The 57,671-nt window shown below is 55.2% G+C and carries 51 protein-coding genes and 5 tRNA genes (1 of these 56 running past the window's edge); 27 read left to right on the forward strand and 29 right to left on the reverse strand.

All coding sequences use genetic code 11. From position 1 onward, the window contains the following. From AC2FAK_RS18630 to AC2FAK_RS18650, 5 genes are all read right to left on the reverse strand, one after another. Positions 1–727, reverse strand: a 727-nt coding sequence (locus tag AC2FAK_RS18630) for an elongation factor Tu (protein WP_485453323.1), incomplete at its 3' end; no start/stop codon positions are given. Between the two features lie 118 nt (positions 728–845). Beyond that, a tRNA-Thr gene (locus AC2FAK_RS18635) sits at positions 846–921 on the reverse strand. Between the two features lie 6 nt (positions 922–927). Beyond that, positions 928–1,002, reverse strand: a tRNA-Gly gene (locus tag AC2FAK_RS18640). A gap of 117 nt (positions 1,003–1,119) precedes the next feature. After that, positions 1,120–1,204, reverse strand: a tRNA-Tyr gene (locus AC2FAK_RS18645). An 8-nt stretch (positions 1,205–1,212) separates the two neighbouring features. Beyond that, positions 1,213–1,288, reverse strand: a tRNA-Thr gene (locus AC2FAK_RS18650). 317 nt (positions 1,289–1,605) lie between these two features. Here AC2FAK_RS18650 and coaA point away from each other — a divergent pair. Continuing rightward, complete coding sequence (gene coaA / locus AC2FAK_RS18655) at positions 1,606–2,556, forward strand: type I pantothenate kinase (protein ID WP_013094996.1); 951 nt, start codon at positions 1,606–1,608, stop codon at positions 2,554–2,556. Between the two features lie 43 nt (positions 2,557–2,599). On the opposite strand, the gene dppF is transcribed toward coaA, so the two are convergent. The 9 genes from dppF to AC2FAK_RS18700 form a co-directional block, all read right to left on the reverse strand. Then, complete coding sequence (dppF, locus tag AC2FAK_RS18660; protein WP_014830234.1) at positions 2,600–3,613, reverse strand: dipeptide ABC transporter ATP-binding subunit DppF; 1,014 nt, start codon at positions 3,611–3,613, stop codon at positions 2,600–2,602. Further along, positions 3,610–4,593 (reverse strand): dipeptide ABC transporter ATP-binding protein, encoded by a 984-nt coding sequence (dppD, locus tag AC2FAK_RS18665; RefSeq protein WP_013094994.1) that lies wholly within the window; start codon positions 4,591–4,593, stop codon positions 3,610–3,612. Before dppD ends, dppF begins: the two co-directional genes overlap by 4 nt. A 10-nt stretch (positions 4,594–4,603) precedes the next feature. Then, positions 4,604–5,506: a dipeptide ABC transporter permease DppC gene (dppC, locus tag AC2FAK_RS18670; RefSeq protein ID WP_020684504.1), complete on the reverse strand. Its 903-nt coding sequence runs from the start codon at positions 5,504–5,506 to the stop codon at positions 4,604–4,606. Between the two features lie 9 nt (positions 5,507–5,515). Then, positions 5,516–6,535 (reverse strand): dipeptide ABC transporter permease DppB, encoded by a 1,020-nt coding sequence (gene dppB / locus AC2FAK_RS18675; RefSeq protein WP_014830232.1) that lies wholly within the window; start codon positions 6,533–6,535, stop codon positions 5,516–5,518. Between the two features lie 160 nt (positions 6,536–6,695). Next, a complete protein-coding gene (gene dppA / locus AC2FAK_RS18680; protein ID WP_023620080.1) occupies positions 6,696–8,303 on the reverse strand; it encodes a dipeptide ABC transporter periplasmic-binding protein DppA in 1,608 nt (535 codons plus the stop codon). A 620-nt stretch (positions 8,304–8,923) separates the two neighbouring features. Continuing rightward, positions 8,924–9,000 (reverse strand) — tRNA-Pro (locus AC2FAK_RS18685). A 91-nt stretch (positions 9,001–9,091) separates the two neighbouring features. Next, positions 9,092–10,786 (reverse strand): kdo(2)-lipid A phosphoethanolamine 7''-transferase, encoded by a 1,695-nt coding sequence (gene eptB, locus AC2FAK_RS18690; protein ID WP_058661794.1) that lies wholly within the window; start codon positions 10,784–10,786, stop codon positions 9,092–9,094. 239 nt (positions 10,787–11,025) lie between these two features. Beyond that, positions 11,026–12,228, reverse strand: coding sequence for an L-lactate MFS transporter (locus AC2FAK_RS18695; RefSeq protein ID WP_057072700.1), 1,203 nt, complete (start codon positions 12,226–12,228; stop codon positions 11,026–11,028). Positions 12,229–12,466: 238 nt separating this feature from the next. Next, positions 12,467–13,165 carry an autotransporter domain-containing protein gene (locus AC2FAK_RS18700; protein WP_095455554.1) on the reverse strand — a complete coding sequence of 233 codons (699 nt, stop codon included), beginning with the start codon at positions 13,163–13,165 and terminating at the stop codon, positions 12,467–12,469. A 159-nt stretch (positions 13,166–13,324) separates the two neighbouring features. Here AC2FAK_RS18700 and tag point away from each other — a divergent pair, with 159 nt between their 5' ends. Then, a complete protein-coding gene (gene tag, locus AC2FAK_RS18705; RefSeq protein ID WP_020686549.1) occupies positions 13,325–13,906 on the forward strand; it encodes a DNA-3-methyladenine glycosylase I in 582 nt (193 codons plus the stop codon). Further along, entirely contained in the window at positions 13,884–14,330 is a 447-nt protein-coding gene (locus AC2FAK_RS18710) for an N-acetyltransferase (protein ID WP_013094983.1), read from the forward strand. The genes tag and AC2FAK_RS18710 overlap by 23 nt, the downstream gene beginning before the upstream one ends. Here AC2FAK_RS18710 and AC2FAK_RS18715 read toward each other — a convergent pair. Then, positions 14,293–16,614 (reverse strand): molybdopterin guanine dinucleotide-containing S/N-oxide reductase, encoded by a 2,322-nt coding sequence (locus tag AC2FAK_RS18715; protein WP_073971508.1) that lies wholly within the window; start codon positions 16,612–16,614, stop codon positions 14,293–14,295. The two genes, AC2FAK_RS18710 and AC2FAK_RS18715, sit on opposite strands and share 38 nt — an antisense overlap. Before the next feature lie 164 nt (positions 16,615–16,778). Between AC2FAK_RS18715 and AC2FAK_RS18720 the strand changes: the two genes are divergently transcribed. From AC2FAK_RS18720 to ghrB, 6 genes are all read left to right on the forward strand, one after another. Beyond that, a complete protein-coding gene (locus tag AC2FAK_RS18720; protein WP_013094980.1) occupies positions 16,779–17,441 on the forward strand; it encodes an OmpA family lipoprotein in 663 nt (220 codons plus the stop codon). Positions 17,442–17,783: 342 nt separating this feature from the next. Further along, a complete protein-coding gene (locus tag AC2FAK_RS18725) occupies positions 17,784–18,800 on the forward strand; it encodes a LacI family DNA-binding transcriptional regulator (protein WP_013094979.1) in 1,017 nt (338 codons plus the stop codon). A gap of 104 nt (positions 18,801–18,904) precedes the next feature. Beyond that, entirely contained in the window at positions 18,905–19,654 is a 750-nt protein-coding gene (locus AC2FAK_RS18730) for a sugar phosphate isomerase/epimerase family protein (protein ID WP_058681641.1), read from the forward strand. Between the two features lie 3 nt (positions 19,655–19,657). Continuing rightward, complete coding sequence (locus tag AC2FAK_RS18735; RefSeq protein ID WP_095453449.1) at positions 19,658–20,596, forward strand: sugar kinase; 939 nt, start codon at positions 19,658–19,660, stop codon at positions 20,594–20,596. Positions 20,597–20,710: 114 nt separating this feature from the next. Further along, the gene (locus AC2FAK_RS18740; protein WP_095453448.1) at positions 20,711–21,991 is read left to right on the forward strand and encodes an MFS transporter; all 1,281 of its coding nucleotides are present in this window, start codon (positions 20,711–20,713) and stop codon (positions 21,989–21,991) included. Positions 21,992–22,017: 26 nt separating this feature from the next. Continuing rightward, positions 22,018–22,992: a glyoxylate/hydroxypyruvate reductase GhrB gene (gene ghrB, locus AC2FAK_RS18745; protein WP_095453447.1), complete on the forward strand. Its 975-nt coding sequence runs from the start codon at positions 22,018–22,020 to the stop codon at positions 22,990–22,992. Positions 22,993–23,050: 58 nt separating this feature from the next. Here ghrB and cspE read toward each other — a convergent pair whose 3' ends face one another. Both cspE and AC2FAK_RS18755 read right to left on the reverse strand, forming a co-directional pair. Continuing rightward, positions 23,051–23,263 carry a transcription antiterminator/RNA stability regulator CspE gene (gene cspE, locus AC2FAK_RS18750; protein WP_003860775.1) on the reverse strand — a complete coding sequence of 71 codons (213 nt, stop codon included), beginning with the start codon at positions 23,261–23,263 and terminating at the stop codon, positions 23,051–23,053. Between the two features lie 246 nt (positions 23,264–23,509). After that, positions 23,510–24,220 carry a DUF3053 domain-containing protein gene (locus AC2FAK_RS18755; RefSeq protein ID WP_013094974.1) on the reverse strand — a complete coding sequence of 237 codons (711 nt, stop codon included), beginning with the start codon at positions 24,218–24,220 and terminating at the stop codon, positions 23,510–23,512. Positions 24,221–24,551: 331 nt separating this feature from the next. Here AC2FAK_RS18755 and AC2FAK_RS18760 point away from each other — a divergent pair, with 331 nt between their 5' ends. After that, positions 24,552–24,839 (forward strand): HTH-type transcriptional regulator, encoded by a 288-nt coding sequence (locus AC2FAK_RS18760; protein WP_013094972.1) that lies wholly within the window; start codon positions 24,552–24,554, stop codon positions 24,837–24,839. Positions 24,840–24,885: 46 nt separating this feature from the next. On the opposite strand, the gene AC2FAK_RS18765 is transcribed toward AC2FAK_RS18760, so the two are convergent. The 4 genes from AC2FAK_RS18765 to AC2FAK_RS18780 all read right to left on the reverse strand — a co-directional run bounded on the left by AC2FAK_RS18765 (position 24,886) and on the right by AC2FAK_RS18780 (position 30,194). Beyond that, positions 24,886–26,505, reverse strand: a complete 1,620-nt coding sequence (locus AC2FAK_RS18765) for an ABC-F family ATP-binding cassette domain-containing protein (RefSeq protein ID WP_058683599.1) — start codon at positions 26,503–26,505, stop codon at positions 24,886–24,888. A gap of 232 nt (positions 26,506–26,737) precedes the next feature. Further along, positions 26,738–28,807: a glycine--tRNA ligase subunit beta gene (gene glyS, locus AC2FAK_RS18770; RefSeq protein ID WP_013094970.1), complete on the reverse strand. Its 2,070-nt coding sequence runs from the start codon at positions 28,805–28,807 to the stop codon at positions 26,738–26,740. A 9-nt stretch (positions 28,808–28,816) separates the two neighbouring features. Next, entirely contained in the window at positions 28,817–29,728 is a 912-nt protein-coding gene (gene glyQ / locus AC2FAK_RS18775; protein ID WP_003860141.1) for a glycine--tRNA ligase subunit alpha, read from the reverse strand. 160 nt (positions 29,729–29,888) lie between these two features. Next, positions 29,889–30,194, reverse strand: coding sequence for a YsaB family lipoprotein (locus tag AC2FAK_RS18780; RefSeq protein WP_023620070.1), 306 nt, complete (start codon positions 30,192–30,194; stop codon positions 29,889–29,891). 183 nt (positions 30,195–30,377) lie between these two features. On the opposite strand from AC2FAK_RS18780, the gene AC2FAK_RS18785 reads away from it, so the two are divergent. Next, positions 30,378–31,373 carry an acyltransferase gene (locus AC2FAK_RS18785; RefSeq protein ID WP_013094968.1) on the forward strand — a complete coding sequence of 332 codons (996 nt, stop codon included), beginning with the start codon at positions 30,378–30,380 and terminating at the stop codon, positions 31,371–31,373. Here AC2FAK_RS18785 and AC2FAK_RS18790 read toward each other — a convergent pair. The 4 genes from AC2FAK_RS18790 to xylA form a co-directional block, all read right to left on the reverse strand. Then, a complete protein-coding gene (locus tag AC2FAK_RS18790) occupies positions 31,366–32,286 on the reverse strand; it encodes a GlxA family transcriptional regulator (protein ID WP_014830213.1) in 921 nt (306 codons plus the stop codon). The two genes, AC2FAK_RS18785 and AC2FAK_RS18790, sit on opposite strands and share 8 nt — an antisense overlap. Then, the gene (locus tag AC2FAK_RS18795; RefSeq protein WP_095455553.1) at positions 32,286–32,825 is read right to left on the reverse strand and encodes an isochorismatase family protein; all 540 of its coding nucleotides are present in this window, start codon (positions 32,823–32,825) and stop codon (positions 32,286–32,288) included. The genes AC2FAK_RS18790 and AC2FAK_RS18795 overlap by 1 nt, the downstream gene beginning before the upstream one ends. A 103-nt stretch (positions 32,826–32,928) precedes the next feature. Continuing rightward, positions 32,929–34,383, reverse strand: coding sequence for a xylulokinase (gene xylB / locus AC2FAK_RS18800; protein WP_095455552.1), 1,455 nt, complete (start codon positions 34,381–34,383; stop codon positions 32,929–32,931). A gap of 59 nt (positions 34,384–34,442) precedes the next feature. Beyond that, positions 34,443–35,765: a xylose isomerase gene (gene xylA, locus AC2FAK_RS18805; protein ID WP_014830210.1), complete on the reverse strand. Its 1,323-nt coding sequence runs from the start codon at positions 35,763–35,765 to the stop codon at positions 34,443–34,445. Between the two features lie 370 nt (positions 35,766–36,135). On the opposite strand from xylA, the gene xylF reads away from it, so the two are divergent. The 4 genes from xylF (at position 36,136) to xylR (ending at position 41,113) form a co-directional block, all read left to right on the forward strand. Further along, entirely contained in the window at positions 36,136–37,128 is a 993-nt protein-coding gene (gene xylF / locus AC2FAK_RS18810) for a D-xylose ABC transporter substrate-binding protein (protein ID WP_013094963.1), read from the forward strand. A gap of 72 nt (positions 37,129–37,200) precedes the next feature. Beyond that, the gene (locus AC2FAK_RS18815; RefSeq protein ID WP_013094962.1) at positions 37,201–38,742 is read left to right on the forward strand and encodes a xylose ABC transporter ATP-binding protein; all 1,542 of its coding nucleotides are present in this window, start codon (positions 37,201–37,203) and stop codon (positions 38,740–38,742) included. Continuing rightward, complete coding sequence (xylH, locus tag AC2FAK_RS18820; RefSeq protein WP_023622083.1) at positions 38,720–39,901, forward strand: xylose ABC transporter permease XylH; 1,182 nt, start codon at positions 38,720–38,722, stop codon at positions 39,899–39,901. Before AC2FAK_RS18815 ends, xylH begins: the two co-directional genes overlap by 23 nt. A gap of 33 nt (positions 39,902–39,934) precedes the next feature. Next, positions 39,935–41,113 (forward strand): D-xylose utilization transcriptional activator XylR, encoded by a 1,179-nt coding sequence (gene xylR / locus AC2FAK_RS18825; RefSeq protein WP_014830205.1) that lies wholly within the window; start codon positions 39,935–39,937, stop codon positions 41,111–41,113. Between the two features lie 37 nt (positions 41,114–41,150). On the opposite strand, the gene AC2FAK_RS18830 is transcribed toward xylR, so the two are convergent. Beyond that, positions 41,151–41,975 carry a protein bax gene (locus AC2FAK_RS18830; RefSeq protein WP_014830204.1) on the reverse strand — a complete coding sequence of 275 codons (825 nt, stop codon included), beginning with the start codon at positions 41,973–41,975 and terminating at the stop codon, positions 41,151–41,153. A 314-nt stretch (positions 41,976–42,289) separates the two neighbouring features. Here AC2FAK_RS18830 and AC2FAK_RS18835 point away from each other — a divergent pair, with 314 nt between their 5' ends. Both AC2FAK_RS18835 and avtA read left to right on the forward strand, forming a co-directional pair. Further along, complete coding sequence (locus AC2FAK_RS18835) at positions 42,290–44,320, forward strand: alpha-amylase (protein ID WP_095455551.1); 2,031 nt, start codon at positions 42,290–42,292, stop codon at positions 44,318–44,320. A gap of 194 nt (positions 44,321–44,514) precedes the next feature. Beyond that, positions 44,515–45,771, forward strand: coding sequence for a valine--pyruvate transaminase (gene avtA, locus AC2FAK_RS18840; RefSeq protein ID WP_095455550.1), 1,257 nt, complete (start codon positions 44,515–44,517; stop codon positions 45,769–45,771). Between the two features lie 4 nt (positions 45,772–45,775). On the opposite strand, the gene AC2FAK_RS18845 is transcribed toward avtA, so the two are convergent. Then, positions 45,776–46,231, reverse strand: a complete 456-nt coding sequence (locus tag AC2FAK_RS18845; RefSeq protein WP_013094956.1) for a 4Fe-4S dicluster domain-containing protein — start codon at positions 46,229–46,231, stop codon at positions 45,776–45,778. 3 nt (positions 46,232–46,234) lie between these two features. Further along, positions 46,235–47,053, reverse strand: a complete 819-nt coding sequence (yiaJ, locus tag AC2FAK_RS18850; RefSeq protein WP_095455549.1) for an IclR family transcriptional regulator YiaJ — start codon at positions 47,051–47,053, stop codon at positions 46,235–46,237. A gap of 225 nt (positions 47,054–47,278) precedes the next feature. Between yiaJ and yiaK the strand changes: the two genes are divergently transcribed. From yiaK to araD, 8 genes are all read left to right on the forward strand, one after another. After that, entirely contained in the window at positions 47,279–48,277 is a 999-nt protein-coding gene (gene yiaK, locus AC2FAK_RS18855) for a 3-dehydro-L-gulonate 2-dehydrogenase (RefSeq protein WP_095455548.1), read from the forward strand. Positions 48,278–48,287: 10 nt separating this feature from the next. Then, positions 48,288–48,755 (forward strand): YhcH/YjgK/YiaL family protein, encoded by a 468-nt coding sequence (locus AC2FAK_RS18860; protein WP_040020975.1) that lies wholly within the window; start codon positions 48,288–48,290, stop codon positions 48,753–48,755. Positions 48,756–48,906: 151 nt separating this feature from the next. Then, complete coding sequence (locus tag AC2FAK_RS18865; RefSeq protein ID WP_095455547.1) at positions 48,907–49,833, forward strand: DUF4862 family protein; 927 nt, start codon at positions 48,907–48,909, stop codon at positions 49,831–49,833. 44 nt (positions 49,834–49,877) lie between these two features. Next, entirely contained in the window at positions 49,878–51,197 is a 1,320-nt protein-coding gene (locus AC2FAK_RS18870) for an MFS transporter (RefSeq protein ID WP_029881926.1), read from the forward strand. A gap of 94 nt (positions 51,198–51,291) precedes the next feature. Next, positions 51,292–52,797, forward strand: a complete 1,506-nt coding sequence (locus AC2FAK_RS18875; RefSeq protein ID WP_095455556.1) for an FGGY-family carbohydrate kinase — start codon at positions 51,292–51,294, stop codon at positions 52,795–52,797. Next, complete coding sequence (gene ulaD / locus AC2FAK_RS18880; protein WP_095455546.1) at positions 52,794–53,447, forward strand: 3-keto-L-gulonate-6-phosphate decarboxylase UlaD; 654 nt, start codon at positions 52,794–52,796, stop codon at positions 53,445–53,447. The genes AC2FAK_RS18875 and ulaD overlap by 4 nt, the downstream gene beginning before the upstream one ends. Positions 53,448–53,449: 2 nt before the next feature. After that, complete coding sequence (locus tag AC2FAK_RS18885; protein ID WP_046888974.1) at positions 53,450–54,310, forward strand: L-ribulose-5-phosphate 3-epimerase; 861 nt, start codon at positions 53,450–53,452, stop codon at positions 54,308–54,310. Further along, positions 54,304–54,999 (forward strand): L-ribulose-5-phosphate 4-epimerase, encoded by a 696-nt coding sequence (araD, locus tag AC2FAK_RS18890; RefSeq protein ID WP_095455545.1) that lies wholly within the window; start codon positions 54,304–54,306, stop codon positions 54,997–54,999. Before AC2FAK_RS18885 ends, araD begins: the two co-directional genes overlap by 7 nt. Here the strand turns inward: araD and AC2FAK_RS18895 are convergent, their stop codons facing one another. Further along, entirely contained in the window at positions 55,000–55,818 is an 819-nt protein-coding gene (locus AC2FAK_RS18895) for a helix-turn-helix domain-containing protein (protein ID WP_062935104.1), read from the reverse strand. A gap of 224 nt (positions 55,819–56,042) precedes the next feature. Between AC2FAK_RS18895 and AC2FAK_RS18900 the strand changes: the two genes are divergently transcribed. Beyond that, on the forward strand, positions 56,043–57,443 hold the full coding sequence (locus AC2FAK_RS18900; protein ID WP_038982539.1) for an MFS transporter: 1,401 nt from the start codon (positions 56,043–56,045) through the stop codon (positions 57,441–57,443). A gap of 10 nt (positions 57,444–57,453) precedes the next feature. Next, positions 57,454–57,671: the 5' end (the start) of a glycoside hydrolase family 127 protein gene (locus AC2FAK_RS18905; RefSeq protein ID WP_058681628.1), read on the forward strand. The gene runs 1,738 nt beyond the window's last position; 218 of the gene's 1,956 nt are visible here — the first part of the coding sequence; its start codon is at positions 57,454–57,456; the stop codon falls past the right edge of the window.

Below are 57,671 nucleotides of genomic sequence, written 5' to 3' on the forward strand. Positions count from 1 at the left end.
CTTCTTCACCCACTTTGATGATACCGCGCTCTACACGACCGGTAACAACGGTACCACGACCGGAGATGGAGAATACGTCTTCGATTGGCAGCAGGAATGGCTTGTCAATCGCACGCTCTGGTTCTGGGATGTAAGAATCCAGGTAGCCAGCCAGTTCGATGATTTTTGCTTCCCACTCTGCGTCGCCTTCCAGCGCTTTCAGAGCAGAACCACGAACGATTGGGGTATCGTCGCCTGGGAAATCGTACTGAGACAGCAGTTCACGAACTTCCATCTCTACCAGTTCCAGCAGCTCTTCGTCATCAACCATGTCGCATTTGTTCAGGAACACGATGATGTAAGGAACGCCTACCTGACGACCCAGCAGGATGTGCTCACGAGTCTGAGGCATTGGGCCGTCAGTCGCAGCTACTACCAGGATCGCGCCGTCCATCTGCGCAGCACCGGTGATCATGTTTTTAACATAGTCGGCGTGGCCTGGGCAGTCTACGTGTGCGTAGTGGCGAGTCGGGGTGTCATACTCAACGTGAGAGGTGTTGATGGTGATACCACGAGCTTTTTCTTCTGGTGCGTTATCGATCTGGTCGAATGCACGAGCAGAACCACCGTAGGTTTTAGCCAGAACGGTAGTGATTGCAGCGGTCAGCGTTGTTTTACCATGGTCAACGTGGCCGATAGTACCGACGTTAACGTGCGGTTTTGTACGTTCAAACTTTTCTTTAGACATCGATTGTCCCTCTAAGACACGGATAAATCGGTGATATCACCACATCAACCAGGCGAAATGCCTGAACTGTTGAATCAAGTAAAATTGAAACAGAGAGAAACGGGAAGGAGAAGTGAAGTGGTGCTGATACCCAGAGTCGAACTGGGGACCTCACCCTTACCAAGGGTGCGCTCTACCAACTGAGCCATATCAGCACGTATTGGAGCGGGCAGCGGGAATCGAACCCGCATCATCAGCTTGGAAGGCTGAGGTAATAGCCATTATACGATGCCCGCATCCTGAAACTCGGCTACCCAGTTCTTTCTGTAACAAAAAAAGAGATTTCTCTCTTTTTAAGTTCGAGCTGATTCAGCTTTTAAACCAGCTCCGGCGGCATTTACGCTGCCAGAAAGTGGTGGTGGGGGAAGGATTCGAACCTTCGAAGTCTGTGACGGCAGATTTACAGTCTGCTCCCTTTGGCCGCTCGGGAACCCCACCGGACTTGATGGTGCCGACTACCGGAATCGAACTGGTGACCTACTGATTACAAGTCAGTTGCTCTACCTACTGAGCTAAGTCGGCATCAAGTAGCGCGCATTCTATGGATACCTGCGCGGTCATGCAACTAAAAATTTGCATAAAACGTTCTTTCGCTCACATTTTATGCTAACCACGCCTCAAGCGCTGTAAAAGTAGTCATTCACGGTCAAATATTCAACATATATGAGCGAATTGCATCGCATACACCGTAGCGTGACGGCTTCCGCGTAACGCAGCGCTTTCCATCTTTTTTCTTATTATTCCTGTCATCTGGTGTTAACCTCCTGCCCATTGTCCAAAATTAACTGTGTGATGAGCCATGATCCGGCAGTGTGATGCTGGCTCACTGAAGCATGCTTATGAGCAAAAAAGAGCAAACGTTAATGACGCCTTATCTTCACTTTAACCGCAGCCAGTGGGCTGCCCTGCGTGATTCCGTCCCTATGACGCTGACGGAAGGTGAAATCGCACGGTTAAAAGGGATAAACGAAGATCTGTCCCTGGAAGAGGTGGCAGAAATTTATCTCCCCCTCTCACGCTTGCTTAACTTCTATATCAGTTCCAACCTGCGCCGTCAGGCGGTGCTGGAGCAGTTCCTTGGAACCAATGGTCAGCGCATTCCTTATATCATCAGTATTGCTGGTAGCGTGGCGGTAGGTAAAAGCACCACCGCGCGTGTCTTGCAGGCTCTCCTGAGCCGCTGGCCAGAACACCGCAGCGTGGAGCTGATCACCACCGACGGCTTTCTGCACCCCAATGAGGTGTTAAAAGAACGTGGGCTGATGAAGAAGAAGGGCTTCCCGCTCTCTTATGACATGCACCGTCTGGTGAAATTTGTCTCTGACCTGAAATCCGGCGTACCTAACGTCACGGCGCCGGTCTATTCGCACCTGATCTACGATCGCATTCCGGGCGGAGACAAAACGGTGGTGCAGCCAGACATTCTGATTCTGGAAGGGTTAAATGTGCTGCAAAGTGGGATGGATTATCCTCACGATCCGCATCACGTGTTTGTCTCTGACTTCGTCGATTTCTCTATTTATGTCGATGCACCGGAAGATTTGCTGCAAAGCTGGTATATCAACCGCTTCCTGAAGTTCCGCGAAGGCGCATTCACTGACCCGGACTCCTATTTCCATCACTACGCCCAGCTTTCTGAAGAAGAGGCGGTGAAGGTGGCGACAGGTCTGTGGAACGAGATCAACTACGTAAACCTGAAAGAGAACATTCTCCCTACCCGCGAGCGGGCGAGCCTGATCCTCACCAAGAGCGAGAAGCACGCTGTCGACCAGATTCGTTTGCGGAAATAGGTTAGCAGACATAAAAAAACCGGCTCAACGCCGGTTTTTTTGTTTACGCCTGCGGCTTTTCGCCGTTTTCATCCTGATCGACCGCAAAGCAGGCCACCAACTGACCGCGATAATCTTTCAGCTGCGGCTGTAGCTGGGTGCAAGGGCCAAAGCGGCGACTGCAACGGGCGTTGAACGCACATCCCGGAGGTGGATTCAGCGGACTTGGCAGTTCACCGGTCAGCTTAATACGCTCGCGACGATCGTCCGGGTTCAGGCGCGGTGTCGCAGAGAGCAGCGCCTGGGTGTACGGGTGGCGAGGGTTATTAAAGATCTGATCTTTCGTCCCCTTCTCCACGCAGCGCCCCAGATACATCACCATCACTTCATCAGCGATATGCTCTACCACCGACAGGTCGTGGGAGATAAATACGTAAGACAGCCCCAGCTCCTGCTGCAGATCCATCATCAGATTCAGCACCTGTGCGCGCACGGAAACGTCGAGCGCTGAGACCGGTTCATCGGCAATCACGACATCCGGATCGAGCATCAGGCCACGGGCGATGGCGATACGCTGGCGCTGGCCGCCAGAGAACATATGCGGGTAGCGATCGTAATGCTCGGTTTTCAGGCCGACTTTCGCCATCATCGCCAGCGCTTTTTCACGACGCTGCTCTTTGCTGAGATTACTGTTAATCAGCAGCGGCTCTTCCAGAATCTGCCCCACTTTCTTGCGCGGGTTCAATGAACCGTACGGGTTCTGGAACACAATCTGGATTTTCTGGCGACGCAGCTTCTGCGCCTGCGGATCGTGCTTGAGCAGATCCTGCCCCTGATAATAGAGCTCGCCGCCGGTAGGCGTTTCTATCATCGTCAGCAGACGGCCTAAGGTTGATTTGCCGCAGCCCGACTCCCCGACCACCGCCAGCGTTTTACCGCGTTCGAGGGTAAAGGAGACGCCGTCCAGTGCTTTCACCAGGCGCTCAGGGGCAAAAATCCCCTTTTTCACCGGGTAGTGTTTTTTCAGGTCGATAGCCTGCAACAGTGGTTGTTGCGTGGTGGCCTGTTGCGTACTCATAGTGTTGGCCTCCCGGCATCATCGAGTGGGTAGTGGCATTTCGACTGACGACCGTCAGCCAGCTGGTTCAGCTCAGGCTCTTCTGCACGGCATTTATCCGTCGCATACGGGCAACGCGGATTCAGCAGGCAGCCCTGCGGACGGTCATATTTACCCGGTACCACACCCGGCAGCGACGCCAGACGCGCTTTATCCTGGGCAAACTCCGGCAGCGCACGTAAAAGCGCCTGGGTATACGGATGACGCGGTGCGCGGAAGATATCGTGCGAACTTCCGGTCTCCACCACCTGTCCTGCATACATCACGATGATTTTGTGTGCAGCTTCAGCCACCAGCGCCAGGTCGTGCGTAATCAGCACCAGCGCCATGTTCTCTTTCTGCTGCAGTTCCAGCAGCAGCTCGATGATTTGCGCCTGGATGGTCACGTCCAGCGCTGTGGTCGGCTCATCGGCAATCAGCAGTTTTGGCCGACAGGCAATTGCCATCGCGATCATCACACGCTGACTCATCCCGCCAGAAAGCTGATGCGGGTAGACATCAAGGCGCGATGCCGGGTCAGGGATCCCCACCTGGTTCAGCAGGTCGATCGCCCGCTGACGACGGGTTTTCTTGTTACCGCCCTGATGGACCTTGATCGCCTCCATAATCTGGAAGCCCACGGTGTAGCAGGGGTTCAGGCTGGTCATCGGGTCCTGGAAGATCATCGCCACTTCCGCGCCCACCAGCTGGCGGCGCTGTTTCTCGGAAATGCGCTTCAGATCCTGACCATTGAACTGCAGGTTTTCCGCCATCACGCGGCCCGGATAATCGATCAGCCCCATAATCGCCAGTGAGCTTACGGACTTACCGGAACCGGATTCCCCAACAATGCCAACCACTTCGCCCTGATTTACGCTGTAGCTGATGCGGTCCACGGCGCGAAACGGGGTGCCTTCATCGCCGAAGTGCACCGATAATTTATCTACATTTAATAACGCCATCTCGTGCCTCTTACTGCTTCAGTTTGGGATCAAGTGCATCGCGCAGACCATCACCCATCAGGTTAAATGCCAGCACCGTCAGCAGAATTGCCAGACCCGGGAAGGTGACAACCCACCAGGCGCTTTGTGCGAACTGCAACACGTCGGAGAGCATCGTGCCCCACTCCGGTGTTGGCGGCTGCGCACCCATGCCCAGGAAGCCAAGAGCGGCCATATCAAGAATGGCGTTAGAGAAGCCGAGCGACGCCTGAACAATCAGCGGCGCAAGGCAGTTCGGGAAGATATTGACGAACATCTGGCGCATCGCACCGGCACCGGCCACGCGGGACGCGGTGACGTAGTCGCGGTTCACTTCCACCAGCACTGCCGCACGGGTTAAACGCACGTAGTGAGGGAGTGCCACGAAGGTCAGCGCAAGCGCGGCGTTACCGATCGACGGGCCAAATATCGCCACCAGCACCAGGGCCAGCAGCAGGCTTGGCAGCGCTAGCATGATGTCGACGATACGCATGATGATGTTATCAACAATACCGCCAAAATAACCCGCAACCAGGCCGAGGATGATCCCCATGATCAGGGACAGCACCACCACCAGGCAGCCCACCAGCAGCGACAGACGCGCGCCGTACATCAGACGCGACAACACGTCGCGCCCCACATCATCGGTACCCAGCAGGTGAGCCAGGCTCCCGCCATCCTGCCATGCAGGGGGGGCCAGCAGCGCGTCACGGAACTGATCGGCCGGGTTATACGGTGCAAGCACGTTTGCAAACACGGCAATCAGGATCATGACAGAGACATAGACCAGCCCCACTACCGCGCCTTTATTACGCTTGAAGTAGTGCCAGAATTCCTGCAGCGGCGTCATTGGAACCGGTGCAGCAACCACTTTATTTTCAGAAACGTGTGACATGATGGCCCCTTACTTCTTATGACGAATACGCGGGTTCACCACGCCGTACAGCAAATCGACCAGCAGGTTGACGAGAATAATCATCGTCGCGACCAGCAATACACCGCCCTGCACGACCGGATAGTCACGGCGTTGCAGCGCGTCAATCAGCCAGCGGCCAAGGCCCGGCCAGGAGAAGATGGTTTCGGTCAGGATCGCCCCTGCCAGCAGCGTACCCACCTGCAGACCGATAACGGTCACCACCGGCAGCATGGCGTTACGCAGAGCATGAACGATGATGACTCGCATACGCGTCAGGCCCTTGGCACGCGCGGTACGAATATAATCCTCGCCCAGCACTTCCAGCATTGACGAACGGGTCATACGCACGATTACCGCCAGAGGGATCGTGCCGAGCACCATCGCCGGCAGGATCATATGCGCGACCGCATCAATAAAGTTGCCCTCTTCGCCCCAGATCGCCGTATCAATCAGCATAAAGCCGGTCAACGGGTTGGAATCATCGAGGAAGACCATATCGCTGACGCGTCCGGAGACCGGCGTCAGGTTAAGCTGCACCGAGACCAGCATAATCAGCATCATGCCCCACCAGAAGATCGGCATGGAGTAGCCGGTCAGCGCTAGGCCCACGGCGGTATGGTCAAAAATAGAGCCACGTTTAACGGCAGCCAGCACCCCGACAGGGATACCCACCGCAGTGGCAAAAATCATGGCGCAGATGCCAAGCTCCAGTGTCGCTTTAAAACGCGGCACGAACTCGTCCCACACCGGAAGACGGCTTTTCAGTGAAATCCCTAAGTCACCGTGCATAACGCCCCAGATATAGTGGAGGTACTGCTGCCACATCGGCTTATCGAGGCCGAGTTCAGCCAGCAGCTGCGCATGACGTTCAGGGGAAATACCACGCTCGCCCGCCATAATCATTACCGGGTCGCCGGGGATCATATGGACAAAGGCAAAAGTGAGAAGGGTGATACCGATAAACGTGGGGATGACAAGTCCCAGACGTCGGAGGATGAACTGCAACATAACCCGGATTCTCTCTGAAGACGCACGACCAGTGGCGTGGCGTCTGTATTGCTCACAAATGTAAATTCCCTCTCCCGCAGGAGAGGGTTAGGGTGAGGACTAGCATGCAAGCCCCTCACCCCTGCCCTCTCCCACAGGGAGAGGGAGAACACCCTACTGATTATTCAACAGATACGTTTTCGAAGTGGTGTTTGCCCAGCGGATCAACCACGTAGCCTTTCACTTCTTTGCGCACTGGCTCGTACACGGTGGAGTGAGCAACAATCAGAGCCGGAGCCTGATCGTGCATAACAACCTGTGCCTGCTTGTAGAGTTCAATACGTTTGTTGTGATCGTCGGTGGCACGCGCCGGCTGGATCAGGTCTTCAAACGGCTTGTAACACCAGCGAGAGTAGTTAGAGCCGTCTTTTGCCGCCGCACAGCTGAAGAGGGTGGCGAAGAAGTTGTCCGGATCCCCGTTGTCACCGGTCCAGCCCATCATCACTGCCTGATGCTCACCCGCTTTGGCGCGCTTCAGATACTCGCCCCACTCGTAGGTAACAATCTTGGCCTGAACGCCGATTTTCGCCCAGTCAGCCTGAACCATTTCAGCCATACGGCGTGCGTTCGGGTTGTACGGACGCTGTACCGGCATCGCCCACAGTTCAACGGTAAAGCCTTTATCCTGCCCTGCTTCCTTCAGCAGCGCTTTCGCTTTCTCTGGGTCGTAGGTGTAGTCTTTAACGTCATCGTTATAGCCCCACATGGTTGGCGGGATCAGGTTTTTAGCCGCAACGCCAGCGCCCTGGTAAACGGCCTTGATGATCGCTTCTTTGTTCACCGCATAGGTCAGCGCCTGACGCACTTTCACGTCATCAAACGGTTTCTTCTCGGTGTTGAAGGAGAGATAGCCCACGTTCAGGCCAGCCTGCTCCATCAGGTTGATATTCTTGTCCTGCTTCATGCGGGCGATATCAGCCGGGTTCGGGTATGGCATAACCTGGCATTCGTTTTTCTGCAGTTTTGCGTAACGCACAGACGCGTCAGGCGTGATGGAGAAGACCAGACGATCGATCTGTGGTTTGGTACCCCAGTAGCCTGGGAACGCTTTGTACAGAATACGGGAGTCTTTCTGGTACTGCAGCAGCTGGAACGGACCGGTACCGATTGGGTTCAGGTCCACTTTTTCCGGCGTGCCGGCTTTCAGCATGTTGTCCGCGTACTCTTTAGAGAGGATAGAGGCGAAGTCCATGGCCAGGTCAGCCAGGAATGGCGCTTCCGGGCGAGTCAGCACGAACTGAACGGTTTTATCGTCCACTTTTTTCACTTCAGCGATCAGGTCTGGCAGACCCATCCCTTCGAAGTACTCATAGCTGCCGCCGGACACTTTGTGGTACGGGTTCTGAGCGTTTTTCTGACGATCGAAGGAGAACACAACGTCATCGGCGTTGAAGTCGCGCGTTGGTTTGAATTCTTTGCTGTCCTGCCACTTCACGCCCTGGCGCAGGTGGAAGGTATAGGTTTTACCGTCTTCGCTGACGTCCCACTTCTCCGCCAGGCCAGGAATCACTTCCGTGGTGCCGGTTTTGAATTCAACCAGACGGTTATAGATCGGCACAGAGCTTGCGTCGTAAGTCGTACCAGAGGTAAAGAGCTGTGGGTTAAAGCCTTCCGGCGAGCCTTCAGAACAGTAAACCAGGGTTTTTGCCTGTACGCTTGCTGCCACGGTCATAGCCACCAGGCTCAGACCAAGCTTCAGCATCCCTGACTTCTTCAAGGAAATACTCATTATTCTGCTCCAATGTGATGTTTTGCTTTGTTGTGTTACGCCGCCTGACCTTTATTTATTTTTTACCCGGTCCGGTCGGTGATGCCCGAAGGCGTTAAAGGGATGGAGAATCCTTTCAGAAGAGCGTTGGAGTTGCAGCGCAGATCGTCCCTGAAATGCCCCTCGTGCCCTACAATCTGTCAACAGAATGTGAAAACGTCAATACAGGTGACGGGGATTTACGCTGAGTGTGAGAAACCGCAAACAAAGATTAAAAAAACTATGTACGCCAGTTTTCAGCAGGGAAATTTATGCTACTCGTCATGTTGCAGCACAAATATCTTCATATTTCGCAACAATCAGTGATTAACTTTTATTCAGAATGGGTAAATTTTCTTGCAGAACGGTGATTATCTGAGCACTAAATACCGCGAACGTTAAAACGCACAGCGAAAAATGCTGAGGTTATCCATAAGCAACGCGAAAAAAGATCAATCTATATATAAAAAAATACAATGGATTATGTCACAAAATCACGAACAGGCAGGAAGAAGCAGGACTAAGAGGTGTTTTGGCTAATCTGGACGAATAAAGCGTTAATGCAAAAAGGGCTAACCTTGCGGTTAGCCCTTTTTTGAATGTGGTCGGCGAGAGAGGATTCGAACCTCCGACCCACTGGTCCCAAACCAGTTGCGCTACCAAGCTGCGCTACTCGCCGAATGCGGAGCGCATCTTACTGCTGAGGTGCGCCCCCGTCAATCCCTTAATTTAAAAAAGCCATCCAACTGGCGATAAACTCGCCAGGCAAGCTACTGCGCGGCTTTCTGGCTGCTTTCAGGCAGTTTGCACCAGTTGTTATTTTCGTTAATCCCCCCGTCCGGAGAGGTATAACCCAGGCACCCCATGATGGTGTCGTACAACTCAACGTGACGGCGCGGTACCTTAATTTCTGCCTGCTGTTTCAAATGAGCAAACATTTTGGCTTTGTCAGGGTTCTCCAGGTACTTATCTGACATCCACATAATCATCGGTACACGGAATTGCTCCGGCGGCGCCAGCTTACGCGGCGTACCGTGCAAATGTTCCTTTTCGTTAATGGATTCACCGTGGTCTGCCGCATAGATGACAATCGCTTTCTTATCACGCAACTCATCAATCACACGGCTCAGGAACGTATCCACATACAGAACAGTATTATCGAAAGCATTTACCAACTCTTCCTTGCTACAGCTCGCATTAATGCTGACACACTCCGGTTGCCACTTCGCGAAATCTCGCGTGTAACGCTGGTAATAGCTGTAATGTGATCCTTTAGTATGCAGAATGATGAGATGTTTTCCCTTTGGATGATTTTTTAGAGACTGTGACATTTCCTGGAGCAGCAACATATCATCGACACTCTTTCCACGGTTACGTGGCTCGGCGCCAATCTGCTCGCGATACGCGATGTTATCCGCCAACGTGTTGGTATAAAACCACATCTCGCTTTGCATGGCGAACAGATCGGAGCTAAAGCCAAGCTGCTTCAGCACAGCAAACACGTTTTGCTCTTTGAGGGTACGCTGAGGGTTATCGCTCGCACCGCCTTCACGCACAAACATACAGCGCAAGGACAGCTTCGTAGCGGTATCACAGGAGTAGCCGCGGTAAGCCACCAGATTCTTTTCCTGCGCCAGTTTTGGGGTGGTATCGCGGTCATAACCGAGAATGCCCATATGATCCCAGCGCGTCGTTTCGCCGATAACAAAAACCACGTAAGTATCATCCAGCCCATCAGCAGGAGCCTGGTAAGTGAATTTTTTGGCCGGGTTAACCAGCGATTTCACATCACTGGATTCGTCCGCCTGCGCCCAGGCATAAAGACCTAACGCCGACAGCCAGTTGGACGGCAGATAAGAGTTGGCGACTACGCCGCCGTAGCTTGGCATATCCACGCCCGTCACTTTTTCGACTTTTCTTTGCTGTTTTTCCATCAGGCGGATAGGCGCCCATACCAGCAAACCGGCCAGCAGGACCACGGCGACAGTGCGGATCCGCTGTCCACGAGTGCGCAACTGGCGTAACAACGTATAGCGGCAGGTATTACTCCAGATAAAGAAGAGTGGGAGCAGACAGGTTAAAATTGTCCAGACGATAAAGCCTTTACCCACAACCTCTTTCGAGAGGTCAATGTCAGTGGTCATTACCGACGCAACGATACCGTAGCCAATGACTACGTTCATAAAGGTCATGTAATAGCTGGCGGCGGCGGAAATTATCACCACCAGCGAGGCCAGAATTTGCCACGTGCGACGGCCGAAGAGAGATAACAGGCGTAACAAGAAAAATGTCGCGAGGACGGAGCCGAACACTTCAATAGCGGCAAAAATTCCATTTCTTACGGTGAGGTCTTCGAAATAACCTTCCACTCGTCTGAACAGCACCGCGCCATTCAGAAATAATCCGATATAGACAGCCAGCATCAGACACAATCTTTGCTGGGTAATAGACCTAATGTATTTCATGCAAACAACCCTGGGGGAAGGGGTATAAAGACCCGCCGAATCTCAGTGAGAAAGCGGACAGAGTAAGTAAATGCGTAAGAAAGCGTTATCAGAAACGTCTACAAGCGCCGTAAGTAGACCACAGCGGGAGAGAAAAGTGGCAGCGGAGAATGTGATCGGTGCAAATTTTTACAAAATAACAAGTCTGGAAGCATATCAAATAAAGGTTAAAGAGGCCGTTAAGGCCTCTTTAATTTAAGTTAAGCATGTGCTTCATTAAACACTTCGCGCTGCGGCTGCCGAATCGTCGTCGACAGGGCCAGTGAAATAATCAACAGGGCGAATATTACGCAGAAGGTGACATAGAATCCGCCGAACAGCGAGGCAATTAACGAGCCGCAAATGCTGCCGATGCCAAAGCCTAAGTAAATCACGCCATAATTTTTCGCCAGGTTGTTCAGACCAAAGAACTCGCTCACCAGTGACGGGAACACCGTGATGGTGCCGCCGAAGTTAAAGGCCACGCAGGCAATCGCAGCAAAGAAAGTCGCTTCATTCAGGGGCGCAAACAGCAGAGCCGCCATACCCACCAGTGAAACCACCTGTCCAAGGGTAATCACGCGGATACGGGCAATCTTGTCGGACAGGATACCCAGCACCAGACGACCAGACAGGTTAGCGATAGAGATCACGGTCACCGCGTTTGCCGCCGTCATGGCATCCAGTTTAACCATGCCCTGCGCGATATCTTTCGCCACACCAATCACATACAGGCCACTCATGCAGGCCGTCAGGAACATCACCGCCAGCATCCAGTACTGGGGTTTACGCATGGATTGAGCCAGGGTGAAGTCATTCTCCACCACGCCGTTAACGGTTTTCACTTCCTGTTGCGGTGCGTCTTTCATCAGCGTCGCGCCAAACAGGATCATCACCAGAACGATAACCCCCCAAATCATGAAGGTTTTTTCGAGGCCAACCGACGCCAGCAGATGAGAGTCGATAAATTTAAATCCGAGGCTGCCCAGGCCATAAGAACCGATGGCAAACGCGGAGATTAACCCTTTACGCTCCGGGAACCATTTGACGCAGTTTGACAGGGTCAGCAGATAACCGGCACCGTCCGCCAGACCAACCAGTACCCCGGCGCTCAGCCAGAGCATCATCAGGTTGTTTGAATACGCCGTCAGGAAAAAGCCCAATCCCAGCAGGATCCCCGAGGCCATCGTGACGCGTTTCACGCCGAACCGCTCCTGCAATTTGCCCGCAACCGAAGAGGACAGCGCCAGCCCAAGGCTTAGCAAACCGAAAGAGAACGCCACCTGACTGATCGGCGCGCCGAGCTTGTCGGAAAGGGCACTGTTAAACAGGCTCCAGGTATAGACCGAGCCCAACGCAAACTGGGTGACGATGGTGCCAAAGAGCGTCAGCCAGCGTGTACGATTGTAGGAAGATGTATTCATGGCAGTTGTCCTGCAAGAGAAAGTAAGGGAATTTGCTGAGGACAACGATAAACAAAACCCTGATCCAGCTGGGGGAAAACGGCATGAGATGCAGGAGAAACGGAATGAAATGCCTGGAATCGGGAATGAACGACCTTGCCGAGGAATGAAGCGACAGAATGTTAGTGCCCGCTATCGCTACAACCCCCACGGTTATTGTATTCAAGATGTTAACGTGACGTTTAAAATAGTAACAACGTTAGAAATTTGCACTTACGCCCAGCGTGTACAAAAACTGCTCTCCCGTCGTGCTGTCCTCCCCCTGCGCTAAGGAAGCATACGCCGCCATGTGCGAGGTGAAAGGAATATCGGTGCCTACGGTGACATCCATCCAGTTGCCATTTTGAGCCGGGGCAGGCGTTTGCGGCATCCCGAACTGGGATTTCCACTGATTTTCACCATACTGCTGGTTATAGCTAATCTGCGCCCAGGGACGAAGTTCGCCATATTGCGTATCCACGCGCCAGCCTAGCGTACTCACGCTGGCATGCCACAGGGAATCGGTCAGCGCCTGGGTTGTCACGCTATCACCAAACTCATTAATCATCATGGGCGTGGTGCCGTCATAACGCCATGCCACCACCGGGCCGGTCGTGACATGGCCCGCCAGCGGAAAATTCCAGCCGACGCTCATCGCCCCCGCGGAGGACGAGCCAGAGGGCAGATTCAGAGCCAGCCCCGGCGCATTTTGCGAAGACTGGATGCGCTCCGCCAGGATATCGTCATAACGCGGTTGGTGATCCGCATCCCATGTATAGCGTTCCGCCGTATTACTTTGCGGGTCTGAAACGATATATTCCTGTTGCCAGGCAAATGCTGAGTGACCAGAAAGCAGACAGGCTGAAATCCCCACCAGGCCAGAAACAGCATGGCGACCACTGAATTTTTTTATCATCAAAGCGACTCCAGAGAGAGCCGAATTCGGCGATTTTTATCATTGTTCAGGAAGAGGTTTTTAGGGCTTATGGCCCTGTATTAACTATTGTCTTTACAGGTCACACGTCAAGCCTGACGGAATGAAATTTTTGCGATAACCGTGTCATAAGGGAGATAACCGATGCAACGTTGCGGTTGGGTAAGCCAGGATCAGCTCTATATCGACTATCACGATCGGGAATGGGGCGTGCCGGAAACGGACGGCAAAAAACTTTTCGAGATGATCTGCCTGGAGGGTCAGCAGGCGGGTTTGTCATGGATTACGGTATTGAAGAAACGCGAAAACTACCGCAATGCCTTTCATCAGTTCGATCCCGTCCGGGTCGCCGCGATGACCGACGACGACGTGGAGCGACTGGTGCAGGATGCAGGCATCATCCGCCATCGCGGTAAGATCCAGGCCATTATCGGTAACGCACGCGCTTACCTGGCAATGGAACAAAACGGTGAATCGTTCTCAGAGTTTGTCTGGACGTTTGTGAATAACGATCCGCAAATCACGCAGGCCGCCACGCTCGCGGAAATTCCCGCCTCGACTCCGGCCTCGGACGCACTCTCGAAAGCGCTGAAAAAACGCGGCTTTAAGTTTGTCGGCTCCACCATCTGCTACGCCTTTATGCAGGCCTGTGGCCTGGTCAATGACCATGTTACCGGCTGCTTCTGTCATCCGGGAGGCCATCATGATCCGCAAATGGCAAAGTGAGAATACCGCGTCGCTTTTGAGCCTATGGCTTGAAAGTACCACGGAAGCGCATCCGTTTATTGAGGCGAGCTACTGGAAAGAGAACGAAGCCATGGTGCGGGACGTTTATCTGCCGTCGGCCGAAACCTGGGTCTGGGAACAGGATGGCGAACCTTACGGGTTTATCAGCGTGATGCAGTCTCAGTTTGTCGGCGCACTATTTGTCGCACCGGCGTACATCGGCAAAGGCATCGGACGCGCGCTGCTGAACCACGTTCAACAGCGCTTCCCGCATTTAAGCCTGGAGGTGTATCAAAAAAATGTCCGGGCGGTGAATTTCTACCATGCTCAGGGCTTTCGTATCGAAGACAGCGCCTGGCAGGATGACACCCAACACCCGACGTGGATCATGAGCTGGCAGGCGGATCAAACGCCGTCAGAGTAAGCTCGGGGCCCAGATATTTCTCAACCCATGCCAGCGCCGTATTGCCTGCGCAGCCATTCCCCAGCTTCGAGCTGGGGAGATCTTTGGTCAGTACGTTAACGGCACCGTTTTTACAAATACCGCTCTCGTCCAGGTCCGGCCACGCGCCCTGGTGGATGCAGATCACGCCAGGTTTGATTCCGTCGCTCACCACCGCTCCGGCCAACACCTGCCCACGATGGTTCCAGACGCGCACCAGATCGCCATCCGCAATCCCGCGCGCTTTGGCATCTTCAGCATGAAGCGTGATCGGCTCCCGCCCGGCGACCGCATACTGCTCGCGCAGCGACGAATAGTTAAGCTGGCTGTGCAGGCGATGCGCGGGGTGCGCGGATAACACCTGGAGCTGCTCAGGCTGGGCATTGCCGTGCCACTCATCCGGTTCAAGCCATGTGGGATGCGCAGGACAATCCGCGTACCCAAAGCGGGCAATGCGCTCACTGTAAATCACAATCTTTCCGCTCTCAGTTTTCAGCGGATGGTTCTCCGGGTCGCGACGGAAATCGGCGAAACGGACAAACTGCGCGTTCTGCTCGCTCTCCGGCATTTCGAAAATCGCGTTCGCTTCCCAGAATTCCGCAAACGGCGGCAGCGTCACCCCCTGGGCCGCACCGCGCTGAGCGGCAATCTGATAGAACGTTTCCAGCCACTCAAGATCGGTTTTCCCTTCGGTGAAACGCTCACGACCGCCCGCTTCCCACCGTTCGCTCAGTTCCGCAAATACGTCAAAATCATCACGCGCTTCATCCCGCGGTGCGACCACACGCTTCATCGGCACCATATGCTGATTGCTGTAGTCACCGGTCATGGTGAGATCGTTACGCTCGTACGAGGTCGTGGCCGGCAGCACGATATCGGCATGTTTGGCGGAGGCGGTCCAGAAGCATTCCGAAATCACCACCAGCTCTGGCTTCTGCCAGGCGCGGATCAAACGATTGGTATCCTGATGGTGCGTGAAATTCGCCCCACCCGCCCACCAGACAAACTTAATATCCGGGAAATGGCGGTCCAGACCGTTATGCTGATAAAATCCGCCCGGGTTTTCCAGGGCTTCAACAATACGCGCCACCGGAATTTTATCCACGGCATCAACGCCGCCCTTCACCGATCCCTGCATGGAGGCCAGCACGGCGGCTTTACGGGTGGGGTTGCCGCCATTGGCGAAGTGATAAGAGAGCCCAAACCCGCCGCCCGGCGTACCAATTTGCCCGAGCATCGCGGCAAGCGTCACCAGCATCCAGTGTTTTTGCTCGCCAAACTGCTGGCGCTGCATGCCCCAACCGGACATCAACATCGTGGTGTTTTCATGGAACAACGCGGCCAGTTCACGGAGCTTGTCAGCCGGAATGCCACAAATATCGGCTGCCCACGCTGCCGTTTTGGCAACACCATCCGTTTTACCCGTCAGATAATCGGCGAATTTGTCGAAGCCCGATGTGCAACGCGCGAGGAAGTCGGCGTCGTGCCAGCCCTTCTCTACCAGCGTGTGGGCGATACCCAGCATCATCGCCACGTCAGTCCCCATATGCGGGGCGAGCCATTCGGCACTGTCACCAAAGAAATCCAGGGTTTCAGAGCGCATGGGGTCAATACAGATGATGCGCTTACCGCTCTTGCGCAGCGCATCAAAATAGCCAATACCCTGCTCGTCGGAAGCATTCCAGGCAATTTTTAGCGTGTTGAGAGGGTTGGCACTCCACAGCACCACCACCTCGGTATGCTCCAGTACCAGCGGCCAGCTGGTCTGCTGCTGATAAACCTCATTACCGCCGACGACGTACGGCATGATCGCCTGCGCCGCGCCGGTGGAGTAATCCCCCAGATGGCCCGTGTAGCCGCCGGCCAGGCTCATGTAGCGCTGCAGCAATGTCGATGCTTTATGCAGTACGCCGTTAGAACGCCAGCCGTAAGAGCCGGCAAAAATGGATGCAGGCCCATAGCTGTCGCGGATGCGCTTGTGCTGGGCGTGGATCAGCGCCAGCGCGTCATCCCAGCTCACACGCACAAACTCATCCTGACCACGAATGCCCTGCGGCTTGTCCGGCGAAGCCAGAAATCCTTTACGCACCATCGGCCAGCGCACACGGGTTTTGCTGTGCACCTGATCGCGAACGACGGTCTGTAAAGAGTTAGGGTGTTGTGTTGGCAATGCCCCACGGGAAGACAGGACATTTTCGCCGTCGGTTTCGACCAGCATCGGCCCCCAGTGGGCGGCGGTCAGAATGGTTTTTGTTGAGGTGCTCAAAGCGTGCGCTCCTGGTTGCGTGCAGGTTTACGGTCTTGTTATTGAGGCCGTTTATGGTTTGTCACAAATTTCAGAGTTATCCCCGGAATTTTCTCCGTATCCGGACGTCATAATCAACTGCCACGTCCGTCGTGGCAAAGAATAAAAAGGATTAAGGAAAGAAGATGAAAAAACGCGTACTCGTTATTGCCGCTCTGGTGAGCGGTGCACTGGCGGTTTCTGGCTGCACAACAAACCCATACACCGGTGAACGCGAAGCGGGTAAATCCGGCATCGGCGCGGGTATCGGTTCACTGGTCGGGGCGGGTGTAGGTGCGCTCTCCTCCTCCAAAAAAGACCGCGGTAAAGGCGCGCTGATTGGCGCAGCGGCAGGCGCAGCACTCGGCGGCGGCGTGGGTTATTACATGGATGTGCAGGAAGCGAAGCTGCGCGACAAAATGAAAGGCACAGGCGTGAGCGTCACGCGCAGCGGTGACAACATCATCCTGAATATGCCTAACAACGTGACCTTCGACAGCAGCAGCGCAACGCTGAAACCTGCCGGTGCGAATACCCTGACCGGCGTGGCGATGGTGCTAAAAGAGTACAACAAGACCGCCGTAAATGTGATTGGCTACACCGACAGCACCGGCAGCCAGGAGCTGAACATGCGTCTGTCTCAGCAGCGTGCGGATTCCGTGGCCAGCTCGCTGATCACCCAGGGCGTTGAAGCGAACCGTATCCGCACCAGCGGTATGGGCCCGGCAAACCCTATCGCCAGCAACAGCACGGCGGAAGGCAAAGCGCAGAACCGTCGCGTTGAAATTACGTTAAGTCCAATTCAGTAATCGCATTTCCCCCTCTCCCCGTGGGCTGAGGAATCCCCAGAAAATTAGATATGGATAAATGGTTGTTTATTGTTCAAAAATGGAGCTAAAAACAACCGATAACTCGACAGAAGATGCACATTTATGAGCGTTTTCTGTCTGTCTACGAGCTGAGTGAATCTAACTGCTCGCAAAATATTCATTCTAATCCTCTGAAACCACTAATAAAAAATTAGTGGGGATTCCTCAGCCCCGTGGGAGAGGGTCGGGGTGAGGGCATCAGACCGCACACCCCGACATGAACCACTTGCCAACGTTGATTTTCCCGCTAAGGTATTCTCACTAAAGTCAGGGAATTCAGTGATGAGCAAACCAACGCGGGCCACCATCAGCGACGTGGCGAAAGCCGCCAGAACCGGTAAAACCAGTATTTCACGCTATCTCAACGGCGAGAAACACCTGCTTTCCGATGCGCTGCTGGCACGTATTGAACAGGCCATTGCCGATCTCGACTACCGCCCCAGCATCATGGCGCGCGGACTTAAACGTGGCCGTACCCGCCTTATCGGGCTTATCATCGCCGATATTACCAACCCCTACTCGGTAAACGTGCTGAGCGGTATCGAAGCCGCCTGTCGCGAGAAAGGTTTTACCCCGCTGGTCTGTAATACCAACAACGAGGTGGACCAGGAGCTGCATTATCTCGATCTGCTGCGCAGCTACCAGGTGGAAGGTATCGTGGTCAATGCCGTAGGTATGCGTGAGGAAGGGTTAAACCGGCTGCAACAGTCTTCCCTGCCGATGGTGCTCATCGATCGTAAAATCCCGGAGTTCGCCTGCGACGTCGTCGGGCTGGATAATACCCAGGCGGCCACGACTGCAACCGAGCATCTGATCGAACAGGGCTTCGAAGCAATTCTGTTCCTGAGCGAGCCGCTGGGCATGGTGAATACCCGTCGCGAGCGCCTGAATGCATTTCGTGCCACCCTGGAGCGTTATCCCGGAGTGATCGCCGAAAACGCCGAAACTCCGCTTCATGAAGCCGACCAGCTCGACAATACCCTGCGTCAGTTCCACACGCGCCATCGCGGGATGCGCAAAGCTGTGATTTCGGCCAATGGGGCGCTGACGCTTCAGGTCGCCCGCTCGCTCAAACGCATTGGCCTGCACTGGGGCAGCGATATCGGCCTGCTGGGCTTCGATGAACTGGAGTGGGCAGAACTGGCCGGGGTAGGCATCACCACGCTCAAACAGCCGACCTGGCAAATCGGCTATGCCGCTGTTGAACAAGTGGTTCGTCGCATTGAAGGGATCAGCGATGCCGTACGCGAGCAGGTCTTTTCTGGCGAGCTGATTGTCCGCGGCTCCACCGCCCGTTAATTTCCCCTTGTGATGACGATCATAAATTCAACATCCTGAACTTTTCTTTGGAACCGGTTCCATCTAGCGTAATAGTATCGATGTACGTTTGATGGAGTTCCTGAATGGGCAGAAAAATAATGGTGGTCACCGCCGCGTATGGTGCGGATCAGGTGCGACAGGCTGGCGGCCAACGGGCGATGCTGCCCGTGATTGCCGGTGCGGGTGCCGATGGCGTAGAGATCCGCCGGGAGCTGTTCAACAGCCAAGAGCTACAGGCGCTGCCTGCGCTGGGTGAATCCATTGAGCTGCTGGGCCTGCTGGCGTGTTATTCCGCCCCCGCCCCCCTGTTTATGCCCGACGGTACCCTCAACCCCGACCTTCCCCGCTACCTTTCCGAAGCCAGCACGCTCAACGCGCTGTGGCTGAAGGTATCCCTGGGACATTTCAGCGGCACCCGGCCGCTTACCGCCCTGCGCACTTTGCTCAATGAGAGCGGCATGGCACTGGTGGTGGAAAACGACCAGACCGACTGCGGCCAGCTTGCGCCGATGCAGCGCTTCCAGGCCGCCTGCCGGGAAATGGCGCTCCCCGTCACGCTGACCTTCGACATGGGTAACTGGCTGTGGGTCGGCGACTCGCCGGAAGAAGCGGCAACCCGTCTGGCTCCGGCGGTCAGCTATATCCACGTGAAAGCCGCTGTACCGCATAAAGCGCAGTTCCGCGCCGTCGCGCCGGATCGCGCCGATGCGCGCTGGCTGGCCCTGCTCAGTCAGTTGCCTGCCGATGCCCCACGCGGGATCGAGTTCCCGCTGGAAGGGGCGGACTTAACCGCTGTCACCCGGCATTACGTTAACCTGCTGCGCGAGGAGTAAACCATGCACAAGACACTGGATGTGATAACTATCGGTGAAGCCATGGCGATGTTTGTCGCTACCGAAACCGGTGAGCTGAGCACGGTTGAGCACTTTATCAAACGCGTGGCAGGCGCAGAGCTGAACGTGGCAACGGGGCTGGCGCGCCTCGGTCTGAAAACAGGCTGGGTCAGCCGCGTGGGTGACGACAGCTTTGGTCACTTCGTTCTTGATTCGCTGAAAAAAGAGGGGATTGATGCCGCAGGCGTAACGCTCGATGGACGCTTCCCGACCGGCTTTCAGCTTAAATCTAAAGTCGAAAATGGAACCGATCCCATCGTGGAATACTTCCGCAAAGGGTCGGCGGCAAGCCATCTCTCGGTGGAAGATTATCACGCCGAGTACTTTGCGAGTGCACGCCATCTGCACCTGAGCGGTGTGGCAGCCGCGTTGTCGGCCAGCTCGTATGAGCTGCTCGATCATGCCGCGACCACCATGAAGGCTCAGGGGAAAACGATCTCTTTCGATCCTAACCTGCGCCCGGTGTTGTGGAAAAGCGAGGCGGAGATGGTCGAGAAGCTGAACCGTCTGGCATTCCAGGCGGACTGGGTTCTGCCGGGGGTGAAAGAAGGCGTGATCCTCACCGGTGAAAACACGCCGGAAGGGATTGCCGATTTTTACCTGAATAAAGGGGTAAAAGCGGTGGTACTGAAAACAGGTGCCGATGGCGCATGGTTTAAAACCGCGGATGGTGAACAGGGCGCGGTCGCGGCCGTGAAGGTTGAGAACGTAGTCGATACCGTCGGCGCGGGCGATGGCTTTGCCGTCGGGGTCATTAGCGCCCTGCTGGAAGGCAAACCGCTGCCGCAGGCCATCGCGCGGGGCAACTGGATCGGCTCGCTGGCCATTCAGGTGCAGGGTGACAGTGAAGGATTGCCGACGCGCGCACAGCTTAACGAGTAAATCCCTCTCCCATGGGAGAGGGCCAGGGTGAGGGCAACGACCCGCACATATAATTAAACCACCGTGTACCCTACAGACAACGGCGGTAACCACCTCAACAACAGAGGCAAGCCTATGAACAGTTCGACCAATGCAGTAAAACGCTGGTGGTACATCATGCCAATCGTGTTTATCACGTACAGCCTGGCGTACCTTGATCGTGCCAACTTCAGTTTCGCATCCGCCGCGGGGATCACCGAAGACCTCGGGATCACCAAAGGTATTTCGTCTCTGCTGGGCGCCCTCTTCTTCCTGGGCTACTTCTTCTTCCAGATCCCCGGCGCGATCTATGCCGAACGCCGCAGCGTGCGTAAGCTGATCTTCATCTGTCTGATCCTGTGGGGTGCCTGCGCGTCACTGACCGGCGTGGTCAATAATATCCCTGCCCTGGCCGCTATTCGCTTTATCCTTGGGGTAGTTGAGGCGGCGGTGATGCCCGCAATGCTGATCTACATCAGCAACTGGTTTACCAAATCTGAACGTTCCCGTGCGAACACCTTCCTGATCCTCGGTAACCCGGTCACCGTACTGTGGATGTCAGTGGTGTCCGGCTACCTGATCCAGTCGTTCGGCTGGCGCGAGATGTTTATCATCGAAGGGGTGCCGGCAATCATCTGGGCCTTCTGCTGGTGGGTGCTGGTAAAAGATAAGCCTGCTCAGGCGAAATGGCTCTCCGAAGATGAAAAAGCCGCACTGCAGGCGCAGCTGGATAAAGAGCAGCAAGGGCTGAAGGCGGTGCGTAACTATGGCGAAGCCTTCCGCTCCCGCAACGTGATCCTGCTGTGCGCGCAGTATTTTACCTGGAGTATCGGCGTGTACGGTTTCGTACTGTGGTTGCCGTCAATTATCCGCAGCGGCGGGGAAAATCTCGGTATGGTGGAAGTCGGCTGGCTCTCCTCCGTGCCCTATCTGGCGGCAACTATCGCGATGATCATCGTCTCCTGGGCATCGGACAAACTGCAAAATCGTAAGCTGTTTGTCTGGCCACTGCTGCTGATCGCTGCCTTTGCTTTCATCGGCTCTTGGGCCGTGGGCGCAAACCACTTCTGGATCTCCTATACGCTGCTGGTGATTGCCGGTGCGGCGATGTACGCCCCGTATGGTCCCTTCTTCGCCATCATCCCGGAGATGCTGCCGCGTAATGTGGCAGGCGGCGCGATGGCACTGATTAACAGTATGGGTGCGCTCGGTTCGTTCTGCGGCTCCTGGTTCGTCGGTTACCTGAACGGTGCAACCGGCAGCCCGTCAGCCTCATACATCTTCATGGGAGTGGCGCTTTTCGCCTCAGTATGGCTTACTCTGATTGTTAAGCCTGCTAATAATCAACAACTCCCCGTCGGCGCACGCCACGCCTGAATCATTAAAAATCAACGGAGATAAGCATGAAGCCGTCCGTCATTTTGTATAAAGCACTGCCTGATGATCTGCAAAAACGCCTGGAAGAACACTTCGCCATCACGCAGGTGAAGAACCTAAGCCCGGAGACGGTGGCACAACACGCCGGGGCGTTCGCCCGGGCCGAAGGCCTGCTGGGTTCAAGCGAAAAAGTGGATGTCGCGTTGCTGGAAAAAATGCCGAAGCTTCGTGCTACCTCAACCGTTTCCGTGGGTTACGACAATTTTGACGTGGACGCCCTCAACGCGCGCAACATCCTGCTGATGCATACGCCACATGCCCTGACGGAGACCGTGGCCGACACGCTGATGGCGCTGATGCTCTGCACTGCCCGCCGCGTGGTGGAGGTGGCCGAGCGCGTCAAAGCGGGCGAGTGGACAAAAAGCATCGGCCCGGACTGGTTCGGTGTGGATGTTCATGGCAAAACGCTGGGGATTGTTGGCATGGGCCGGATCGGCCTGGCGCTGGCGCAGCGTGCGCATTTCGGTTTTAACATGCCGATTCTGTATAACGCGCGTCGCCATCACAGCGAAGCCGAAGAACGCTTTAACGCCCGCTATTGCGAGTTGGATACACTGTTGCAGGAAGCGGATTTTGTCTGTCTGATCCTGCCCCTGACGGACGAAACCCGGCATCTGATTGGCAAAGCGGCGTTTAAAAAGATGAAGAAATCCGCCATTTTCATCAATGCGGGTCGTGGCCCGGTCGTGGATGAGAAGGCGTTAATTGAGGCGCTACAAAACGGTGAGATCCATGCGGCCGGTCTGGACGTGTTTGAACAGGAGCCGCTGCCGGTGGATTCGCCGCTGCTTTCGCTGCCTAACGTGGTCGCGCTGCCCCATATTGGTTCTGCGACGCACGAGACGCGTTACAACATGGCGGCCACCGCGGTAGATAATCTGATCGCCGCGCTGAACGGAAACGTGGAGAAAAACTGCGTCAATCCACAGGTTCAACAGTAGAAACGAAAAAACCCGCCAGAAGGCGGGTTTTTAAATTCTTTGCTACTGGGTTGGAAGCTTACAGGCTTACAACGTTACCAGCTGCTGGGCCTTTAGCGCCGCTTTCGATGGTGAAGGACACTTTCTGACCTTCGTCCAGAGATTTGTAGCCATCGTTCTGGATAGCAGAGAAGTGTACGAACACGTCTTTAGAGCCATCGTCAGGAGTGATGAAGCCGAAACCTTTATCAGCGTTGAACCATTTTACCAGACCAGTCATTTTAGCAGACATAGAATTACCTTAATTAACAAATATATTGTGCCTTCCGGCTTGATGGGTTGCGTTACAGATTTTTAAGCGATGAAGGAAGGGTCACTACGAAGGGTATCTATGGATAACAATCTGGACTGCTTTACTAAACTGCTTTAGGTCTGTGTAACAAACCGACGCGAACAGTTATACCGATGTGGTAGAGGAATGACAAGCGTTATTTTAGTCATAAGTAAAAAACCCCGCCTGAAGCGGGGTTTTTTCGGTTTATTCTGTGGCAGCGACGGCTGCGCTCCACGCCTGACTAAAGGCCTGGTGCTGAGAGGCCAGCGGCCCAATCAGCGTATTGTACTGACTCGCCTGCTGCGAGGTTGGGAACTGAATACCGTTGGCAACAAAGCTCACCTGCGTTCCCTGCTGGGAGATAAAATCCCCTACCTGAACCAACTGCTGCGTGAAGATCTGCGCGGCGGGGATCAGCGGTTGCAGGGCATCCGAAGGTTTGGTCACCACTTTCTCATACACTTTGTCGAAGACCGGTTTGAGATCGTCGCCCTGTTTCAGCGCGGAACGTGACGCATCAGCCTGCATTTTCGCGTTCTGCAATTGCTGGCTCAGCACGCCGAGCGCACCGTTAGACTGGCGAAGCGGTTCACGTTGGGTGACATAATCCTGCGGGACACGGATGGCGTTAACGCTATCCACAACCGGACGAATGCCGGAGTCCATCGCCTGGCTTACCTGCTGTGAATAACCATACAGAATGGCGTAATCAGACACGAAGGGGCCAAACTGTTTTTTCTGATCCGCAGTCAGCGTCGGCAAACGCTCGCCGCTGCGCATCACTGTATTCTGCAGAAAATCGATAAACGCTTTGCGCTGATCGCCTTCTTTATCAAAACACCCACTCAGGCTAACAACCATCAACAACGCCGCAATAGGCGCAAACCAGCGAGAGCAGGACTTTCCTGTCGCCATTTCATTACTCCTTTCACCCAAAAAAGCGCACATCGGCACACGCGTGCCCAACGCTGACAAGGATAGTCCAGGTCAGCGCTGCAAGATACTCTTTTCATGCAAAACGGCTATTGCCATTTTATTTCTTACTCTTTACAAAAAAATACCTGGCGAAGCCGACATATGGTTAATCAGGTAATTAGCATAACTATCCGCATAGCTGAAACGGATAAAGCGATCGTTACCGCACGATTAATCACAAGCGTGATGATCCTTCGTTTGTATTAGGGACTATTCTTAATGGGCTCTCTGATGTTCTTGATCCCGGTGTGTGATTTAAGAGGAGTTCTCAATGGAATATAAAGATCCTGAGTTTGAGCTGCTGAGCAGCCTGGAACAGATTATTTTTAAAGATGTACCGCAGACAGTGACCCTGCAACAGAAATCCAATCCCTTTACAGAATATGAGCAATTGCGCAAAGGGACAGGTTTAAAAACAGATGAATTCGCCAGAGCGATGGGTGTCAGCGTAGCGATGGTGCTGGAGTGGGAGTCGAAACGAGAGAAACCCACGCCAACCGAGTTAAAGCTGATGCGCCTGATTCAGGCCAACCCTGCACTCAGCAAACAGATAGCGTGATGCAGTACCGTGAATTACCGCCCCCGCCTTTGCGGGGGTTTGTGTTTTAAAGGCCTTCACAACGCCAGCCCGTCTCCTCCCACACCAGTTCATGCGTTAACGCCAACCCTTGCAGAAAGCTTTCATCATGGGACACCACCAGCAGTGCTCCGGGGAAACCGGCCAGCGCCGCTTCAATCGCTTGGACCGATGCCAGGTCCAGATGGTTGGTCGGTTCATCAAGCAGTAAAAGCTGCGTGGCGTGCTCGCGCCACAACACGCAGGCCAGGGCGGCTTTCAGACGCTCACCTCCGCTCAATTCTGCCAGCGGCAGTGAGACTTTATCCGCCCCCAGTTGAAGCTGTGCCAGGCGGGTGCGCAGCGTCCCCTCTTCCAGCGGCGTATTGCTCAGATTGAGATGTGCCATCACCGACTGCGTCAGATCCAGCTGCGACAGGTGCTGATCGAGATACGCACACGTCACCGATACCTTACAACTGCCTGCACGGGGTGCGGTTTCACCGAGGATAACTTTTAACAGCGTTGATTTACCGCAGCCATTGGGCCCCCTGAGCGCCACGCGCATCGGGCCGTCCATCCGCCAGTTCATTGGTGGAAGTGAAACATGCGGCAATTGCAGTTCCTCCAGCACCAGCACCTGTTTTCCCTCAGCAATCTGGCTTCCCGGCAGGGTAAACATGATCGGGGCGTCTTCTTCAACCCGTTCCCGCGCCTTGTTTACCGCGGCATTCAGCGCATCGTTTTGATCGCTGTGCTGTTTTTTCCACGAGCCGATACGCTCTTTTGCCGCCGCTTTATATTTGACCCGCTCAAACGACGCGATATTCAGGGTATCGACCGTGCGTATGGTCTTCGCCGAACGCCGCTGGCTGTCATCATGCTCTTTTTGCATTCGCGCGCGAGTGCGTTTGCGCTCCGTTGCCGCATGCTCCAGCGCCGCGCGGGCAGCCTGCTGTTCGGCATCCCGTTGCTGTTTATAGTCTGCATAATTGCCGCCGTAGCTGCGCAGCCCGGAGGCGCTCAGCTCAAGAATACGTGGCACCTGCGCCAGTAGCTCACGATCGTGAGAGGCAACCAGCACGCCGCCCTGATAACGGCTCAACTGGTCGTAAAACCACGCCCGGCCTTGTCGATCCAGATGGTTGGTGGGTTCATCCAGCAACAGGAAATCCGCCTCAGCCGTAAATGCACCGCACAACAGGGCACGGATCCGCTCGCCACCGCTGAATTCGGCGGCAGGTTTATCGGGGTCAAACGGTGGCAGTTTCGCCTGGAGAAACGCCTCGTTCAGGCGTTCTGCTAAATCCCAGTAGCCGTCAAGCATCTCCAGATCGTCAGGCTGGTAATCGCCGCGATCGATGCGCTTACGCGCTGCAAAAATCGCCTCATAACCAAGCAGTTCAGCAAGCGTTGTCTGTGGGGAGATATCCTGCTGTTGTGCCACATAGACATGTGAGGCAAAACGCTCAATATGACCACTGGCAGGTTCATCCAGCCCCGCCAGCATGCGCAGCAGACGCGTTTTCCCGCTGCCATTACGACCAACGAGCGCACACAGGGATGTCTCCAGAGAGAGGTTCAGCGGGCCAAAAAGAATATCGCCCGTCGCAAACTGACAGGTGACCTGATGCAAAATAAAAGAAGGGGACTGCGCAAAATGAGCCATAAGCACTCCTGAATGAAATCAAAACATCCCCTGCCGACGCGGTCGCGTTTAGCAAGGATCGAAATTCATCAGTCGTGTTTGTTCATTTTCGAAATGCGCTCCTGAGGGAGAAAGTTAACGCCGATAAGGATAGCGGTAATATGTTGACCATTTCAAGATTAAATTTTCACCCGCACGCCATAAAAAAACCCGCCGAAGCGGGTTTTTAGCCTGTACATGCCCGGCGGGCACATTACTGCAGCAGCGAGATATCCGCCACGCGCAGGAACAGCTCGCGCAGTTTTTCGAGCATAGAGAGACGGTTAATACGCAGATCTTTATCTTCCACGTTGACCATCACTTTTTCGAAGAAGGCGTCGATAACGTCACGCAGTTCCGCCAGTTCTACCAGCGCTTCCTGATAACGGCCTTCTGCGAAGTATGGCTCCAGCTTGTCACGCAGCACCACAACCTGCATCGCCAGGGCGATCTCTTCCGGCTCTTTCAGCGTCGCGGCGTTCACACGCTCGTTCAGCGTTTCGTCAGATTTCGCCAGAATGTTGGAGACACGCTTGTTCGCCGCCGCCAGGGCAGATGCCGCTTCAAGCGTACGGAAGTGAGAAACCGCCTTCATACGCGCATCGAAGTCAGCCGGACGCGTTGGACGACGCGCCAGCACCGCCTGAATGGTATCCACGGTGTAACCTTCGTCCTGATACCACGCGCGGAAGCGACCGAGCATAAAGTCGATCACGTCATCCACCACGTTGGCATTGGTCAGCTTGTCACCGTACAGACGCACCGCTTCTTCAGTCAGAGTCTGCAGATCGAGGTTCAGGTTCTTCTCAACGATGATACGCAGCACGCCCAGCGCCGCACGACGCAGCGCGAACGGGTCTTTGTCCCCTTTCGGATGCTGGCCGATACCGAAGATCCCCGCCAGGGTATCCATTTTATCGGCAATCGCGACCGCACAGGCAACCGGGTTAGACGGCAGTTCATCGCCAGCAAAGCGCGGCTGATACTGTTCGTTCAGGGCGACCGCCACATCTTCCGCTTCGCCATCGTGACGCGCGTAGTGCATGCCCATGACGCCCTGGGTGTCGGTAAACTCGAAGACCATGTTGGTCATCAGGTCGCACTTGGAGAGCAGACCCGCACGGGTGGCATGGTTAACGTCTGCACCGATTTCACGGGCGATCCAGCCGGACAGCTCCGCGATACGGTCGGTCTTGTCGCGCAGCGTACCCAGCTGCTGCTGGAACAGCACGGTCTGCAGGCGCGGCAGGTTATCTTCCAGACGCTTTTTACGGTCGGTATTGAAGAAGAACTCCGCATCTGCCAGACGTGGACGCACCACTTTCTCGTTACCGGAGATAATCTGCTGCGGATCTTTCGATTCGATGTTCGCCACGAAGATAAAGTTTGGCAGCAGCTTGCCGTCGTTGGCATAAACCGGGAAGTATTTCTGGTCACCCTTCATGGTGTACACCAGCGCTTCTGCCGGAACCGCGAGGAATTTCTCTTCGAACTTCGCGGTCAGCACAACCGGCCATTCCACCAGCGAGGTGACTTCTTCCAGCAGGCTGTCGCTCAGGTCAGCGTTACCGCCAATCTTGCGCGCCGCCTCTTCAGCGTCGGCTTTGATTTTGGCTTTACGCTGTTCGTAGTCAGCAATGACTTTACCGCGCTCCAGCAGGATCTGCGGATACTGGTCGGCATTGTCGATGGTGAACTCTGGCTCGCCCATAAAGCGGTGGCCGCGAATGACGCGATCGGACGCCACGCCCAGAATGGTCGCTGGAATAACGGTGTCGCCCAGCAGCAGGGTCACGGTGTGTACCGGACGCACGAAGTGTACGTCGGACGCGCCCCAGCGCATCAGCTTAGGAATGGGCAGCTTAGCCAGCGAAGTGGCGATCATGTTTGGCAGCAGTGCTTCGGCGCGTTCACCTTTTACGTGAGCGCGATACAGCAGCCATTCGCCTTTGTCAGTGGTCAGACGCTCGGCCTGGTCAACGGTAATACCGCAACCGCGCGCCCAGCCTTCTGCCGCTTTGCTTGGCTTGCCTTCCGCATCGAACGCCTGGGCAATCGCCGGGCCACGTTTTTCCACTTCACGATCTGGCTGGGATGCCGCCAGATTTGCCACCTTCAGCGCCAGACGACGCGGAGCAGCAAACCACTCAATTTTACCGTGCGCCAGGCCAGCGTTATCCAGCTCGGCAGTCACGTTCGCAGCAAAAGATTCAGCCAGGCTGCGCAGGGCTTTTGGTGGCAGCTCTTCGGTGCCAATTTCCACCAGGAAAGTTTTCTCAGACATGGCCGCCTCTTATTTGTTTCGGTTGCACATCGGGAAGCCAAGGGCTTCACGGGACGCATAGTAAGCTTCTGCAACGGCTTTGGTCAGGGTACGAATACGCAGAATGTAGCGCTGACGTTCAGTCACGGAGATCGCTTTGCGGGCGTCCAGCAGGTTGAAGCTGTGGGCGGCCTTCAGAATACGCTCGTAGGCAGGCAGCGGCAGAGGAGTCTCCAGCGCCAGCAGCTGCTGCGCTTCTTTCTCGTACTGCTCGAAGCAGGTGAACAGGAAGTCCACGTCCGCGTATTCGAAGTTATAGGTGGATTGCTCCACTTCGTTCTGATGGAACACGTCGCCGTAAGTGGTTTTACCCAGCGGGCCGTCGCTCCAGACCAGGTCGTAAACGCTATCTACGCCCTGAATGTACATTGCCAGACGTTCCAGACCATAGGTGATTTCACCGGTGATCGGCTTACATTCCAGACCGCCAACCTGCTGGAAGTAGGTGAACTGCGTCACTTCCATACCGTTAAGCCACACTTCCCAACCCAGACCCCAGGCACCCAGCGTTGGGTTTTCCCAGTTATCTTCCACGAAACGAATGTCGTGAATGGTCGGATCCATACCCAGCTCTTTCAGTGACCCAAGGTACAGTTCCTGAATATTGTCTGGCGATGGCTTAATTACCACCTGGAACTGATAGTAGTGCTGCAGACGGTTTGGGTTTTCGCCGTAACGGCCATCGGTCGGACGACGGGAAGGCTGCACATAAGCAGTCGCCATTGGCTCTGGCCCCAACGCGCGTAAGCTGGTCATCGGGTGTGAAGTGCCTGCGCCGACTTCCATGTCCAAAGGTTGAACAATGGTGCAGCCCTGGCGAGCCCAGTAATCCTGTAAGGTCAGGATCAGGCCCTGGAAGGTCTTGGTATCAAACTTTTGCATAGTATTTCGTGCTGGATACGTGTGGTTTTAAATGGAAGGGACCAGTATACCCGCTGGCTGCAAGATATACAGTACGAAACGGGGTTGTTTAGGGAAAATTGGGAAATAAGCGTTCGAGCCAGAACGCGGCGAGCGTCTGGCTGTCGATTATGCGAGCAGATTAGCGCATGGAGAGATGTAAAAACTGGCCGTCCGCATCAAACGAGCAGACAAAGCCCTCTTTACGAGAGGTATGGCCCCGAAGCTCATAGCTGCCCTGAAAACGCTCAAAGCCGGTGACATCAATTTTCTGAGTATCCAGGTTATAGCGGTGAGCCGCCTGATCTTTACACAGCTGTTCCATATTCAACGAACGTTCCGGGCTCATTTTGCCCTGCTGCGCTTTTTGCGCAGGTGCTTCCTGAGGCGTACTGCATCCGGCCAGTACCACCAGCAGAAAGAGTGACCCCACACGCTTCATCATCATTTTTATTACCGACCCGGTCAGTGGCTGTTATTTTTAGTAGCAAAGCTTTTATAGATTACGGTCTTGCATTCTGCGAATCTCGCGATGGCCAGACAAGTCCGCGATATAAAACTCAGATTTTTCCAAGGAAAGACTTTTACACAATAGCAGTCACACTCTATTTACAGGGAAAAAGAGGAACTGATGCAGTCAAAAATTAGCTGGATTGATAATCTGCGAGGAATAGCGTGTCTGATGGTGGTGATGATCCACACGACGACCTGGTATGTTACGAACGCACACAGTATCAGCCCTGTTAACTGGGATGTCGCGAATATTCTCAACTCCGCGTCGCGTGTCAGCGTTCCGCTGTTCTTTATGATTTCCGGCTTTCTCTTTTTTGGCGAGCGTAGCGCACAACCGCGACATTTTATTCGTATCGCCGCGTGTCTCGGGTTTTATAGCGCCGTCGCGCTGATTTACATCACGCTGTTTACCTCCATTAGCCCCGGCCTGTCACTCAAATATCTGCTGCAAAAGCCGGTGTTTTACCACCTGTGGTTTTTCTTCGCCATTATCGTTATCTACCTGGTATCACCGTTGATTCAGGTAAAAAACGTCAGCGGAAAAATGCTTCTGGCTCTGATGGTGGTGATAGGCATCATCGCCAACCCGAATACCGTCTCACAGAAAATCGACGGTTTTGAGTGGCTACCGGTAAACCTCTACATCAATGGCGATACGTTTTACTACGTGCTCTACGGCATGCTGGGGCGCGCCATCGGGATGATGGATACCCAAAAGCGGGGTATCAGCTGGCTATGTGGGGCGTTGTTTATCATCGGGGTGATTATCATTTCACGCGGGACGCTGCATGAGCTGCAATGGCGCGGCAATTTTGCCGATACATGGTACCTGTACTGCGGGCCGATGGTCTTCATTTGTGCCGTTTCCCTGCTGACGCTCGTTAAAAACACCCTGAATGCGCGCCCTCTTCCCGTGCTGGGTTTTATCTCGCGGCACTCGCTGGGGATTTATGGTTTTCACGCGCTGGTGATCCACGCACTACGCACGAGAGGCGTTGAACTCAAAAGCTGGCCAGTGCTGGATATTGTCTGGATTTTCTCCGTCACACTGGTCGTGAGCCTGTTGCTGTCGATGCTGCTACAGAAGCTAGACACCCGCCGCTTCGTCAGTTAACGACGCGCTGTCGGGCCCGATGAAACTGGCGCGGGGAGGAAAACCCTGCCGCCAGTGAGGCCTGCTCCACGCCGCGCCCCTGCAATAGCCATTGCTCCGCCACCGCCAGACGCAGCTGCTCCAGGTAATCGCGAACGCTTATCCCCAAATGCGTCTGGAAAAGACGGGTTAAATGGCGCGGGCTGACATGCGCCAGCGCGGCAATATCCGGCACGTTCCACGCTTTTTGCGGGTCTGCGGTTAGCGCATCCTGAGCACGGTGGATAGCCGGATGAAGATGATTGCGGTAGCGTAACCATGGCGATAGCTGCGGATCGTCCCCGGACCGGCGGAACCAGACCACCATCTCGCGCGCCACAGCCAGGGCCCTTTCTGGGCCGCACAGGCGGTTAATCATATGCAGCGCCAGGTCGATACCCGAGGTGATCCCTGCGCTGGTCCAGACATTCTCATCCTGCACGAATATCCGGTTCTCTTTAATCGTCGCCGTAGGGGCGGCAGCACGTAAACGCCCGATAACTTCATGATGCGTTGTGCACTGCCGGTTGTTCAGCAGCCCTGATTTTGCTGCCAGCAATGCCCCTGAACAGACGCACATCACGGTGATATCCTGGCGCTGAATAGCCGGCTGCAGGCGCATCAGCCAGTGCTGGATCTGCATCGCCTGCGGCGTAGAAAACTGAACGCGGGAGTCGCTTACACCGGGCAGAACCAGCAGGCTCCCTTCCGGAAGCCTTTCCGGCAATGGCGTGATACCGCTCATCATCAAACCAATCGACGTTTGAACCTCAGGTTGCGGGCCAATGTAATGCAGACGAAAGGCATCGCCTGCCAGGACAAAGGTTTCTGCCGGGCCGGTCATGTCTAATGACAACACCCCGGGCAACATAACGAACCAAACGTCGATGCGCATTACAGTGACTCCAGCGTCTCCGCTACCGTTTTAATCGCGGCAAATCGCCCTGACAGTACCGTTTCGGTACGATGACGAATTTCCGCAGCGCTAAGGGTTACGCCCTTGTACGTCATAGGAAACGTGAGCATTGCCTCGCTAACAAAGGTCACAGCATAACCCAGATCGGATGCCACCCGTGCGGTGGTTTCGCAGCACTGTTCAGTACGAATGCCGCACACGATCAGCTGGTTGATATCGCGCTCGCGCAGCCAGCGATCCAGGCCCGTGTCCGTGAAGGCATTATGGACGTGTTTCTGGAAAACCACATCCGGTTGATGACGTAAAAAGGCCATCGGTTTGACATAGCCGCTTTGCAGTGAGAAAGGGCCTTTTTCATCCACATGGAAAATATCGACGACGGGAATACCGCGAGACTGGCAGCCTTCTGTCAGCCCCAGCATTGCCTGCTGAAAGGCCGGAACATCTTGCTCCTGCCAGTAATCGCGGTGATGAAAAGACTGTTGGGTATCGATGTTGATTAATGCAATACGTGACATGATGGTGCTCCTCGCCAGTGGGTATAAATACATACTGGCGAGGAAACAGGCACGCGGACAGACCAAAAAAGGACATCCTCATGCCTCTGACAGACAATTACGCTTATGACATCAGCGGCAGCAACTGCTGATAAATTTTGCGGAACACATCGCGCCTTTCAGCATATCGCGCGTGGCGAGTTGCGTCGGGCAGATGAGCCTGTTCCAGCGTGAGCTGTGGCAACAGTTGCGAAAGCGGTTTGTCCGGGTTCATGGCTATCTGCGCCAGCCGCGCGGCACCCATCGCCGGGCCCACATCGCCCCCGGTACGATAGTCCAGCTGCAATCCACTGATATCAGAGAGCATCTGGCGCCAGTAGCTGCTGCGTGCGCCGCCGCCGATCAGGGTGATGCTTGCTGGTTTCAGGCCGCAGTCATGCACCACGTCCATTCCATCCGCCAGCGCATAGCCCACGCCTTCCAGAACCGCACGCGCCAGTTCCGCAGGACCGTGCTGATGGGTTAAGCCAAAAAATACCCCTTTCGCTTCCGGGTTGTTGTGCGGTGTACGCTCACCGGAGAGATACGGTAAAAACCAGACGGTACCAGCGTTTTCATCCGCCTGCTGTGCTGCGGTAATCAATGCCGGAACATCGGCCATCCCGGTCAGCTTCGCCGCCCAGTCCAGGCAAGAAGCTGCACTGAGCATCACCGACATCAAATGCCATTTTCCTGGTAGCGCATGGCAAAAACTGTGCACCGCGCTTTCCGGGTTGCTGCGATATCCGTCGCTGACGGCAAAATAGACGCCAGAGGTGCCGAGAGACAGCATGGCCTGGCCCGCATCAACCATGCCGACACCCACGGCGCCCGCCGCGTTATCCCCGCCGCCAGCCACCACCGGCACAGCAGGCATATTCCAGCGTTCCGCTATGGCGGGCTGTAAGGTGCCGGTAATTTCGCTGCCTTCACAGAGTGCGGGCATATGCTCACGGGTGAGATGACAGGCATCCAGCATCGCCTCGCTCCAGTCGCGTTTCGCCACGTCGAGCCACATGGTGCCGGCGGCGTCGGACATGTCGCTGGCAAAATCCCCCGTCATGCGAAAACGCAGATAATCTTTTGGCAGTAAGACCTTCGCCACCTGACGGAAAATCTCCGGCTCATGGCGTTGCACCCAGAGGAGCTTCGGCGCGGTGAAGCCGGGCATTATCAGGTTGCCGGTGATGTCACGGGACGCAGGCACTCGCTCTTCCAGGAGCGCGCACTCTTCCGCACAGCGGCCATCGTTCCAGAGGATCGCAGGGCGCAGCACACGATGCTGGCTGTCCAGCAGCGTAGCGCCGTGCATCTGTCCGGCGATACCCAGCGCGGTGACCTCACGCAAACTGTGCTGTTCACCTAACCCCTTGATTGCGCGATCCGTCGCCTGCCACCACTGCTCCGGATCCTGTTCCGACCATAACGGATGCGGACGCGAAACCTGCAGTTTTTCAGTCTGCGTTGCCAAAACATCACCCTGCTCGCTTAAGAGGATGGCTTTCACACCCGATGTGCCAAGATCAATCCCGATATACATTGTGGTGGCTCCTTTGACAGAAATGCCCGGTGGCGCTTCCGCTCACCGGGCCTACGTTTTTACTTGTCGAACAAATAGTGATTAACCAGATTTTCCAGCAGTTCCTGGTGTCCGCTCTGGTGCTGCGGCGCCAGCTGATGTTGTTCAGCGTACTTCGCGATTTCCGCAAGCGATAACTGGCCTTTCAAAATTTGCTGGCCCAGCTCACTGTTCCAGCCGCTATAACGCTTCGCGACACGTTTATCCAGCTCACCGTCTTCAATCATGCGCGCAGCGACTTTTAGCGCCAGCGCCATGGTATCCATCGCGCCGATGTGTCCGTAGAACAGATCGTATTTATCGGTGCTCTGACGACGCACTTTGGCGTCAAAGTTCAGGCCGCCGGTAGTGAAACCACCCGCTTTGATAATTTCATACATCACCAGCGCATTCTCTTCCACGCTGTTCGGGAACTGGTCGGTATCCCAGCCCAGCTGCGCATCACCACGGTTAGCATCGACCGAGCCGAAGATGCCCAGCGCAATGGCAGACGCAATTTCGTGATGGAAAGAGTGGCCCGCCAGGGTGGCATGGTTGGCTTCAATGTTAACTTTAATCTCTTTTTCCAGGCCGAACTGCTTCAGGAAACCGTACACGGTCGCGACGTCGTAATCGTACTGGTGCTTGGTTGGTTCCTGTGGCTTCGGTTCAATCAGCAGCGTGCCGCGGAAACCGATTTTATGCTTATGCTCAACCACCATCTGCATGAAGCGGCCAATCTGCTCGCGCTCCTGACGCAGATCGGTATTCAGCAGGGTTTCATAACCCTCACGTCCGCCCCACAGAACATAGTTCTCGCCGCCCAACTGATGCGTGGCGTTCATTGCGGTCACGACCTGCGTGGCCGCCCAGCTAAACACTTCTGGATCCGGGTTAGTTGCTGCCCCGGCACCATAGCGAGGGTTCGTGAAGCAGTTAGCCGTGCCCCACAGCAGCTTCACGCCACTTTGCTGCTGCTTCGCCGCCAGCACATCCACCATCTGCGCAAAGTTGTTCAGGTATTCTTTCAGCGATGCGCCTTCCGGCGACACATCCACGTCATGGAAGCAGTAATACGGCACGTTCAGCTTGTGGAAGAATTCAAATGCCACATCCGCTTTGCGCTTCGCCAGCTCGATAGCCTCTCCCGGCTGTTGCCACGGGCGGTCAAAGGAACCCACACCGAACATATCGGCGCCGTTCCAGCAGAAGGTATGCCAGTAACAGGCGGCAAAGCGCAGATGATCTTCCATGCGCTTACCCAGCACCAGCTCATCCGGGTTGTAGTGACGAAATGCTAAAGGATTGGTCGTTTTCGGGCCTTCGTAACGAACACGATCGAGTTGGTCGAAATAAGCTTGCATATTGAGCTCCATAATCAGGGTATGCGGCGAGTCGTTGATACAGGAGTAATAGTGAATAGACATTTTGGGTTGCTCAATTACGTTATTTCACACTGCTATTGAGAGAATGCGCAACTGTGCGCTGGCTCGCAAAATAATGCGCAAGCAAACTATTTTTCGGCGCAGATTCCATAATCAAATGTAATTAAGACCTTACGTATTTTAAAATCCGATCGCGGTCATAAATTCAGAAATAAACCAAATATCGTAATGAGAAGATAAAAATCTGTAATTGCCAGCCCGCCTTTCCGCGTTAAAAATTTGCTGCGTCTAAGCAGTGAATGTTTCTTTTATCTCAGCAACACATACCCCTATAAAAGGCCTAATAATTATGAAGATAAAGAACCTTACCCTAACGCTCTGCACTACTCTCCTCCTTGCAAGCTTTGCAGGACATGCCAAAGAGGTCAAAATTGGCATGGCGATTGACGACCTGCGTCTGGAGCGCTGGCAAAAAGATCGCGATATTTTTGTTAAAAAAGCGGAATCACTTGGCGCAAGTGTGTTTGTGCAGTCTGCAAATGGCAACGAAGAAACGCAGATGTCGCAAATTGAGAATATGATTAACCGTGGCGTTGATGTACTGGTCATTATCCCTTATAACGGCCAGGTATTAAGTAACGTCGTGAAAGAAGCGAAGCAAGAAGGGATTAAAGTTCTGGCGTATGATCGCATGATTAATAATGCGGACATTGATTATTATATTTCGTTCGACAATGAAAAAGTGGGTGAACTGCAGGCAAAAAGCCTGGTCGATAAAGTGCCGCAGGGCAATTATTTCCTCATGGGCGGCTCACCGGTGGATAACAACGCCAAACTGTTCCGCGAAGGCCAGATGAAAGTCCTCAAGCCGTATATCGACAGCGGCAAGATTAAAGTGGTTGGCGATCAGTGGGCGGACGGCTGGTTGCCTGAAAACGCGCTGAAAATTATGGAAAACGCGCTAACCGCGAATAACAACAAAATTGATGCCGTCGTCGCCTCCAACGACGCCACCGCCGGGGGTGCCATTCAGGCGCTGAGCGCGCAGGGGCTGGCCGGGAAAGTGGCCATTTCAGGCCAGGATGCGGATCTCGCCGGTGTAAAACGCATCATTGCGGGCACCCAGACCATGACGGTGTATAAGCCCATCACTGAACTGGCCAACACGGCTGCAGAGATCGCCGTAGAGCTGGGGAACGGTAAACAACCGAAAGCCGACGCGACGCTGAACAACGGTCTGAAAGATGTGCCGGCACGCCTGCTCACGCCAATTGAAGTCAATAAAGAGAACATTGACGCCACCGTTATCAAAGACGGTTTCCACAAGAAGAGTGAACTGTAATCCAGCGCAGCCCCTGCCCTGCGGGGGCGCATCGACTTGTACTGTTTTTACCTCGGGTCATGTGGAGCAGTTATGCCTTATTTACTTGAAATGAAGAGCATCACCAAGCGTTTTGGCGCGGTGAAAGCGGTCGATAACGTGAGCCTGCGGCTAAATCCTGGTGAAGTGGTTTCGCTCTGCGGCGAAAACGGTTCGGGTAAGTCGACGCTGATGAAAGTGTTGTGCGGGATCTATCCGCATGGCAGCTACGAAGGTGAAATTGTCTTTGCCGGCGAGGTCATTCAGGCCACCCACATTCGCGATACTGAACGTAAGGGTATCGCCATCATTCACCAGGAGCTGGCGCTGGTGAAGCATCTCACCGTACTGGAGAACATTTTCCTCGGGGCCGAAATTTCGCGCCACGGCGTGCTGGATTACGACACCATGACGCTACGCTGTGAAAAACTGCTGGCGCAGGTCAGTCTGGCCATTTCGCCGGATACCCGCGTGGGAGACCTGGGTCTGGGGCAGCAACAGCTGGTTGAAATCGCTAAAGCGCTGAACAAACAGGTCAGGCTGCTGATCCTCGACGAACCCACGGCCTCTCTCACCGAACAGGAAACGGCCGTCCTGCTGGATATCATCCGCGATCTGCAAAATCACGGTATCGCCTGCATCTACATTTCTCACAAACTCAACGAGGTCAAAGCCATTTCAGACACCATCTGCGTGATCCGCGATGGTCAACACATCGGCACACGCGAAGCCGAAGGCATGAGCGAGGATGACATCATCACCATGATGGTGGGCCGCGAACTGACGGCGCTCTACCCGAATGAACCTCACACAACGGGTGATGAAGTGTTACGCGTAGAAAACCTGACAGCGTGGCACCCGGTAAATCGCCATATCAAACGCGTAAACAACATCTCCTTTTCCCTGCACCGGGGTGAAATTCTCGGTGTTGCCGGGCTCGTCGGCGCCGGACGTACTGAAGCCGTGCAGTGCCTGTTCGGCGTCTGGCCAGGGCGCTGGGAAGGCACGGTTTATATTGATGGCAAGCCGGTGAAAATCGACAACTGCCAGCAGGCAATTGCCCACGGAATTGCCATGGTGCCGGAAGACCGCAAAAAAGACGGCATCGTGCCGGTGATGGCGGTGGGTAAAAACATCACGCTCGCGGCACTCGATCAGTTCTCCGGCGCGCTGAGCAGCCTTGATGATGCCGCAGAGCAGCAGTGCATTTTGCAATCTCTCGCCCGCCTCAAAGTGAAAACATCCTCACCGGAACTGGCCATTGGACGCCTGAGCGGAGGCAACCAGCAAAAAGCCATTCTGGCGCGCTGTCTGCTCCTCAATCCACGCATCTTGATCCTGGATGAGCCAACGCGCGGCATTGATATCGGTGCGAAGTACGAAATCTACAAACTGATTAATCAGCTTGTACAGCAAGGGATCGCCGTCATTGTCATCTCCTCTGAATTACCCGAAGTGCTCGGCCTGAGCGACCGTGTGCTGGTCATGCACGAGGGCAAACTGAAAGCCAATCTGATTAACCAGAACCTGACGCAGGAGCAGGTGATGGAAGCCGCTTTAAGGAGCGAACGTCATGTCGAAAAGCAATCCGTCTGATATCAAAGTCGCTGTTCAGACGCCCGGCGCATTCGCGGGGTTAAAAGCGCTGAACCTGCAGGTATTCGTGATGATCGCGGCCATTATCGCCATCATGCTGTTTTTTACCTGGATGACCGATGGCTCCTACCTGAGCGCGCGTAACGTCTCTAACCTGCTGCGCCAGACTGCCATCACCGGCATTCTGGCCGTGGGCATGGTCTTCGTCATTATTTCGGCGGAAATCGACCTGTCGGTGGGGTCGATGATGGGCCTGCTCGGCGGCGTCGCGGCCATTTTTGACGTCTGGCTCGGCTGGCCGCTGCCGCTGACCGTGGCGGTGACGCTGGTATTAGGTCTGGTGCTGGGTGCCTGGAACGGCTGGTGGGTTGCCTACCGGAAGGTCCCGTCGTTCATTGTTACTCTGGCAGGAATGCTGGCCTTCCGCGGCGTATTGATTGGCATCACCAACGGCACCACCGTCTCTCCCACCAGCGCCGCCATGTCGCAGATTGGTCAGAGCTACCTCTCGGATAGCGTGGGCTTTACCATCGGCGTGGCCGGGCTGCTGGCGTTCGTGGCCTGGCAGTGGCGTGGCCGTATGCGCCGTCAGTCGCTGGGGCTGGCCTCCTCCCCATCAACATCCGTGGTGGGACGTCAGGCACTGACCGCGGTGATCGTGCTCGGCGCGATTTGGCTCCTGAATGACTATCGCGGCGTGCCTACGCCGGTTCTCCTGCTGGCCCTCCTGCTGCTGGGCGGCATGTTTATGGCCACGCGCACCGCGTTTGGCCGCCGTATTTACGCCATCGGCGGTAACCTTGAGGCCGCCCGTCTGTCAGGCATTAACGTAGAGCGCACCAAACTGGCGGTCTTTGCCATTAACGGCCTGATGGTTGCTATCGCCGGGTTGATCCTCAGCTCGCGTCTCGGAGCGGGTTCCCCGTCTGCCGGAAACATTGCCGAGCTGGATGCTATCGCCGCCTGCGTCATTGGCGGTACCAGCCTCGCAGGCGGTGTCGGCAGCGTGGCGGGCGCGGTGATGGGGGCATTTATCATGGCTTCGTTGGATAACGGGATGAGTATGATGGACGTCCCGACGTTTTGGCAGTATATCGTCAAGGGGGCCATTCTTTTGCTGGCAGTCTGGATGGACTCTGCCACCAAGCGGCGTACCTGATAACCGTATTGTGACTTATTTGGGAAGCGAGCCATGTTTGAAAAGCGTCACCGCATTACGTTGTTATTCAATGCCAACAAAGCTTACGACCGACAGGTGGTAGAGGGCGTTGGTGAATATTTGCAGGCGTCGCAATCTGAGTGGGATATCTTTATCGAAGAGGATTTCCGCACCCGACTCGAGAACATCAAAGACTGGCTGGGCGATGGCGTCATCGCTGACTATGACGACCCGGTCATTGAGCAGTTACTGACTGACGTCGACGTCCCGATTGTGGGCGTCGGCGGCTCTTATCATTCGCCCGAGCACTATCCTCCCGTCCACTATATCGCCACCGATAACCATGCGCTGGTTGAAAGCGCGTTTCTGCATTTAAAGGAGAAAGGCGTCCATCGCTTTGCGTTCTATGGTTTACCAGCCTCCAGCGGCAAGCGCTGGGCCGTTGAGCGCGAACACGCCTTTTGTCAGCTTGTCGCCCAGGAGAAGTACCGCGGCGTGGTCTATCAGGGGCTGGAAACCGCACCGGAAAACTGGCAGCACGCGCAAAACCGTCTGGCTGACTGGCTGCAGACGCTGCCGCCGCAAACCGGCATTATTGCCGTGACGGACGCTCGCGCACGCCACGTATTGCAGGTCTGCGAGCATTTGCACATTCCGGTGCCGGAGAAGCTGTGCGTGATTGGCATCGATAACGAAGAGCTCACCCGCTACCTTTCTCGCGTGGCTCTCTCCTCAGTGGCGCAGGGCACCCGACAGATGGGGTATCAGGCCGCAAAATTACTGCATCGTCTGCTGGATAACGAATCCCTGCCGCTTCAGCGCCTGCTGGTACCCCCGGTCCGCGTGGTAGAACGTCGCTCAACGGATTACCGCTCCTTAAACGACCCGGCAGTCATTCAGGCGATGCACTTTATCCGCAACCACGCCTGCAAAGGTATCAAGGTCGATCAGGTGCTGGATTCCGTGGGTATTTCCCGTTCAAATCTGGAGAAGCGTTTTAAAGAGGAAGTGGGCGAAACCATTCATGCGGTTATTCACGCAGAGAAGCTGGAGAAAGCGCGCAGTTTGCTCATCTCCACGTCGCTGTCGATCAACGAAATCTCGCAGATGTGCGGCTATCCGTCGCTGCAGTATTTTTATTCGGTGTTCCGTAAAGAATACGACAACACGCCGAAAGAGTATCGGGAACGCCACAGCGAAGTCATGATGTAGAAAAGAAAACGCCTTCCCGTGGAAGGCGTTATTGGGATTACATATGGGCGGCGATAAGTCGCTGGTTATCCTGGTACATCGCAAACAGATAGTTGTTATAGCGCTGACCCTGGGTGGAATAACCTTTCAGCTTGTGGATCATCGTACTGGCCGTCACTTCCTGATCCGCTTTACGCAGCTGTGCGCGTGACTTACGGAACGACGAATAGGCCGGATGGGTGTTCAGGTTTACCACATAGGCATTTACTGAGTCTTTCACCGATTCAAACTGCGAGTAGCCCTTCACCTTGCCCGGCGCATTTTTACAACGCCCCTTCACACACTTCATGCCGAAGAGGTTGTTGTTGTTGCGTGCCAGCTTCGAGGTGCCCCAGCCACTTTCGGCTGCAGCCATTGTCGCAACCATGCTGCCCGGGATGATGTCGACACGCTCAAGGAGCGAGTTCCACGGCACACGACGGGTGTTACCGTTCCAGCTTACCTTGTAGCGCTTTGCGATATCTTTCAGGCGCGCGCGCTCAGACGGCGTCCAGCGGCTATCGTACTGTTTGGCGATCAACCAGTTACGATCTGCCGTAATCGCGGCGTTTTGGCTTGTGATGTAAGGCATTACTGTCCGGAGAAACGCTTTTTTCCTTGGTGTTCCGGAAGGGTATTTTCGCAAATCAGGAAGTGAACTACTCTTTGCACTATTGCGAGAATACTCTTGTTTACTGCTAACCTTACTGCTTGTCGTCTTTATTACGTGGGCTTTCTTACTCGTTGTATCCGTGTGCGTCTTTGCAAGCACCCCACCCGAAAATGTCGTGGTGAGTAACATGAGTATCGCGGCCCCATATCGTCGAATGGGAGTCGATATCATTAGGTCTCCTGGTCGGATATAAACATTCCAACACCTTATTTTTTTCACAAATTTGAGAGCGGAATCTCAAATCATATCAAAAATAGACTTCAAGAGCACGTGTAGAAATAGTCCAATTCCGAAACTATGTCACCTGAAACGTGCTCACTTAAGCATCAATTCTGAAAATTTGTGTGCGATCTCGCAGATAACTGCCTAATTTTGCGCGGGATCACTCATCCTCTCGCGTCATCCTTGTAGAAAGCGCCGGGGGATGAGTTTTTACGCCTCACCTGATGGCACACTGGTCAAAAATGCCGCGACAGGAAGATGGAATGAAACGCACCGCCGTAGCTTTTCTGATGTTACCCGCACTGGCACACGCTGACTGGTCATCGCCGGGATTTAACGCGTTCAGCGCCGAAGGCACCGGAATGTTCACCAGCCAGGCAAAGCTTGCGAAGGGTACGCGTCCTTTGACAGTGAGTTTTGACAACACGTGCTGGCAGCCAACAGAAGCGATAAAACTCAACGAGATGCTGTCGCTCAAACCGTGTGACGGCACGCCGCCGCAGTGGCGTCTGTTCCGCGACGGAGAGTACCAGATGCGTGTCGATACCCGTTCCGGCACGCCAACCCTGATGCTGACCATCAAGAGCGCAGCAGAACAACCGGTGGCAAACGTTATCCGCCAGTGCCCAAAATGGGATGGAAAACCCCTGACGCTGGAGGTGGGAAACACCTTCCCGGAAGGCTCCGTGATGCGAGATTTCTACAGCAAACAAACCGCGACGGTGCAGCAGGGAAAAATTACCCTTCAGCCTGCCGCCAACAGCAACGGCCTGCTGCTGCTTGAGCGCGCCGAAACCGACAAACCCGCGCCGTTTAGCTGGCAAAACGCTACGGTCTATTTCGTGCTGACCGACCGTTTCGTGAATGGTGATCCCACGAATGACAATAGCTATGGCCGCCACAAAGACGGCATGCAGGAGATTGGCACTTTCCACGGCGGCGATCTGAAAGGGCTTGCGAGCAAGCTTGATTATCTGCAGCAACTGGGGGTAAACGCGCTCTGGATAAGCTCCCCGCTTGAGCAGATCCACGGCTGGGTCGGCGGTGGCACCAAAGGGGATTTCCCCCACTACGCCTACCATGGTTACTACACGCAGGACTGGACCAGGCTTGATGCCAATATGGGCACCGAAGATGATTTACGTCATCTCGTCGATGAAGCGCACAAGCGCGGCATCCGCATTCTGTTCGATATCGTCATGAACCATGTGGGCTACGCAACGCTTGCCGACATGCAGGAGTACCAGTTTGGCGCGCTCTATCTAAAGGGTGATGAGCTGAAGAAAACGCTGGGTGAACGCTGGACCGACTGGAAGCCGGGCACGGGACAAAGCTGGCACAGCTTTAATGATTACATCAACTTCAGCGATAAAGCCGCATGGGAAAAATGGTGGGGTAAAAAATGGATCCGCACCGATATTGGCGATTACGACAACCCAGGCTTTGACGACCTGACCATGTCACTGGCGTTTTTACCCGACCTGAAAACGGAATCCACCACGCCGTCCGGTTTGCCAAACTTCTATCAGCACAAGTCCGATACCCAGGCAAAAGCTATCCCGGGATACACCCCGCGCGATTACCTGACCCACTGGCTCAGCCAGTGGGTACGCGAGTATGGCATTGACGGTTTCCGTGTTGATACGGCAAAACACGTGGAGCTGGCGGCCTGGCAGCAGTTGAAGGACCAGGCAAGCCAGGCGCTGGCGGCCTGGAAAGGTGCTCACCCGGACAAAAAACTCGACAATGCGCCGTTCTGGATGACGGGTGAATCCTGGGGCCACGGGGTCATGCAGAGCGATTATTACCGCCACGGCTTCGATGCGATGATTAACTTCGATTATCAGGAGCAGGCGGCAAAAGCGGTGAACTGCCTGGCCGATATCGATCTGACCTGGCAGCAGATGGCGGAAAAACTGCAAAGCTTTAACGTTCTGAGCTATCTCTCTTCGCATGACACCCGCCTGTTCCGCGAAGGGGGCCAGCGCGCGGCAGAACTGCTGCTGTTAGCGCCAGGCAGCGTACAAATCTATTATGGGGATGAATCAGAGCGTCCGTTCGGGCCGACGGGTTCCGACCCTCTGCAGGGAACACGCTCGGATATGAACTGGCAGGATGTGACGGGCAAACAGGCGTTAACCGTCGCCCACTGGCAAACGCTGGGTCAGTTCCGCGCCCGCCATCCGGCGATAGGTGAAGGCAAGCAAACCACGCTTTCGCTGAAAGAGGGGTATGGATTCGTACGTGAACATGATGGCGATAAAGTCATGGTCGTCTGGGCGGGGAACCAATAGCCCCCTCACCGCGGTTTTCTCCCTCTCCCTTAGGGAGAGGGTCGGGGTGAGGGGCAGTCACCAGAACTATTCACTACAAAAACCCACACCCGCCACATAAAACCACAAATCCGACCACACCAGCCGATTTGCACCCGCACGGTGCTAGCGTTATGGTTACCCACTTTCAAAACAAGCTCGACAGATCACCTGCTATGACGTTTTCACTTTTCGGCGACAAATTTACCCGCCATTCAGGCATTACCCGCCTGATGGAGGACCTCAACGACGGGCTGCGCACACCGGGCGCCATCATGCTCGGCGGCGGAAACCCGGCTCAAATCCCGGAGATGAATACCTATTTCCAGACGCTGCTCGCTCAGATGCTGGAAAACGGCAAAGCAACCGATGCGCTTTGCAATTACGACGGCCCTCAGGGTAAAACCGAACTGCTGAAACTCCTCGCCGACATGCTGCGTGAAGAGCTGGGTTGGGATATCGAACCGCAGAATATTGCACTGACAAACGGCAGTCAGAGCGCGTTTTTCTACTTGTTTAACCTTTTCGCAGGACGTCGCGCCGACGGCACCACCAAAAAAGTATTGTTCCCGCTGGCACCGGAGTATATCGGCTACGCCGATTCCGGTCTGGAAGAGGATCTGTTCGTCTCCGCGCGCCCGAACATTGAGCTGCTGCCGGAAGGTCAGTTCAAATACCACGTCGATTTTGAACATCTGCACATTGGTGAAGAGACGGGCATGATCTGCGTATCACGTCCAACCAACCCAACGGGCAACGTCATCACCGACGACGAGCTGATGAAACTGGATGCGCTGGCAAATCAGCATGGCATCCCGCTGGTGATCGATAACGCCTATGGCGTGCCGTTCCCGGGTATTATCTTCAGCGAAGCACGTCCGCTGTGGAACCCGAACATCGTCCTGTGTATGAGCCTCTCCAAGCTCGGCCTGCCGGGCAGCCGCTGCGGGATCATCGTCGCCAATGAAAAAATCATCACCGCCATTACCAACATGAACGGCATTATCAGCCTTTCTCCTGGCGGTATTGGCCCGGCGATGATGTGCGAAATGATTAAACGCAACGATCTGCTGCGCCTGCCTAATGACGTGATTAAGCCGTTCTATTATCAGCGCGTTCAGGAGACGATTGCCATACTTCGCCGCTATTTACCGGAAGAACGCTGCCTGATCCACAAACCTGAAGGGGCAATTTTCCTGTGGTTGTGGTTTAAAGATCTGCCGATCACCACCGAGCTGCTTTACCAGCGCCTGAAGAAGCGAGGCGTATTGATGGTGCCGGGTGATTACTTCTTCCCGGGGCTGGACAAGCCGTGGCCGCATACGCATCAATGTATGCGTATGAACTACGTGCCCGATCCGGAAAAAATCGAAGCCGGGGTGAAAATTCTCGCCGAAGAGATCGAATTCGCCTGGCGCGAAGACGCCCAGTAAGAACCTACGCCAGATGACGCAACCGCTCGGTGCGTAATCTGGCGGGATCGACACAGCTCAGCGCGTGGGTCGGACAGGCTTCCACACAGGCCGGTCCGTCCGCGCGATGCGCGCATAAATCGCATTTCAGCGCCTGAAGCGTATCTCCTGCCCATTGCACCTGCATCGCCCCAAACGGGCACGCCACCATACAGCGTTTACACCCAATACACCGCGCCTGCTCAACCTGCCAGGCTCCCTCGCCACGGCGAATCGCCTGCGTTGGGCAGACATTCGCGCAAGGGGCATCTTCACACTGATGGCAACCCACCGCCGTGGTGAAAGCGTCCCCTTTGACTACCCGAATGCGGGGCGTAAAGGCGTCTGTTGAGATGGCGTCCTGATGCGACACGACACACGCCACTTCGCAGGTGCGACAGCCGATGCATTTTGCCGAATCCGCCATGATGAACCGGTTCATCTGTTATCCCTCGCGCACGTTAAAACCCAGCTCTCTGGAGATCGCGTCCGCCGTTTCACGCAGAGGTGTAAGCAGATTTTTTTCGCCAATCTGCTTCATGCGGGAGGTCGACAGCGAAATTGAGATCGCATACGGCACGCGGCCATGAATATCAAACACCGGCACCGCGATACAGGAGACCCCCAGCTCGTTCTCTTCTTTGTCCATCGCCATACTGTGCTCGCGGATTTCCGCCAGCTCGTCATACATCGCGCTCAGTTCAGTGATGGTGTTGCGGGTCAGCGGCTGGATCTGATCCCGGTGGCTTTCCCAGTAGCTCGCCACATAGTCCTGGTGACCGAATGCCATGTAGATCTTGCCCATTGCCGAACAGTAAAGCGGCATATGCTGGCCGATATAGGCACGCGTGCGCAGCATACCGGTGGTCGGCTCAAGCTTATAAATCAGGATCGCGTGATCGTCTTCGCGGCTGGAGAAGTTCACCGTCTCGCCGGTGGCGATATTCAGCGCCTCAAGATGCGGAGCAGCCACGTGGATGATGTTCAGCGACGACAGCGCCTTTTGCCCGACGGCGATAAATTTGGTGGTCAGGCGATAGCTGCCCGCCGCCGGTGCCGGGGTGACGTACCCGCACGACTGCAATCCCTGCAGTAACCGGTGCACGGTGCTTTTATTCAGCCCGGCCAGTTCCGATAAATGGGCCAGAGGACAGCCGTTCGGATAGTTACTGAGGATCTCAATCAGCATCAGACCGCGAAACAAGCTCTGGCTACCTGCTGGCCTCTCTTTTTCTTGCGTCATGTCGCTCTCTTTCATGCTCATCCCATGGCTCCTTTTTATCGCGCCCTGATGGTAGCGCAAAGTGTGGTTCAGTTCACGATCTCAACAGAAAAAACACAACCAGTTGATTTTAATCGATTTTGAAAATCATGAATGTCGTTGATCTGGCAAAATTTGATCGCTATATTTGAAATCAGATTTCGCATAGTGAAATTTAGCGATAAAAAAGCACTCGCACTTGCCCCTACGAAGAACAGGAGAACAGGGATGAAAGTGACATTCGAAGAGTTGAAAGCAGCGTTCAATCGGGTTCTGCTCGATCGCGGTGTAAAAGCAGAAACGGCGGATGCCTGCGCGGAGATGTTTGCCCGCACCACGGAATCTGGCGTCTATTCCCACGGCGTGAACCGCTTCCCGCGTTTTATTCAGCAACTGGACGCGGGCGACATCATTCCTGATGCCCAGCCAAAACGGGTGACCACATTAGGGGCCATCGAACAGTGGGATGCCCAACGCGCCATCGGTAACCTGACGGCGAAAAAAATGATGGATCGCGCCACCGAACTGGCCTCCGATCACGGTATCGGTCTGGTTGCGCTGCGTAACGCTAACCACTGGATGCGCGGGGGGAGCTACGGCTGGCAAGCCGCAGAGAAGGGCTACATCGGGATCTGCTGGACCAACTCCATTGCGGTGATGCCCGCGTGGGGGTCAAAAGAATGTTGCATCGGCACCAACCCGCTGATCGTGGCGATCCCCTCCTCCCCAATCACCATGGTCGATATGTCGATGTCGATGTTCTCCTACGGCATGCTGGAAGTGAACCGACTGGCCGGACGCACGTTACCGGTCGACGGCGGATTCGACGACGAGGGCAATTTGACCAAAGAGCCTGGCGCGATTGAGAAAAACCGCCGTATTCTGCCGATGGGCTACTGGAAAGGTTCCGGCTTATCGATTGTGCTCGACATGATCGCCACCCTGCTCTCTAACGGCGCCTCCGTGGCGGAAGTTACCCAGGACAACAGCGACGAGTATGGCGTGTCGCAGATCTTTATCGCCATCGAGGTCGACCGCCTGATCGACGGCCCAACCCGCGATGCCAAACTGCAGCGTATTATGGACTTCATCACCACCGCCGAGCGGGCAGACGAAAACGTCGCAGTCCGTCTGCCGGGGCACGAATTTACGCGACTGCTTGAAGAGAACCGCCGCAACGGCATCACCATTGACGACAGCGTGTGGGCGAAAATCCAGGCGCTGTAAGGAGTGGGCCATGATATTCGGACATATTTCACAGCCAAATCCGTGTCGCCTGCCGCGGGCGATTGAAAAAGCGTTAGATTTTCTGCGTACCACGGATTTCAGCATGCTAAAACCGGGTGTCGTTGAAATTGAGGGGCGCAACCTCTTTGCCCAGATCCTCGACCTGACCACCAAAGAGCCGCATGAGAATCGCCCCGAAGTGCATCGCCGCTATCTTGATATTCAATTTCTGGCGTGGGGTGAAGAAAAAATCGGTATTGCTATCGATACCGGAAATAACAACATCAGCGAATCATTACTGGAACAACGGGATATTATTTTTTATCACAACAGTGAAAATGAATCGTTCATCGAAATGATACCCGGCAGTTACGCCATATTTTTCCCGCAGGATGTACACCGTCCTGCCTGTATTAAAAACAAGGAAACTGCAATTCGCAAAATTGTGGTGAAAGTGGCAATCAGCGAATTAGATTAATTTTCTGATATACCCTAAATAATTCGAGTTGCAGGAAGGCGGCAAGAGAGTGAATCTCCAGGAGCTTACATAAGTAAGTGACTGGAGTGAACGAGCGCAGCCAACGCACATGCAACTTGAAGTATGACGGGTATAAATACAGGAACGCGAAATGACCAATACCGGTTTTATTATTGGTGCGTACCCCTGCGCACCCTCGTTTCACCAGAAAGGGGAACAAGAAGAACAAACCTTCTGGCGGGAACTTTCTGACACGCCACACATTCGCGGGCTGGAACAACCCTGCCTTGAACATCTCCATCCTTATGGGGATGAATGGCTGTTCCGCCATACGCCGGGAGACTGGCAAATCGTCGTCACGGCAGTGATGGAAACCATGCGCCGCCGCGGCACAAACGGTGCGTTTGGCCTGGCGTCTGCTGACGAAGAACAGCGTAAAGCGTGTGTGGAATATTACCGCCATCTGCAGCAGAAGATTGCTGCCGTTAACGCCCGTTTTCCTGGAAAGGTGATCGCTCTGGAAATGCAGGCCGCACCGCAGGCGGGCAATGCTTCAGTCGAGCAGGCTATCGAGGCGTTCGCCCGTTCCATTCGTGAAATCGCGGGCTGGGACTGGTCCTGCGATCTGGTGCTTGAACACTGCGATGCCATGACCGGTCCCGCACCGCGTAAGGGATTTTTACCCTTAGAGCAGGTGCTGGAGGTGATAAAAGAGACGGATATCAGCGTCTGTATTAACTGGGCGCGCTCAGCCATTGAAGGGCGCAACACCACGCTTCCGGTTGAGCACGTTCAGACCGCCCTTCAGGCCGGAAAACTGGCCGCGCTAATGTTCTCCGGCACCACCATCCGCGGAGAGTACGGTGAATGGCAGGATCTGCACGCACCGTTTTCATCGTACTGTGCCGACAGTTTGCTGACCACTGAACATGCAAAAGCACTCTTTACTGCGGCGAGCGCCGCAACATTGAAATTTTCCGGTATTAAATTACTGGAAATAAATGCTAATGCTGATATCAGCCATCGCATCGCTATTTTGCGCGACGGCATTAGCCAAATGAAAAAAGCAACGCAATAACAATAAAAAATCTTATTCCGGTTACCTACACTGAGATATTAAATATGAATACGTCTACTCAAGCTCTACATGCGGACATTCCGCGCCAGCGCTGGCTAAGAATTATTCCCCCGATTCTTATCGCCTGCATTATTTCTTATATGGACCGTGTGAATATTGCTTTTGCCATGCCCGGCGGTATGGATGAAGAGTTAGGTATTTCTGCCACCATGGCAGGCCTGGCGGGTGGGATCTTCTTTATTGGCTATCTGTTTTTGCAGGTGCCTGGCGGCAAGATTGCCGTTCATGGTAGCGGGAAGAAATTTATCGGCTGGTCGCTGGTCGCCTGGGCGGTGATTTCGGTCCTGACCGGGCTCGTCACCAGTCAGTATCAACTGCTGGTGCTGCGTTTTTTACTCGGGGTAGCAGAAGGCGGAATGCTGCCGGTTGTGCTGACGATGATCAGTAACTGGTTCCCTGACGCCGAACGCGGTCGTGCCAATGCGATTGTAATTATGTTCGTCCCCATTGCCGGGATCATCACCGCGCCCCTGTCGGGCTGGATTATTACCGCACTCGACTGGCGCTGGTTGTTCATCATTGAAGGGCTGATGTCCATCGTTGTACTGGTGCTGTGGGCCTTCACGGTGTACGACCGCCCGCAGGAAGCACGCTGGATTTCTGAAGCGGAAAAAAACTATCTGGTCAAAACCCTGGCCGCAGAACAGCAGGCCATTGCCGGTAAAGAGGTGAAAAACGCCTCGCTGAGCGCGGTGCTGTCCGACAAAACCATGTGGCAGCTGATTGCCCTGAACTTCTTCTACCAGACCGGCATTTACGGTTACACCCTCTGGCTACCCACCATTCTCAAAGAGCTCACGCACACCAGCATCGGCCAGGTAGGCGTGCTCGCGATCCTGCCTTATATCGGGGCCATTGCGGGTATGTTCCTCTTCTCTTCGCTCTCTGACCGTACCGGTAAGCGCAAGCTGTTTGTCTCCCTGCCGCTGATTGGTTTTGCGCTCTGCATGTTCCTCTCCGTGGCTCTGAAAGAGCATACCTGGCTGGCCTACGCCGCGCTGGTGGGGTGTGGGTTCTTCCTGCAGTCGGCGGCGGGCGTGTTCTGGACCATTCCGGCACGCCTGTTCAGCGCGGAGATGGCAGGCGGTGCGCGGGGGGTAATTAACGCCCTGGGTAACCTCGGCGGGTTCTGTGGCCCTTATGCGGTCGGCGTGCTGATCACCTTGTACAGCAAAGATGCGGGCGTTTACTGCCTGGCGGTGTCACTGGCACTGGCCTCTCTGCTGGCCCTGCTTCTACCGGCGAAGTGCGATGCCGGTGCGGAGCCTAACCCTACGGTGAATCCGCATAAGCGTGCGGCCTGATGCCCTCACCCCAGCCCTCTCCCACGGGGAGAGGGAGAAAACCGAACGGTAGGCCGGGTAAGCGTAGCGCCACCCGGCAAAAAGTGAGATGACGATGATTGAAAAAGAACCCTTCTGGCTGGGTATCGATTGTGGCGGTACTTATCTGAAAGCCGGTTTATACACCCGCGAGGGCAAAGAGGTCTGTATTGAACGCCGCACGGTTGCCACGCTCAGCCCGCGAGCAGGCTATGCGGAGCGGGACATGAACCAGCTGTGGCAGCAGTGTCACACTACCGTCGCTCTTCTGCTCAACAACGCCCGGGTTAGCGGCGAGCAGATCAAAGGCGTGGGCATTTCAGCGCAGGGCAAGGGGCTGTTTCTTCTCGATAAACAGGATCGTCCTCTGGGCAATGCGATGCTCTCCTCAGACCGTCGGGCACTGGACATCGTGCAGCGCTGGCAGCAGGACGGTATTCCCGAAAAACTCTATCCGCACACGCGACAGACGCTCTGGACCGGGCATCCGGCCTCTCTTCTGCGCTGGGTCAAAGAGAATGAGCCACAACGCTATCAGCAGATTGGCTGCGTGATGATGGCGCACGACTACCTGCGCTGGTGCCTCACCGGCGTAAAAGGCTGCGAAGAGAGCAACATCTCTGAATCCAATCTCTACAACATGAACACCGGCGAGTACGATCCGCAGCTCACGCGCTGGCTGGGTATCAGTGAAATCGACAACGCTCTGCCACCCGTTGTCGGTTCAGCAGAAATCTGCGGGGAAATCACCGCTCAGGCTGCCGCACTTACCGGTCTCGCGGCGGGAACCCCCGTCGTTGGTGGGCTGTTTGATGTGGTTTCCACCGCGATCTGTGCCGGACTGCACGACGAACATACGCTGAACGCCGTCATGGGCACCTGGGCCGTCACCAGCGGGATTGCCAATGCGCTTCGGGACGACGAACCGCATCCCTATGTCTATGGGCGTTACGTCCACCCGCAGCAGTACATTGTCCACGAAGCCAGCCCCACCTCTTCCGGCAACCTTGAGTGGTTGACCGCCCAGTGGGGAGAAATGTCTTTCAGTGAGATCAACCGCGCCGTGGCCAGCCTGCCGAAAGCCGAAAGCGATCTGTTATTTCTGCCGTTTCTCTATGGCAGCAACGCCGGGCTGGAGATGACGAGCGGTTTCTACGGCATGCAGGCGCTGCATACTCGCGCGCATCTTTTACAGGCAGTTTACGAAGGCGTGGTGTTCAGCCATATGACCCATCTAAACCGCATGCTCGAACGCTTTACCGACGTACAGGCACTGCGCGTCACCGGCGGCCCGACCCACTCTGACGTATGGATGCAGATGCTGGCGGATGTCAGCGGTCTGGCGATTGCGCTCCCGCAGGTGGAAGAGACTGGCTGTTCCGGCGCGGCGCTGGCCGCCCTGGTCGGCACCGGCGTTTATCCCGATTTTTACGCAGCGCAGTGCGCGCTCAGACACGACATTCGGGTCATTGAACCCGACATGCACGCCCATGCGGCCTATCAGCGCAAGTATCAGCGCTACCAGTTACTGATTTCAGCACTACAGGGTTATCACGCCCGTGTTAAGGAGCACGACCTATGAGCCGACCATTACTGCAGCTGGCGCTCGACCACACCTCACTTCAGGCTGCCCAGCGCGATGTCGCCAGGCTTTCCGATCACGTCGATATTATCGAAGCGGGCACCATTTTATGTCTGACCGAAGGGCTTAACGCCGTGCGTGCGTTGCGCGAGCAGTGTCCAGGGAAAACCCTCGTGGCGGACTGGAAGGTGGCCGATGCCGGAGAAACGCTGGCAGAGCAGGTGTTTGGCGCAGGTGCGAACTGGATGACCATCATCTGCGCCGCGCCGCTGGCCACGGTTGAAAAAGGTCACGCGGTGGCGCTGCGTTGCGGTGGGGAAATTCAGATGGAGCTGTTTGGCAACTGGACGCTGGATGATGCCCGCGCCTGGCACCGCATCGGCGTGAAGCAGGCTATCTACCACCGGGGACGCGACGCGCAGGCCAGCGGTCAGCAGTGGGGTGAGGCAGATCTCGCCCGAATGAAGGCGCTCTCCGACATTGGTTTGCAGCTGTCCGTCACCGGCGGCATCACCCCGGCCGACCTGCCGCTGTTTAAGCAGATCAACGTCAAAGCCTTTATCGCCGGTCGCGCACTGGCAGGCGCTGCCAATCCACCGCAGGTGGCCGAGGCCTTCCATTCGCAAATCCGCGACATCTGGGGAGCGTAATCATGCGTCAGCATCCGTTAGGTATTTACGAAAAAGCGCTGCCGAAATCTCTCACCTGGCCGGAGCGCCTGGTGCTGGCAAAAAGCTGTGGCTTTGATTTTGTTGAAATGTCGGTAGATGAAACGGACGAACGCCTGTCGCGCCTGGCGTGGAGCACCACACAGCGTGCATCGCTGGTGGAAGCGATGCTGGAGACCGGTGTGTCGATCCCCTCCATGTGCCTGTCTGCCCACCGCCGCTACCCGTTTGGCAGCCGGGACGAAACCGTCCGCACCCGCGCCCGGGAGATCATGTCCAGCGCCATTAAACTGGCGCGTGATTTGGGTATTCGCACCATCCAGCTGGCCGGGTATGACGTGTATTACGAAGAGCATGATGAAGGCACCCGGCAACGCTTCGCCGAAGGGCTGGCATGGGCAGTCGAGCAGGCCGCCGCCGCGCAGGTGATGGTGGCCGTTGAGATCATGGACACCGCGTTTATGAACTCCATCAGCAAATGGAAAAAGTGGGACGAGATGCTGGCCTCGCCGTGGTTTAGCGTTTACCCGGATGTCGGCAACCTCAGCGCGTGGGGTAACGATGTGGCCGCCGAACTGACGCTGGGCATTGACCGCATCGCGGCAATTCACCTGAAAGATACCCAGCCCGTCACGGCACAAAGCCCAGGACAGTTCCGCGACGTGCCGTTTGGCGAGGGCTGCGTCGATTTCGTTGGCGTGTTTAATACCCTCAATAAGCTGAACTACCGCGGCGCGTTTCTGATTGAAATGTGGACCGAAAAAGCAAAAGAGCCGGTGCTGGAGATTATCCAGGCGCGCCGCTGGATTGAAGCCCGTATGCAGGAAGGAGGCATGACATGTTAGAACAACTCAAAGCCGAGGTGCTGGCAGCCAACCTGGCACTGCCCGCCCACCAGCTGGTGACCTTCACCTGGGGTAACGTCAGCGCGGTGGATCGCGACAGCGGTCTGATGGTGATCAAACCGTCCGGCGTGGAGTATGACGTGATGACGGCGGAGGATATGGTGCTGGTGAATATCGCCACCGGTGAGGTGGTCGAGGGCAGCATGAAACCGTCGTCAGACACGCCTACCCATCTTGCGCTGTACCGTCGCTACCCGGAGATTGGCGGCATCGTCCATACCCATTCCCGCCATGCCACCATCTGGTCTCAGGCAGGTCAGGATCTGCCCGCATGGGGCACGACGCACGCGGACTACTTCTACGGCGCGATCCCCTGCACGCGGCGGATGACCACGGCGGAGATCGCAGGAGACTACGAGTATCAGACCGGTGAAGTGATCATCAAAACCTTTGAAGAGCGCGACATCAGCCCCATGCAGATCCCGGCAGTGCTGGTGCACTCCCACGGCCCGTTCGCCTGGGGTAAAGATGCCGCCGATGCGGTACACAACGCCGTGGTGCTGGAAGAGTGCGCGTACATGGGCCTGTTTTCGCGCCAGCTTGCGCCGCAGCTTCCGGTTATGCAGCAGGAACTGCTCGACAAACATTATCTGCGCAAGCACGGTGCGCATGCCTATTACGGGCAGTGATCAACCGGAATTAATGTGTTCCTTACAGTACCGCCGTTTCCAGACGGCGGGTGTTAACCCGGTATGCTTCGAAAATATCTGCCGGAAGTACCCCACGTCGTTAAAACCGCAGCGGGTGGCCACTTCCGTTAATGACGCTGAGTCATTCAGCAGCATTTTTTCTGCCGCCCTGACGCGCTGGCGATGAATCGCCCCCGTCAGGGTTAAATGAAATGTCCGACGAAACACGCGCCCGAGGTAATCGGCATTACAGTGCAGAGATTTTGCCAGCAGCGAGGTGGAGAGCGGTAAATGAAACTGCGTGCGAATAAGCTGTTTTGCCTTCCAGGCCAGAGCTGCACCGGCCTCATCGGGGCGGTCCTCATACCCTGCTGAGAGGGATATTTGCTGCAAAATCAGTAGCAAAAGCATTTCCAGCGCTACGCTGCGCTGTAATTTTTCCTGCTCGCTGAGGAACTGGCGAAAAAGCGCAATCACCGACGGGACATCCCTCACGCAGCAATGTTGTTCAATGGTCAGCGGAGAAGCCTCCGGCAAAGCAGAAGGCCCAGGTTTCACCTCAAAATGCAGCCAGTAAAATCGCAGATCGGCCGGAAAATCTTCTGTACCCACATGCCGCCGCTTCGGCCAGAGCAATAAACTCTCCCCCGCCTTCACCTCAAAAAGACGGTTCTCCTCCTGGATCGTTAATGTCCCCTTTTCGACGAAAATGATTTCCCACGACGTTAATTTACGCGCCGGGTGGCGACCCACGCCCCGCGAAATAAACAATCCGCCGTTTTGCACTTTAATCGGAAGCGCTATGGATAATTCGAGCATGGATATTCACCATTCCGCTTTTATTGCCGCATTTAATTGACTTATCCATTGATTATTAACAATTAACGTTATAGCTGCCCGATCAAACTCACACTTTCTTCATCAGGTCGGAATCGTCATCTTTTTATACTTTTCCCTTCCCTTGTTGCCCTTTGCGTTCAGTGCAGAATGAATGAGGTACCTTGCACAAATACGATAAAAATCGATTACCGAGGAGTTATCTCATGACTTCCACACCGATTACCGAGTCTGACGTTGCACAACGGGTAAGAGAAGAACGTTTGTCCGTTCGCGAAAAAATTGGCTACGGCCTGGGCGACGCGGGCGGCACGGTCATTACCTGCCTGATAATGAATTTCCTGACCTTTTTCTATACCGATATTTTTGGCCTGACCCCGGCGCTTGTCGGCACGCTGTTTATTGCCCTGCGCGTATTTGACGCGATTTCTGACCCTGTCATGGGCGTGATTGCCGACCGCACCCAAAGCCGATGGGGGCGCTTTCGTCCCTGGCAGCTGTGGGTGGCATTCCCTATTGGCATCATCGGCGTGCTGACCTTCACCGTACCTGAAGCCAGCATGGGCGTGAAGATTGCGTGGGCATTCGGCACCTACCTGCTGCTGTCCGTCGGCTATACCGCCATCAACGTGCCCTACTGCGCGCTGATCAACACCATGACCACCCGCCACAGCGAGGTCATTTCCTGCCAGTCATGGCGCTTTGTGCTGTGCGGCGTTGCGGGATTTTTGGTCTCCGTCGGCCTGCCGTGGCTGGTGGCAGCGCTGGGGCAAGGCAACGCCGCCCGGGGTTATCAGCTGGGCGTTGGCGTCCTGTGCACCCTCGCTGTGGTGATGTTTCTCTGCTGCTTCTTCTGGGTCCGTGAACGCGTCCCACTGGCGCTGATGGGTAAATTCACCCTGCGCGAACACCTGGCAGGGCTGCGTAAAAATGACCAGCTGCTGCTGATGCTGGTGATGTCGTTTTTGCTGATCAACGTCTTCAATATCCGTGGTGGCGGATACATGTACTTCATCACCTATGTGCTTCAGGGCAGCACCGCCTACACCTCGCTGTTTTTCACCATGGTGACCTTCGCAGCGATCCTTGGGGCGGTGATCGTCAGCCCCCTCTCTCGCCGTGTTGATACGGTCAAACTCTACTACTACACCAACCTGGTGCTCGCCGCGATCGCGGCTGGCATGTGGTTCCTGCCCGGCGGCCCGGCGCATCAGACGCTCTGGCTGATCGTAATTCTGAGTAACGGCGTCATCCTGGGCTTTACCCTGCCGCTGCACTTCTCGCTGATGGCTTTTGCCGACGACTACGGCGAGTGGAAGACCGGCGTGCGATCGTCGGGCATGAACTTCGCCTTCAACCTGTTTTTCATCAAGCTGGCGTGGGCCTCCAGCGCCGGGATCATCAGCCTGGTGTTTATCGCCGTCGCCTATCAGCCGGGAGCGGGTAACCAGACGCCCGCCTCGCTGCAGGGCATTACCGCCATGGAGACGCTGCTCCCTGCCCTTTTCCACCTGCTGCTGGCGGTCTCAATCCGCTGGTGCAGACTCAACAATCCGATGATGTCGCGCATTGCCACCGATTTGCGCCAGCGTCATGTACCGTCCTGAGGAGAACGTGATGTCCATAATGGAAGCCGACCTGCATAACCTGAAAATCAACGATCCGTTTCTTGGCCAGTATCAGCGGCTGGTGCGTGATGTGGTCATCCCCTATCAGTGGGATGCGCTCAACGATCGCGTGGCAGAAGCCGAGCCCAGTCATGCCATCACCAACTTCCGCATTGCGGCAGGTCTTGAAGAAGGTGAGTTCTACGGCATGGTATTTCAGGACAGTGA

Source organism: Enterobacter cloacae complex sp. 394F7 (assembly GCF_057320385.1).

What these genes read in the sequence shown, in the direction of transcription:
- coaA (WP_013094996.1), top strand. Translation starts at nt 1,606, where the DNA reads ATGAGCAAAAAAGAGCAAACGTTAATGACGCCTTATCTTCACTTTAAC.
- dppF (WP_014830234.1), bottom strand. Translation starts at nt 3,613, where the DNA reads ATGAGTACGCAACAGGCCACCACGCAACAACCACTGTTGCAGGCTATC.
- dppD (WP_013094994.1), bottom strand. Translation starts at nt 4,593, where the DNA reads ATGGCGTTATTAAATGTAGATAAATTATCGGTGCACTTCGGCGATGAA.
- dppC (WP_020684504.1), bottom strand. Translation starts at nt 5,506, where the DNA reads ATGTCACACGTTTCTGAAAATAAAGTGGTTGCTGCACCGGTTCCAATG.
- dppB (WP_014830232.1), bottom strand. Translation starts at nt 6,535, where the DNA reads ATGTTGCAGTTCATCCTCCGACGTCTGGGACTTGTCATCCCCACGTTT.
- dppA (WP_023620080.1), bottom strand. Translation starts at nt 8,303, where the DNA reads ATGAGTATTTCCTTGAAGAAGTCAGGGATGCTGAAGCTTGGTCTGAGC.
- eptB (WP_058661794.1), bottom strand. Translation starts at nt 10,786, where the DNA reads ATGAAATACATTAGGTCTATTACCCAGCAAAGATTGTGTCTGATGCTG.
- AC2FAK_RS18695 (WP_057072700.1), bottom strand. Translation starts at nt 12,228, where the DNA reads ATGAATACATCTTCCTACAATCGTACACGCTGGCTGACGCTCTTTGGC.
- tag (WP_020686549.1), top strand. Translation starts at nt 13,325, where the DNA reads ATGCAACGTTGCGGTTGGGTAAGCCAGGATCAGCTCTATATCGACTAT.
- AC2FAK_RS18710 (WP_013094983.1), top strand. Translation starts at nt 13,884, where the DNA reads ATGATCCGCAAATGGCAAAGTGAGAATACCGCGTCGCTTTTGAGCCTA.
- AC2FAK_RS18720 (WP_013094980.1), top strand. Translation starts at nt 16,779, where the DNA reads ATGAAAAAACGCGTACTCGTTATTGCCGCTCTGGTGAGCGGTGCACTG.
- AC2FAK_RS18725 (WP_013094979.1), top strand. Translation starts at nt 17,784, where the DNA reads ATGAGCAAACCAACGCGGGCCACCATCAGCGACGTGGCGAAAGCCGCC.
- AC2FAK_RS18730 (WP_058681641.1), top strand. Translation starts at nt 18,905, where the DNA reads ATGGGCAGAAAAATAATGGTGGTCACCGCCGCGTATGGTGCGGATCAG.
- AC2FAK_RS18735 (WP_095453449.1), top strand. Translation starts at nt 19,658, where the DNA reads ATGCACAAGACACTGGATGTGATAACTATCGGTGAAGCCATGGCGATG.
- AC2FAK_RS18740 (WP_095453448.1), top strand. Translation starts at nt 20,711, where the DNA reads ATGAACAGTTCGACCAATGCAGTAAAACGCTGGTGGTACATCATGCCA.
- ghrB (WP_095453447.1), top strand. Translation starts at nt 22,018, where the DNA reads ATGAAGCCGTCCGTCATTTTGTATAAAGCACTGCCTGATGATCTGCAA.
- cspE (WP_003860775.1), bottom strand. Translation starts at nt 23,263, where the DNA reads ATGTCTGCTAAAATGACTGGTCTGGTAAAATGGTTCAACGCTGATAAA.
- AC2FAK_RS18755 (WP_013094974.1), bottom strand. Translation starts at nt 24,220, where the DNA reads ATGGCGACAGGAAAGTCCTGCTCTCGCTGGTTTGCGCCTATTGCGGCG.
- AC2FAK_RS18760 (WP_013094972.1), top strand. Translation starts at nt 24,552, where the DNA reads ATGGAATATAAAGATCCTGAGTTTGAGCTGCTGAGCAGCCTGGAACAG.
- AC2FAK_RS18765 (WP_058683599.1), bottom strand. Translation starts at nt 26,505, where the DNA reads ATGGCTCATTTTGCGCAGTCCCCTTCTTTTATTTTGCATCAGGTCACC.
- glyS (WP_013094970.1), bottom strand. Translation starts at nt 28,807, where the DNA reads ATGTCTGAGAAAACTTTCCTGGTGGAAATTGGCACCGAAGAGCTGCCA.
- glyQ (WP_003860141.1), bottom strand. Translation starts at nt 29,728, where the DNA reads ATGCAAAAGTTTGATACCAAGACCTTCCAGGGCCTGATCCTGACCTTA.
- AC2FAK_RS18780 (WP_023620070.1), bottom strand. Translation starts at nt 30,194, where the DNA reads ATGATGATGAAGCGTGTGGGGTCACTCTTTCTGCTGGTGGTACTGGCC.
- AC2FAK_RS18785 (WP_013094968.1), top strand. Translation starts at nt 30,378, where the DNA reads ATGCAGTCAAAAATTAGCTGGATTGATAATCTGCGAGGAATAGCGTGT.
- AC2FAK_RS18790 (WP_014830213.1), bottom strand. Translation starts at nt 32,286, where the DNA reads ATGCGCATCGACGTTTGGTTCGTTATGTTGCCCGGGGTGTTGTCATTA.
- AC2FAK_RS18795 (WP_095455553.1), bottom strand. Translation starts at nt 32,825, where the DNA reads ATGTCACGTATTGCATTAATCAACATCGATACCCAACAGTCTTTTCAT.
- xylB (WP_095455552.1), bottom strand. Translation starts at nt 34,383, where the DNA reads ATGTATATCGGGATTGATCTTGGCACATCGGGTGTGAAAGCCATCCTC.
- xylA (WP_014830210.1), bottom strand. Translation starts at nt 35,765, where the DNA reads ATGCAAGCTTATTTCGACCAACTCGATCGTGTTCGTTACGAAGGCCCG.
- xylF (WP_013094963.1), top strand. Translation starts at nt 36,136, where the DNA reads ATGAAGATAAAGAACCTTACCCTAACGCTCTGCACTACTCTCCTCCTT.
- AC2FAK_RS18815 (WP_013094962.1), top strand. Translation starts at nt 37,201, where the DNA reads ATGCCTTATTTACTTGAAATGAAGAGCATCACCAAGCGTTTTGGCGCG.
- xylH (WP_023622083.1), top strand. Translation starts at nt 38,720, where the DNA reads ATGTCGAAAAGCAATCCGTCTGATATCAAAGTCGCTGTTCAGACGCCC.
- xylR (WP_014830205.1), top strand. Translation starts at nt 39,935, where the DNA reads ATGTTTGAAAAGCGTCACCGCATTACGTTGTTATTCAATGCCAACAAA.
- AC2FAK_RS18830 (WP_014830204.1), bottom strand. Translation starts at nt 41,975, where the DNA reads ATGATATCGACTCCCATTCGACGATATGGGGCCGCGATACTCATGTTA.
- AC2FAK_RS18835 (WP_095455551.1), top strand. Translation starts at nt 42,290, where the DNA reads ATGAAACGCACCGCCGTAGCTTTTCTGATGTTACCCGCACTGGCACAC.
- avtA (WP_095455550.1), top strand. Translation starts at nt 44,515, where the DNA reads ATGACGTTTTCACTTTTCGGCGACAAATTTACCCGCCATTCAGGCATT.
- AC2FAK_RS18845 (WP_013094956.1), bottom strand. Translation starts at nt 46,231, where the DNA reads ATGAACCGGTTCATCATGGCGGATTCGGCAAAATGCATCGGCTGTCGC.
- yiaJ (WP_095455549.1), bottom strand. Translation starts at nt 47,053, where the DNA reads ATGAGCATGAAAGAGAGCGACATGACGCAAGAAAAAGAGAGGCCAGCA.
- yiaK (WP_095455548.1), top strand. Translation starts at nt 47,279, where the DNA reads ATGAAAGTGACATTCGAAGAGTTGAAAGCAGCGTTCAATCGGGTTCTG.
- AC2FAK_RS18860 (WP_040020975.1), top strand. Translation starts at nt 48,288, where the DNA reads ATGATATTCGGACATATTTCACAGCCAAATCCGTGTCGCCTGCCGCGG.
- AC2FAK_RS18865 (WP_095455547.1), top strand. Translation starts at nt 48,907, where the DNA reads ATGACCAATACCGGTTTTATTATTGGTGCGTACCCCTGCGCACCCTCG.
- AC2FAK_RS18870 (WP_029881926.1), top strand. Translation starts at nt 49,878, where the DNA reads ATGAATACGTCTACTCAAGCTCTACATGCGGACATTCCGCGCCAGCGC.
- AC2FAK_RS18875 (WP_095455556.1), top strand. Translation starts at nt 51,292, where the DNA reads ATGATTGAAAAAGAACCCTTCTGGCTGGGTATCGATTGTGGCGGTACT.
- ulaD (WP_095455546.1), top strand. Translation starts at nt 52,794, where the DNA reads ATGAGCCGACCATTACTGCAGCTGGCGCTCGACCACACCTCACTTCAG.
- AC2FAK_RS18885 (WP_046888974.1), top strand. Translation starts at nt 53,450, where the DNA reads ATGCGTCAGCATCCGTTAGGTATTTACGAAAAAGCGCTGCCGAAATCT.
- araD (WP_095455545.1), top strand. Translation starts at nt 54,304, where the DNA reads ATGTTAGAACAACTCAAAGCCGAGGTGCTGGCAGCCAACCTGGCACTG.
- AC2FAK_RS18895 (WP_062935104.1), bottom strand. Translation starts at nt 55,818, where the DNA reads ATGCTCGAATTATCCATAGCGCTTCCGATTAAAGTGCAAAACGGCGGA.
- AC2FAK_RS18900 (WP_038982539.1), top strand. Translation starts at nt 56,043, where the DNA reads ATGACTTCCACACCGATTACCGAGTCTGACGTTGCACAACGGGTAAGA.